Origin of the sequence: Serratia sp. HMSC15F11 (genome assembly GCF_001808215.1) — a bacterium.
Classification (GTDB): domain Bacteria; phylum Pseudomonadota; class Gammaproteobacteria; order Enterobacterales; family Enterobacteriaceae; genus Serratia; species Serratia nevei.
Genome location: NZ_KV792462.1, coordinates 121185 through 174963 on the forward strand (window position 1 = coordinate 121185; position 53779 = coordinate 174963).

The 53779-nt window shown below is 58.1% G+C and carries 43 protein-coding genes, 1 tRNA gene and 2 pseudogenes; 25 read left to right on the forward strand and 21 right to left on the reverse strand.

From position 1 onward, the window contains the following. Positions 1-128 (reverse strand): annotated as a pseudogene (locus HMPREF3138_RS27150) (branched-chain amino acid ABC transporter permease LivH); the annotation flags it as partial. Between the two features lie 125 nt (positions 129-253). Continuing rightward, a complete protein-coding gene (locus HMPREF3138_RS13025) occupies positions 254-1372 on the reverse strand; it encodes a branched-chain amino acid ABC transporter substrate-binding protein (RefSeq protein WP_038877920.1) in 1119 nt (372 codons plus the stop codon). A gap of 570 nt (positions 1373-1942) precedes the next feature. Between HMPREF3138_RS13025 and HMPREF3138_RS13030 the strand changes: the two genes are divergently transcribed. From HMPREF3138_RS13030 to HMPREF3138_RS13060, 7 genes are all read left to right on the forward strand, one after another. Beyond that, positions 1943-2018 (forward strand) — tRNA-Asn (locus tag HMPREF3138_RS13030). Positions 2019-2376: 358 nt separating this feature from the next. Next, positions 2377-4440 carry a CHAT domain-containing protein gene (locus tag HMPREF3138_RS13035; protein WP_139145152.1) on the forward strand — a complete coding sequence of 688 codons (2064 nt, stop codon included), beginning with the start codon at positions 2377-2379 and terminating at the stop codon, positions 4438-4440. Then, the gene (locus HMPREF3138_RS13040) at positions 4437-8150 is read left to right on the forward strand and encodes an NACHT and WD repeat domain-containing protein (RefSeq protein WP_038877917.1); all 3714 of its coding nucleotides are present in this window, start codon (positions 4437-4439) and stop codon (positions 8148-8150) included. The genes HMPREF3138_RS13035 and HMPREF3138_RS13040 overlap by 4 nt, the downstream gene beginning before the upstream one ends. 16 nt (positions 8151-8166) lie before the next feature. Continuing rightward, a complete protein-coding gene (locus tag HMPREF3138_RS13045; protein ID WP_038877915.1) occupies positions 8167-9489 on the forward strand; it encodes a hypothetical protein in 1323 nt (440 codons plus the stop codon). Beyond that, the gene (locus tag HMPREF3138_RS13050) at positions 9486-10919 is read left to right on the forward strand and encodes a C25 family cysteine peptidase (protein ID WP_038877913.1); all 1434 of its coding nucleotides are present in this window, start codon (positions 9486-9488) and stop codon (positions 10917-10919) included. The genes HMPREF3138_RS13045 and HMPREF3138_RS13050 overlap by 4 nt, the downstream gene beginning before the upstream one ends. Positions 10920-11175: 256 nt before the next feature. Beyond that, positions 11176-12471 carry an MFS transporter gene (locus tag HMPREF3138_RS13055; protein ID WP_038877911.1) on the forward strand — a complete coding sequence of 432 codons (1296 nt, stop codon included), beginning with the start codon at positions 11176-11178 and terminating at the stop codon, positions 12469-12471. Between the two features lie 26 nt (positions 12472-12497). Then, positions 12498-13304: a substrate-binding domain-containing protein gene (locus HMPREF3138_RS13060; RefSeq protein ID WP_070559102.1), complete on the forward strand. Its 807-nt coding sequence runs from the start codon at positions 12498-12500 to the stop codon at positions 13302-13304. On the opposite strand, the gene HMPREF3138_RS13065 is transcribed toward HMPREF3138_RS13060, so the two are convergent. Together HMPREF3138_RS13065 and HMPREF3138_RS13070 are read right to left on the reverse strand one after the other, a co-directional pair. After that, positions 13279-14178 carry an L-proline-binding transcription factor PsrA gene (locus HMPREF3138_RS13065; protein WP_038884704.1) on the reverse strand — a complete coding sequence of 300 codons (900 nt, stop codon included), beginning with the start codon at positions 14176-14178 and terminating at the stop codon, positions 13279-13281. The two genes, HMPREF3138_RS13060 and HMPREF3138_RS13065, sit on opposite strands and share 26 nt — an antisense overlap. Before the next feature lie 102 nt (positions 14179-14280). Then, positions 14281-14556, reverse strand: a complete 276-nt coding sequence (locus tag HMPREF3138_RS13070) for a diacylglycerol kinase (protein ID WP_308319297.1) — start codon at positions 14554-14556, stop codon at positions 14281-14283. Positions 14557-14663: 107 nt separating this feature from the next. On the opposite strand from HMPREF3138_RS13070, the pseudogene HMPREF3138_RS25555 reads away from it, so the two are divergent. The 4 genes and pseudogenes from HMPREF3138_RS25555 to HMPREF3138_RS13090 form a co-directional block, all read left to right on the forward strand. Continuing rightward, positions 14664-14873: pseudogene (locus HMPREF3138_RS25555) on the forward strand (fatty acyl-AMP ligase); the annotation flags it as partial. A gap of 368 nt (positions 14874-15241) precedes the next feature. Continuing rightward, a complete protein-coding gene (locus tag HMPREF3138_RS13080; protein WP_038877901.1) occupies positions 15242-16744 on the forward strand; it encodes a Tle-like phospholipase domain-containing protein in 1503 nt (500 codons plus the stop codon). After that, positions 16741-17514, forward strand: coding sequence for an ankyrin repeat domain-containing protein (locus HMPREF3138_RS13085; RefSeq protein WP_038877899.1), 774 nt, complete (start codon positions 16741-16743; stop codon positions 17512-17514). The genes HMPREF3138_RS13080 and HMPREF3138_RS13085 overlap by 4 nt, the downstream gene beginning before the upstream one ends. 32 nt (positions 17515-17546) lie before the next feature. Beyond that, on the forward strand, positions 17547-18305 hold the full coding sequence (locus tag HMPREF3138_RS13090) for an ankyrin repeat domain-containing protein (RefSeq protein WP_038877897.1): 759 nt from the start codon (positions 17547-17549) through the stop codon (positions 18303-18305). Positions 18306-18603: 298 nt separating this feature from the next. Here the strand turns inward: HMPREF3138_RS13090 and HMPREF3138_RS13095 are convergent, their stop codons facing one another. Further along, positions 18604-18825: a DUF6434 domain-containing protein gene (locus HMPREF3138_RS13095; protein WP_047730881.1), complete on the reverse strand. Its 222-nt coding sequence runs from the start codon at positions 18823-18825 to the stop codon at positions 18604-18606. Positions 18826-19035: 210 nt separating this feature from the next. Then, a complete protein-coding gene (locus HMPREF3138_RS13100) occupies positions 19036-20343 on the reverse strand; it encodes a serine hydrolase domain-containing protein (protein WP_070559104.1) in 1308 nt (435 codons plus the stop codon). Between the two features lie 107 nt (positions 20344-20450). Between HMPREF3138_RS13100 and HMPREF3138_RS13105 the strand changes: the two genes are divergently transcribed. After that, on the forward strand, positions 20451-21344 hold the full coding sequence (locus HMPREF3138_RS13105; RefSeq protein ID WP_038877893.1) for a LysR family transcriptional regulator: 894 nt from the start codon (positions 20451-20453) through the stop codon (positions 21342-21344). A 345-nt stretch (positions 21345-21689) separates the two neighbouring features. Here HMPREF3138_RS13105 and HMPREF3138_RS13110 read toward each other — a convergent pair whose 3' ends face one another. Beyond that, positions 21690-24086, reverse strand: coding sequence for an AAA family ATPase (locus HMPREF3138_RS13110; RefSeq protein ID WP_038877891.1), 2397 nt, complete (start codon positions 24084-24086; stop codon positions 21690-21692). A gap of 400 nt (positions 24087-24486) precedes the next feature. Between HMPREF3138_RS13110 and HMPREF3138_RS13115 the strand changes: the two genes are divergently transcribed. Next, positions 24487-25491, forward strand: a complete 1005-nt coding sequence (locus HMPREF3138_RS13115; RefSeq protein WP_038877889.1) for a LacI family DNA-binding transcriptional regulator — start codon at positions 24487-24489, stop codon at positions 25489-25491. Between the two features lie 6 nt (positions 25492-25497). Here the strand turns inward: HMPREF3138_RS13115 and araD are convergent, their stop codons facing one another. The 8 genes from araD to HMPREF3138_RS13155 form a co-directional block, all read right to left on the reverse strand. Continuing rightward, positions 25498-26190, reverse strand: coding sequence for an L-ribulose-5-phosphate 4-epimerase (gene araD / locus HMPREF3138_RS13120; protein ID WP_033651896.1), 693 nt, complete (start codon positions 26188-26190; stop codon positions 25498-25500). Then, positions 26184-27053, reverse strand: coding sequence for an L-ribulose-5-phosphate 3-epimerase (locus HMPREF3138_RS13125; protein WP_038877887.1), 870 nt, complete (start codon positions 27051-27053; stop codon positions 26184-26186). The genes araD and HMPREF3138_RS13125 overlap by 7 nt, the downstream gene beginning before the upstream one ends. After that, complete coding sequence (locus HMPREF3138_RS13130; RefSeq protein ID WP_038877883.1) at positions 27040-28527, reverse strand: FGGY-family carbohydrate kinase; 1488 nt, start codon at positions 28525-28527, stop codon at positions 27040-27042. The genes HMPREF3138_RS13125 and HMPREF3138_RS13130 overlap by 14 nt, the downstream gene beginning before the upstream one ends. A gap of 8 nt (positions 28528-28535) precedes the next feature. Then, the gene (locus HMPREF3138_RS13135) at positions 28536-29525 is read right to left on the reverse strand and encodes an ABC transporter permease (protein WP_070559106.1); all 990 of its coding nucleotides are present in this window, start codon (positions 29523-29525) and stop codon (positions 28536-28538) included. Next, the gene (locus HMPREF3138_RS13140; RefSeq protein ID WP_038878029.1) at positions 29522-31012 is read right to left on the reverse strand and encodes a sugar ABC transporter ATP-binding protein; all 1491 of its coding nucleotides are present in this window, start codon (positions 31010-31012) and stop codon (positions 29522-29524) included. The genes HMPREF3138_RS13135 and HMPREF3138_RS13140 overlap by 4 nt, the downstream gene beginning before the upstream one ends. Before the next feature lie 54 nt (positions 31013-31066). After that, on the reverse strand, positions 31067-31984 hold the full coding sequence (locus HMPREF3138_RS13145) for an ABC transporter substrate-binding protein (protein WP_038877881.1): 918 nt from the start codon (positions 31982-31984) through the stop codon (positions 31067-31069). Positions 31985-32119: 135 nt separating this feature from the next. Then, complete coding sequence (locus tag HMPREF3138_RS13150; protein WP_016927009.1) at positions 32120-33187, reverse strand: erythritol/L-threitol dehydrogenase; 1068 nt, start codon at positions 33185-33187, stop codon at positions 32120-32122. A gap of 285 nt (positions 33188-33472) precedes the next feature. Continuing rightward, positions 33473-34426, reverse strand: coding sequence for a LysR family transcriptional regulator (locus tag HMPREF3138_RS13155; RefSeq protein WP_038877880.1), 954 nt, complete (start codon positions 34424-34426; stop codon positions 33473-33475). A 138-nt stretch (positions 34427-34564) separates the two neighbouring features. Here HMPREF3138_RS13155 and HMPREF3138_RS13160 point away from each other — a divergent pair, with 138 nt between their 5' ends. Continuing rightward, complete coding sequence (locus HMPREF3138_RS13160) at positions 34565-35746, forward strand: M20 aminoacylase family protein (RefSeq protein ID WP_038877879.1); 1182 nt, start codon at positions 34565-34567, stop codon at positions 35744-35746. 22 nt (positions 35747-35768) lie between these two features. Then, positions 35769-36557 (forward strand): ABC transporter substrate-binding protein, encoded by a 789-nt coding sequence (locus HMPREF3138_RS13165; RefSeq protein WP_038877877.1) that lies wholly within the window; start codon positions 35769-35771, stop codon positions 36555-36557. A gap of 158 nt (positions 36558-36715) precedes the next feature. Here HMPREF3138_RS13165 and tmaR read toward each other — a convergent pair whose 3' ends face one another. The 3 genes from tmaR to HMPREF3138_RS13180 form a co-directional block, all read right to left on the reverse strand. Further along, positions 36716-37033: a PTS system regulator TmaR gene (gene tmaR, locus HMPREF3138_RS13170; RefSeq protein ID WP_004935612.1), complete on the reverse strand. Its 318-nt coding sequence runs from the start codon at positions 37031-37033 to the stop codon at positions 36716-36718. Between the two features lie 160 nt (positions 37034-37193). Then, entirely contained in the window at positions 37194-38261 is a 1068-nt protein-coding gene (locus HMPREF3138_RS13175) for an FUSC family protein (RefSeq protein WP_033632575.1), read from the reverse strand. Between the two features lie 94 nt (positions 38262-38355). Further along, complete coding sequence (locus tag HMPREF3138_RS13180; protein WP_038877875.1) at positions 38356-39123, reverse strand: N-acetylmuramoyl-L-alanine amidase; 768 nt, start codon at positions 39121-39123, stop codon at positions 38356-38358. A 175-nt stretch (positions 39124-39298) separates the two neighbouring features. Between HMPREF3138_RS13180 and HMPREF3138_RS13185 the strand changes: the two genes are divergently transcribed. Continuing rightward, positions 39299-40045, forward strand: coding sequence for a S24 family peptidase (locus tag HMPREF3138_RS13185; protein ID WP_019453597.1), 747 nt, complete (start codon positions 39299-39301; stop codon positions 40043-40045). A 34-nt stretch (positions 40046-40079) separates the two neighbouring features. On the opposite strand, the gene HMPREF3138_RS13190 is transcribed toward HMPREF3138_RS13185, so the two are convergent. Next, a complete protein-coding gene (locus HMPREF3138_RS13190; RefSeq protein ID WP_070559112.1) occupies positions 40080-41189 on the reverse strand; it encodes an SDR family oxidoreductase in 1110 nt (369 codons plus the stop codon). Between the two features lie 258 nt (positions 41190-41447). Between HMPREF3138_RS13190 and HMPREF3138_RS13195 the strand changes: the two genes are divergently transcribed. The 3 genes from HMPREF3138_RS13195 to sbcB all read left to right on the forward strand — a co-directional run bounded on the left by HMPREF3138_RS13195 (position 41448) and on the right by sbcB (position 43415). Beyond that, the gene (locus tag HMPREF3138_RS13195; protein WP_038877873.1) at positions 41448-41654 is read left to right on the forward strand and encodes a hypothetical protein; all 207 of its coding nucleotides are present in this window, start codon (positions 41448-41450) and stop codon (positions 41652-41654) included. A 54-nt stretch (positions 41655-41708) separates the two neighbouring features. Then, positions 41709-41897 carry a DNA polymerase III subunit theta gene (locus HMPREF3138_RS13200; RefSeq protein WP_033643787.1) on the forward strand — a complete coding sequence of 63 codons (189 nt, stop codon included), beginning with the start codon at positions 41709-41711 and terminating at the stop codon, positions 41895-41897. A gap of 90 nt (positions 41898-41987) precedes the next feature. Next, on the forward strand, positions 41988-43415 hold the full coding sequence (sbcB, locus tag HMPREF3138_RS13205) for an exodeoxyribonuclease I (RefSeq protein ID WP_070559108.1): 1428 nt from the start codon (positions 41988-41990) through the stop codon (positions 43413-43415). A gap of 148 nt (positions 43416-43563) precedes the next feature. On the opposite strand, the gene HMPREF3138_RS13210 is transcribed toward sbcB, so the two are convergent. After that, positions 43564-44931 carry an APC family permease gene (locus tag HMPREF3138_RS13210; RefSeq protein WP_038877871.1) on the reverse strand — a complete coding sequence of 456 codons (1368 nt, stop codon included), beginning with the start codon at positions 44929-44931 and terminating at the stop codon, positions 43564-43566. A gap of 536 nt (positions 44932-45467) precedes the next feature. Then, positions 45468-46886 (reverse strand): glutamine synthetase family protein, encoded by a 1419-nt coding sequence (locus HMPREF3138_RS13215; protein ID WP_038877870.1) that lies wholly within the window; start codon positions 46884-46886, stop codon positions 45468-45470. On the opposite strand from HMPREF3138_RS13215, the gene HMPREF3138_RS26720 reads away from it, so the two are divergent. The 6 genes from HMPREF3138_RS26720 to HMPREF3138_RS13240 all read left to right on the forward strand — a co-directional run bounded on the left by HMPREF3138_RS26720 (position 46800) and on the right by HMPREF3138_RS13240 (position 53734). Then, on the forward strand, positions 46800-47084 hold the full coding sequence (locus tag HMPREF3138_RS26720) for a hypothetical protein (protein ID WP_162215439.1): 285 nt from the start codon (positions 46800-46802) through the stop codon (positions 47082-47084). The two genes, HMPREF3138_RS13215 and HMPREF3138_RS26720, sit on opposite strands and share 87 nt — an antisense overlap. A gap of 197 nt (positions 47085-47281) precedes the next feature. Beyond that, positions 47282-47839, forward strand: coding sequence for an HTH-type transcriptional regulator PuuR (puuR, locus tag HMPREF3138_RS13220; protein WP_038877865.1), 558 nt, complete (start codon positions 47282-47284; stop codon positions 47837-47839). A gap of 155 nt (positions 47840-47994) precedes the next feature. Beyond that, positions 47995-49506: a sugar ABC transporter ATP-binding protein gene (locus tag HMPREF3138_RS13225; protein ID WP_038877864.1), complete on the forward strand. Its 1512-nt coding sequence runs from the start codon at positions 47995-47997 to the stop codon at positions 49504-49506. Further along, on the forward strand, positions 49503-50498 hold the full coding sequence (locus tag HMPREF3138_RS13230) for an ABC transporter permease (protein WP_038877863.1): 996 nt from the start codon (positions 49503-49505) through the stop codon (positions 50496-50498). The genes HMPREF3138_RS13225 and HMPREF3138_RS13230 overlap by 4 nt, the downstream gene beginning before the upstream one ends. Before the next feature lie 244 nt (positions 50499-50742). After that, complete coding sequence (locus tag HMPREF3138_RS13235; protein ID WP_038877862.1) at positions 50743-52731, forward strand: ligand-gated channel protein; 1989 nt, start codon at positions 50743-50745, stop codon at positions 52729-52731. Between the two features lie 55 nt (positions 52732-52786). Continuing rightward, complete coding sequence (locus HMPREF3138_RS13240) at positions 52787-53734, forward strand: siderophore ABC transporter substrate-binding protein (RefSeq protein WP_038877861.1); 948 nt, start codon at positions 52787-52789, stop codon at positions 53732-53734. Positions 53735-53779 lie beyond the last annotated feature (45 nt).

Genomic DNA, 53779 nt, shown 5'->3' on the forward strand with positions numbered 1-53779 from the left:
ACCTCGCCGTGGGCGAAGTTGATCATGCCGATAATGCCGTAAACCATGGTGTAGCCGATGGCGATCAGGCCATACACCGCGCCAAGGGTCAGGCCGTTGATCAGCTGTTGCAGAAAGAAGACATCCATAATGAGCAGTCTCGCCTGGTAAGGCCGCCAACGTAGTCCGACGCGGCCCAAAGGTCATCGCGGAACGGGCTCGCCAGGGCGGCGAGCCCGTCGGTCATGGGGTTACAACCTCAATGTTCGGCCGTTTACAGCTGGTGATATTTACCCTTGTCATCCCATTGGTAGACCACGTAGTCCGAGACCTTCAGGTCGCCCTTCTGGTCCCAGGCTTTTTTGCCCATCACGGTATCGACGTCGTGCGACTTCAGCCATTCGGCGGCCTTGGCGCTGTCTTTGCCGCCGGTGGCGTTGAAGGCGGCGGCGATCGCCTGGATAGAGGCGTAGGAGTAGAGGGTGTACCCTTCCGGCTCAAAGCCGCTGGCGCGGAACTTGGCGATCACCGCCTTGCCTTCCGCGATCAGGCGCGGATCGTTGCCGAAGGTCATCAGCACGCCGTTGGTGTACTGCGGCCCGCCGGCGGCGGTCACCAGCTCTTCGGTCACCACGCAGTCGCCGGAGAAGAACTTGGCGGTCACGCCCTGCTCGCGCATCTGGCGCACCAGCGGCCCGGCTTCGGGATGGCAGCCGCCGAAGTAGACCACGTCCGGCTTGACCGAGGCGATCTTGGTCACCAGCGCGTTGAAGTCTTTCTCGCCGCGCGACAGCCCCTCATACAGCACTTCTTTGACTCCGCGCTTGTTCATCGCCGCCTTCGCCGCGTCCGCCAGCCCCTGACCGTAGGTGTCTTTATCGTGGATCACCGCGATGCGTTTGGCCTTCAGAGTATCCAGCATGTAGTTGGTGGCGATCGCGCCCTGCTGATCGTCGCGCCCGCACATGCGGAACATGGTCTTCATGCCGCGCTCGGTGATTTGCGGGTTGGTGGAGCCGGGGGTGATGGCGATGATGCCGGCCTCGTCATACACCTCGGAAGCGGGCAGGGTGGATGAGGAACAGAAGTGGCCGACCACCGCCGAGACCTTGTCCTGATCCACCAGCCGGTTGGCGACCGCGACCGCCTGTTTCGGTTCGCAGGCGTCATCCCCCTGCACCAGCTTGATTTTTTCCCCTTTGATGCCGCCGGCGGCGTTGATGTCCGCCGCCGCCTGCGAAGCCCCGCGCCAATACTGATCGCCATAGGTGGCGTTCGGCCCGGAGAACGGCCCGGCGACGCCGATGACGATATCGGCCTGCGCGGAAAACGCCGTACCTAAACAACCGATGAGCAAAGCAGCGAGCGGACTTTTTATCAATTTCGATGACATTGTTATCTTCCTCAGCACTGTTTTAATACCCTAGATAATTGGCGTTGCATCCAGGCGGCAAGAGCATGAGCCCCGAGAGCTGACTCAAGGTCAGTGACCGGGGTAAATGCTCGCAGCCAACACCGAGGCAGCGTCAAGTATGACGGGTATAGCGGAACGCCCGGGGGCGCGGAACTTTCACTTTATGTGTAGACGGGGAAAATAATTTTCTTGAGAGCGCAGTCGCATTCCCCAAAAATGGGTAAGCAAAAATCCAGCCATTGTGACGACGAATACATATTGTTTGCTTATTCATCCTACATATCAGTTGCGGCGCGGCGTGTGGCAGGGATAACAGGGGGCAAGGCCGTACGGCTAGCGTGAGAGGGTGAGTGGCCCTGCACCATCGCCGTGCAAGGGCTTGTGCAAGCGATGCGACAACGAGACAGGCGGGAAAAATCAGCGCCTGCCGGCGAAAGATGCCGAAAAACAGCGCAAGGTGCTCATTCCCTCAGCAAACGCGCTTTTTTTGCAGTTTAGCGCTTTGACAAACCCCAGGCGCCCCGCTATTATTCGCCCCGTTCACACGATTCCTCTGTAGTTCAGTCGGTAGAACGGCGGACTGTTAATCCGTATGTCACTGGTTCGAGTCCAGTCAGAGGAGCCATATTTAGAGAAGCCCGCTCAGGGAAACCCGAGCGGGCTTTTTGCTTTGCATAGTACGATGTCACTCATCCCATCGTTATTTATCTATTAATTTCCGTCCTTACTTTATTTCATTAGCGAAGCGCTCTTCATCAACACCGCGCCATATTGGACAGAAATCCTTATTCAAGCTAGATGTATATTATACCGTCACGAACTGGTCGGCGACGCTCTGAACACCCAGGATCTCAGCTAAATATTAAATAGAAAAATCAGTTATCTAAATAACTACGTGCTGAAATACACTGGGCTACTCTTCGCCTCCCCCCCTCTCGCTTCGGTCATCAATGCTGTCGACAACCCACTGTCGGAGGGCGATCATGAAAGGCTATGCGGAACTTGAGATCGTGTTTCAACGGAATTCACTCGATGAATTTCAAGCCAGCTTTCGACAGCGCTTTGACGAAAGTGAAAATATTACTCCTTTCATCCCGCTGGCATTAAACATCCACGATCCGACATTTTATTCCGGCAACCCGCAAAGAATGGGCCAGTTATTATCGGAATCACTGTTTATGCCGCCTGCGCTGCGTGATGCATTTACATCCGCACGGGCATTTTCCGATCATCAGCAAAGCACGCTAAAAATACGCCTACTTATCGATTCAAATGCATCCATATTGCACAGCCTCCCTTGGGAAACGCTGGTTGATCCCACCGATACAGCCACACATCTATTGCGCAGCAATCAGTGCGTTTTTTCGCGCTATCTGGCGGCCCGAACTTACCGCCTCCCGATGTTGCGCCCTAAACAAGGCATTAAGGCACTATTAGCCATCGCTAATCCTCAGGGCCTATCGGAAACCTTCACGCCCATCAACGTTCCTCAAGAGCAGGAGCTCGCTGAAAATGCGCTGCGTCATGTTCCGTTGACCACGCTCACGCGGCGCGGAAGCGCGACGCTCCAGGCGATTATCGAAGGCATAAAAGAGGGAGCCGACATTATCTATCTCATGTGCCACGGCATTGTCGGGCAGCAAGGCGCCGTGTTGTGGTTGGAAGATGAGGCCGGGAATGCCGCCAGCGTCACCGGCGAAGATTTCGCCGCGCGTTTGGGCGCGCTGGAAAGAATTCCCAGCTTGGTCGTCCTATGCTCCTGCCAAAGCGCCGGTGCCGGCAATCCCGCACGCGACGCGCTGGTCGCCCTGGGCCCCATGTTAGCCAAAGAGGGCGTGCCGGCGGTATTGGCGATGCAGGGCAAGCTTTCGATGTCTGCGGCAACGCAATTTATCCCGGAGTTTTTCAGACAGCTGGCGGAGCATGGCGAAGTCGATCGCGCTACCGCCAGTGCTCGGGCAAAAATCATGGACTCGCCGGACTGGTGGATCCCCGTCGTTTTTACCCGGTTGAATAATGCGCGTATTTGGTATCCCCCCGGATTCAGTATCGCCGACGGTGAAGATGATCCCTGGGCTCTAATCGTCGACAATATTACCAGCCAAGACAGCACTCCTATCCTCGGTCCGAGCATGAACGAAGCGCTGTTCGGCTCGCGGCGTGAACTGGCGCGTGAATGGGGGGAAATCTACCACTACCCGTTAGGCGGACACGACATAGAGGGGCTGCCGCAGATTGCACAATACCTTGCCGTGACGCGGCAAGGTGCCTATCTCAGGAAAGAACTTTACAGGTATGTCTATGGACGAATACTTGAGAAATATCCTGACGATGTGCCCGACCGGCTAAAGGGGTTAAAAAAAGCAAAGATATACACTTCACTGGGGGAGTTGGTTTCAGTAGTGGGGCAAAAAATCCGCGCCCGTAACCCTCTCGACCCGTTGCGAATATTGGCCGGCTATAAACTCCCACTTTACATCACCACCGATCCCAGCGATCTACTGGTCGATGCCCTCAAAGAACAAGGCGCGACTCCGACTGTACGCCTCATGAAGTGGAATGAGCCCGCTGAAATTTGCGATGCCAATTATGTCACCCGAGCCCCTGCCGGCCCGGCGGACGAAGGCACCGAGACCCATCCGATTGTGCTCAAGCTCTTCGGGGATTTATCCAAACCAGAATCGCTGGTGTTAACCGAAGATCATTTTTTTGACTACCTGACCAAAGTCTCTTCCGCCAAAGACGCCATTCCCCCTTACGTGCGCGCCAGGCTGAACAGCAGCGCGCTGCTGTTTGTCGGCCTGCAGGCTGAATCCTGGGAGTTTCGGGTACTGTTTCGCAGCCTTTTACTGTTGGAAGGCAATGACCTACAGAAAGACTACGAACATTTTTCCGTGCAGATTGATCCAAACAGTATTCTTGATCCCGGCAGCGCACGCCGCTATATCGAAAAATATCTGCAAAGGAAGGCCAAATGGCGTCTGTACTGGGGGGACGTTGCCACCTTTATGGCGGAATTAAATGCCCGTACGCAGGAGGACTCATGAAGGCTCCTTACGTAGGCCCCAGCCCTTTTAGCGCCGAACAAACGCTCTTCGGCCGCGACGCGGACATTAAGCAACTGCAATGGCGCTTAATCTCGGACCGGATAATCGTGCTGTACTCCCCTTCCGGAGCGGGTAAAACCTCGCTTTTGATGGCCAAGAACGGCCTTTTATCCACGCTGACAACACGGTTCCATGTTTTACCCGTGCAGCGCATCGCGCAGGCCGATGATACCGATCCGGTCGCCTCCCTCTTGCAGCGCCTGGAACAAGGTCGTTTTGGCTCGATTCGCCCCAATGATACGCTTCTTACCTACTTCAACCGTATCACTCTGCCTAAATCTGATCCGCCGAAGCGTCTTCTTTTAGTGCTCGATCAATTTGAGGAGGTGCTAACCTGCAATGTCACTCCTGAGCGGCAAAAAGTCTTTTTCCAGCAGTTGAAAGAACTGCTGTCAAACGACGAAAGAACCATCTGGCTTCTCATCAGCATGCGAGAAGAATACTTCTCCTGGCTTGATGATTTCCGAGATGATATTCCCACCCGCCTTAACAACACCTACCGTTTAAACCTGTTGTCGGTCGAGCAAGCCGTCGCCGCCATCAAGGGGCCGGCAGAAGCCATGGGCGTCGCTTTTCCAGTGCAAGACGGAACAGATGCGGCGCAGGTGCTGGTCAGCGAATTGATTAAAGCGCCGGAAGGCGCACGCCCGAGTAAAACCGTGGAACCGGTACAGCTGCAGGTTGTCTGCACGGATCTGTGGAACACCTTAAGCCAAACCGAGCGGCAGGTCTGTGAGGTTCGCGTCGCCGACGTGACGGGATATAACCCGGACAATGCCTTACTGGATTATTGCACCAAGACGCTCAATCTGGCGGCGCAAGGTCCCCATAGATTCAGAACGTTGGGAGATTGGATAGACCGGTATCTGCTGACGTTAAGTGGGCGCCGCTCCGCCGTGATCTTCAGCCCGCAAAGCACGGACGGGCCATCACTTCAGGAAATTCAAAAGCTCGAGGAGCACCATCTCATCCGTCGTCAAAGCCGTGAAGACGACATGTGGTATGAATTGGCGCACGATCGTTTAGCCGGCCCCGTACGCCGCAGCATAGAAGAGTGGCGCAACAATAATCTGAAAGAATGGCAAAAACAGGCGCGGATATGGCATATGGACGGCGAAAAACCAGATTACTTTCGCGCCCTGCCATACCGTACCCAACGAAAAATGAGGCTGGCGGAAGGCGATGCTCCTGATTCAAAAGTCGAGGCGCGATTCCTCGCGGCGTATGCGTCGTATCGCCGCAGGAAACGGCAGCTTTTTTGCGCTTCGGGTTTAGTCATCGCCGTTTTGGCGATAATTATTGGTTTCTTTGTTGACAAAAGCGCCGATGAACAACAGAAAACCAAGCTCGCGTTGAATTATCTCGCCATTCAAACCGGTATTCTTTCCATTCTCAACGATCACCCCATTCCAAGTTTGGAAGCCCTAGCCACCGCGGCCGGCGCGCAGTTACGGTTACCAGCCAACGCAGGCAATCTGCCAACGTTCAAGTTTCAAACGTTGCTCGGCGACTATCTCGGCCGCTATAGGCAACTTGAACACATTGCAACGCTCGGCGATGGCCAAACCACCGTAGTGCGAATCCGCAATAACGAATGCGTTAGCGCCAAGATCGGCAGTGGCCGTTACTCGATAAAGAGCTGTGGAGAAAATAGCGAATTAATCCCCCTCAGAGAGATACAGCAAGCGCATCCCAAAGGCATTGCGGCATTAGCATTCGTTACGCCCCACCTCTTGGCGATCGGTGATATCAACGGAACGATCCGCATCTGGGATCTAACAACAAAAAAAACCGTGGGAGCTCCGCTGAATCAGCCCGTGAGTGACAAGGGTAAACCTGTAAGCAGCAAGGTACGCACCCTCACCGCCACCGACAACTGGCTTTTTGCCGGATATCAAGACGGTACGCTGGCCACCTGGAAAATATCCGAGGCCAAGTTTGAATTATTGTCACAACCCACCAAGAAGAAAACCAACGCCGTAATGGCGATCGCCGCCACAACCCCCAAGAACGCACCCGATAAGGTCACCATCGCCACCAGCATGACAGTCAAATGGCAGACGTTTAACCAAGATAAATCACAACAGTCCGTCCAGTTGGCGACCATCGCACGAGATGCCGAGTACAGCAAAACCTTTTACAGCATTGATATCAGCCCCGATGGGCGACTCATCGCCGCCGGCAGCAGGAATGGCTACATTTATATCTGGGACACTTCACGCCTTTCTCCGACCAAGAATAACGTCGAAAAGGATGTTTCGCCGCGAGCCGACGGCCCCTTGCCAAAATCGTCGTTCTCTTACTCGCCAACGATTATCAACGCGCATCAGCAAACCGTCGCACAACTCAAATATCTGCAAAATGGAGACCTCTTGTCGTTAAGCTGGGATGGAAGCCTCAAATTGTGGCCATTTTCGAACAATAATGCCGCCGCTCCCGCCAACCGCACCCTTTTGCAATTTCCGCGGCAGTTGGTGAGCGTCGCGACCGAGCCTGATGAGCAGAACGCCTATGTCACCAGTGAAGCCGGCGACATACTCAGAGTCAATTTGCGCGTTGACAGGCATCCGTTCGGGCAATTTTTGCTTAGCTCCCGCGAGCCTGCACTGTTTGTCGACGGTACAGAAAATCGTCAAATATTCACCGTGCAGGCTACGGGGCTGACGCAATATCGGTTGGACACCAATACCGGCCAACCAACGCGCCTTCGGCAGTTGCCAGTATCGGACGTCGTCGCTCTCGCCTGGTCAACCTCCACCGCGACGCTCTTTGCCGCACAACAACAAGGCGTTACGGTGTTTCGTAATGTGCTGATTTCACCTTCCCAAGGCGAGCCGCTGGCGTGCCTGCTGCAACCGCCAGGCCGCCGCATCGCCGCCATTCGCGTCAATGATGCCGGCACCCTGCTGGCGGTCACCCTCGTCGGCAAGAACGGGCGAGAGCTCGCCAATAAACTGTATCGCCTCACCGCATCAGCCGCCTCTGGATTCACGTGCCAAGAAATTAAAACCCCGAGCGGCATCTATTTTCCCTTGCCTTGGTTCAGACCCGACAGTGAAGAGATCATCACCGTAAGTGAGAAGAACGAAATCGTCTCATGGGTATTCAACCCGAAGTCGCGTGATACACCTGAACTCGTCCCCAGTCGTACCATTCTGGCTCAAAACGCGCTTTCCGATACTCTCGGACCGATCGAAACCCTGGCGTTCGACGCTTCAGGCAGCACCCTGCTGCTGAGCGACTTTTCAGGCAAGATGTATTTGGCAAAATTTGATGGAAAGCGCTGGTCGTTCACACAGAAGAAAAACGATTCGTTTTTTATCCCCCATCTCTTGGCTGCCAGTGGTAACGACATCGTCGCCATGGCGGACAACAAGGGGCAGTTGTCCTTGCTCTTCGCAGGTTCAGCCATGCGCATCGTTCAAGATTTCCACACGACGCCAATCACAGCCCTCGCCCTTTCTCAGGATGGAGAATGGCTGGTTTCTTCATCAAGCGCCGGGACAGCCATTTGGGATCTGCGCATGGAAAGTTGGGTAAAACAGGCCTGCAAATTGGCCAATCGCCAGAACTTCGATCGTGAAGAAATCAACAATTACTTCCACTACGCGTCCATTAACGCACCCTGCCCCGACAATCCACCGAAATGACTTTTTAGGAGGTTGTATGCCATACCGCACGATCCCGACAACGGATACACGCTATTTCATGATTGTCACCGATAAAAACGGCGCGGAACAAGATAACGATCCCGATGCACCTAACGGCAAACTGAGCGAGTTGATGCTGTCATCCCTGGTGGAGAACGGCATTACCGACGTGTTCATTCGCTGCCACGGCTGGCATCAGGATAAGGCCAAAGCCTTCGCTCAATTTGACAGTTGGATCGGCGCTTTTGCCTCGCTGGATGAAGATCGCCGGCATATGCAGCAACAAATCCCCTCGTTTCAAGAAATGCACATTGGCTTTCATTGGCCCAGTCTGGCATGGGGGGATGAAAAAGAGGCCTCAGACACCAGTTTCTCCCCTGCAAACACTCAGACATTGAGAGAAAGGATCGACTTCCATATCGAGGAGCTCGGCGGCACACCGGAAGTTCGGGCGGCATTGTATAAAATCTTTGATGAAGTACGCACAGACTCCGCGTCAATGACGTTATCCGACACCTTGCGTGCGGCCTATTTAGAGCTCAATGCCGCACTGGATTTGGGTGCCAACGGCGCACCGGGTGAAGGCTCCGCCGATCGTCTGCCTTTCGATCCCGATCAAACCGTGGCTGAAGCCGTCAATAATGTGGCCTTCGGTAATGATGTCGGCGACAACCCGTTACTGGCGCCTCTGCGGCAATTAACCTTTTGGACGATGAAGAAAAGAGCCAAAGACGTCGGTGAAAGAGGGCTGCATCCTCTGCTGCGCGCTATGCAGCAAGCCTCACCCGCCGTACGCATCCACCTGATGGGACACAGTTTCGGTTGCATTGTCGCCAGCGCGGCCATTGCGGGCCCCTCAGGCGCTGCGCCGTTGCCATTCCCGATAAACTCTTGCGTATTGGTCCAAGGCGCCATGTCTATCTGGTCCTTTACCTCATCACTCCCTACATCACATGAAACGGCCGGATTCTTCAATAACATTCTGGTGGATAAGAAAATCAGCGGTCCTTTCGTGGCTACGCGCTCGGACAGCGACATGGCCGTCGGCAAACTTTATCCCTGGGCTGCAGGGGTGGCAGGCCAGGTCGCCTATATGTTTCCCCCGCGCTATGCCGCAATTGGCGCGTTGGGCATTTGTGGCATACCCACCGTTCACAATATTACCCTATTGTCAGGTGCCGGCGCCTATGCCTTCGTTCCAGCTCACATTTATAACGTGAACAGCAGCAATTTTATTTGCCATGGCGACGGCATCTCCGGCTCGCACAGCGATATTGCCGGCCCCGAAGTGGCTCATCTGCTCTGGCAAGCGGCGCTCAAAACGGCGGACGCATCATGATTGACGAAGAACGGATGCCGCTACTGGCTTTCGGCATTCACGCTGATACGGGGTTGCCATTGGAAACCGGGGGCATGGGCCAGCACGAGCAGCATCAGTCTGCAGCTGAATCACTGCTCGGACAAACCGTCGGCGCGGCATTTCCCGACAGAGCGCATTTGGGGTTGCAATTCGGTTTCGATGCCGACCAACTGTCCGAAAGTGGCTGGGGGCTCATCTTCGCCGCGAATAGGGACTCTGCACCTCATTTGGCCGCGCTGGCCCCCCTGATTGAATTACGACGGCGGCAGGCCGGCGGCACACTCCGCATCTTCGCCGGTCCGGACGGTTACCGACAGGGTGAAAGCGCCAGCGGCTGGCTTAATCGTCATGGTTCCTCATTAGACATGATTAACCCCGATCTCGGCATGCCTTATTATCTTGTCCTGATCGGTTCGCCAGAGGCCATTCCGTTTGAATTTCAATATGCGCTGGATCTCGTCGCCGGGGTTGGGCGATTGGATTTCCCCACGCTTGAAGAATTTACCGCCTATGCAGACAGCGTCGTGGCCCATGAAACAGATGCCACTCGCAAAACAGCTCGGCGTATTGAACTGTTCGCGACCCGCCATGATTTCGATCGCGCCACCCAGTTGTTCATCAAGCATGTCGCCACCCCCTTTGGCACTGGCACAGGTTCACTCGGGCCGTTGGGTGAAAAGTATCGCTTTGCGTTAAACAGTTCATTAAGCGAGCAAGCAACCAAAGCCTGCCTGAGCCACCTGCTCAGCGCCCCACATAACCCGCCTTCGCTGCTGATCACGGGCACGCACGGCATGGCCTTTCAGGCCGGCGACCCTCGACTGGCGGAACATCAAGGAGCGTTGGTGTGTCAGGATTGGCCTGCTTATGGCGATATCACCCATGAACACTGGTTTGCCGCGCAAGATATTCCAGAGCATGCCAACGTTCATGGCATGATCCATTTGTTTTTTGCCTGCTATGGCGCCGGTACACCGGCGTTCGATAACTTTCACTCTGACGCGGATCGCGTTCGCATTGCGCCGCATGCGATGACGGCCCGCCTGCCGCAAAAACTCATGACGCTTCCCCAGGGAGGCGTTCTGGCTTCTCTGGGGCATATTGATCGGGTGTGGGCATCCAGCTTCCTTTCTGAAATCGGTATGGCGCAGCCCCAACGATTTCGAGACGTCATCCATCGCTTGCTTTCCGGCCAACGCGTCGGTATGGCCACCGACGCTTTCAACGGGCAGTGGGGGGTGCTAAGCACCAGGCTGTTGGAAAAACTGAATAACAAACTGAATGGACAGGCCGTCCCCGCCGCTGAATTGCTGGCATTGCAAATCGCGCGCGATGATATTCGTAATTACGTCGTATTGGGCGATCCCGCGGTTAGGTTGAAGCCAGAGCAGGATCATGTGAGCGGGTAAGTATCGCCATACCCCGCAGCCCCTTTATGAACCCTGTCACAAAATGCGCATGCCGTTTTCGGCGTTCTACGCCGCGGGCGGTGAGCAATAAATTTGTTAACGCCACGTTACACCGGGTTAGGCAACATTGTTAACGCCGATTGATGCGTCAAACGCATCGCGCCATGCGTTTATTGCGCTTATTTAGTTTATTTTCCTGAGCGAGTCTTCAGCGACAGGCGCGGCGTCAGGCGCCCATAACAAACTGGAGATAAAGATGCATTCCTCTACCTCACCCATGACCACCCGGGCCAGAACCGGCGCGATCCTGCGCGTCACTTCCGGCAACTTTTTAGAGCAGTTCGATTTTTTCCTGTTCGGCTTTTACGCCACCTACATTGCACACACCTTTTTCCCGGCCAGCAGCGAGTTCGCCTCGCTGATGATGACCTTCGCGGTATTCGGCGCAGGTTTTCTGATGCGCCCGATCGGCGCCATCGTGCTGGGCGCTTACATCGATAAAGTCGGCCGCCGCAAAGGGCTGATCGTGACCCTGTCGATCATGGCTGCGGGCACCTTCCTGATCGTGCTGATCCCCTCTTACCAAAGCATCGGGCTTTGGGCGCCGCTGCTGGTGCTGTGCGGGCGCCTGTTGCAAGGCTTCTCGGCGGGCGCGGAGCTGGGCGGCGTGTCCGTTTATCTGGCCGAGATCGCCACGCCAGGCCGTAAAGGCTTCTACACCAGCTGGCAGTCCGGCAGCCAGCAGGTGGCTATCATGGTGGCGGCGGCCATGGGCTTCGCGCTCAATGCGGCGCTGGAAGAAAGCGCCATTCGCGAGTGGGGCTGGCGCATTCCGTTCCTGTTCGGCTGCCTGATCGTTCCCTTCATCTTCATCCTGCGCCGCAAGCTGGAAGAGACGCAGGAATTTACCGCCCGCCGTCACCACCTGGCGATGCGCGACGTGTTTAAAACCCTGCTGAAAAACTGGCCGGTGGTGATCGCCGGTATGCTGATGGTCGCCATGACCACCACCGCGTTTTACCTGATCACCGTCTATGCGCCGACCTTCGGCAAAAAGGTGCTGCTACTCAGCGCTTCCGACAGCTTGCTGGTCACCCTTCTGGTGGCGATCTCCAACTTCATCTGGCTGCCCATCGGCGGCGCGCTGTCGGACCGTTTCGGCCGCAAACCGGTGCTGGTCGCCATGACGTTGCTGACGTTGGCCACCGCCTACCCGGCGCTGAGCCTGCTCGCCGCCGCCCCCAGCTTCAGCATGATGCTGGCCGTGCTGCTGTGGCTGTCCTTCATTTACGGCCTGTACAACGGCGCGATGATCCCGGCCTTGACGGAGATCATGCCAACTGAAGTACGGGTGGCCGGATTCTCGCTGGCCTACAGCCTGGCGACGGCGGTGTTCGGCGGCTTTACGCCGGTGGTCTCCACCGCGTTGATCGAATACACCGGCGACAAGGCTTCACCGGGCTACTGGATGAGCTTCGCCGCGCTGTGCGCCCTGCTGGCGACGCTGTATCTGTATCGCCGCATCGCCATGCCGCTGCAAACCGCGCGCTAAGCCTCCATCGCAAAAGGAATAATGCCATGCAAAAACTCACTCGTTCGATCCTCGCCGCGCTGGTGTGCGCCTCCTGCAGTACGGCGGCGCTGGCCAAAGACGTGACCGTCATGATCTCCGGCGGCTTCAAAGCCGCGCTGGAGAAGCTGGCCCCGGAGTATGAAGCCCAAAGCGGCGACAAAATCATTCTGGTGTCCGGCCCTTCGATGGGCAAAACGCCACAGGCGACCCCCGCGCGGCTGGCGCGCGGAGAGCAAGCCGATGTGCTGATCATGGTGGGCGACGCGCTCACCCAACTGGAAAAAGAGCGCTGGACCCAGCCGGGTTCGCGCGTGGAGCTGGCCGATTCGCCGATCGGCATGGTGGTCAAACAGGGCGCGCCCAAGCCGGTGATAAAAACGGATGCCGACCTGCGCAATGTCTTGCTGCAGGCTGACTCTTTCGCCTATTCCGACAGCGCCAGCGGCCGCTACGTCAGCGGCCAACTGTTCAAAAAGCTGGGCATCGAGGAACAGGTGAAAGGAAAAGCGCACGTGGTTGAGCGCATTCCGGTGGCTTCTGAAGTGGCGCAAGGTAAATATGCGCTGGGCTTCCAGCAGGTCAGCGAATTGCTGCCCGTGGCGGGCGTGACCTTTATCGGCGAGCTGCCGGAAAACGTGCAGTACATCACCCGCTTCGCCGGCGCGGTAACCTCCAAAGCGGAGCACCGCCGCGAAGGCAAAGCGCTGCTGGACTTCCTCGCCTCCTCTCAGGCACAGCTGACCATTCGCGCAACCGGCATGCGAACCGTGCCGGCGCAGCAGCCGGTCAGGCAGAGTGATACTGTTCAGTAATCAGCTTTTCCAGCTCGGCGGCGACGAAAGACTGCATGCGGCCGCCGCGTCTGATGAGGCCTACGGTGCGTTTCACCACCGGATCGACCAGCGGCACCGACGTCAACACCGAATGTTCTGAAGCGGGCATCGACATGGCGGGCACGGCGGCAATGCCGATGCCCGCCTCAACCATGCCCAGCATGGTCGTCACATGGCGAGTTTCGCACACGCTGGGGCGCTCCGGCATGAGGTGTTCCAGGCGCTGATCGAGCAGATTGCGATTGCCGGAGGTTTTATCCAGCGACACGTAGTCCTGCTGATAAAATTCCCGCCAGGTGAGGCTCTTTTTAGCGGCGAGCGGATGGTCGCGTCGGCAAGCGGCCACGTAAACGTCCCCCACCAACGGCACAAATTCAAGATGAGGTTGCAGCCGCCCGGCAAAGCAGATGCCGAAATCGGCCTGGCCGCCGGTGACCGCCTCAATGACATTGCCTGCGCTGCCGTCGATCAGCTTAACGCGCACGCGCGGATAGCGAAGCCGGAAGCGGTGTATCACGTCGGGCATGAAATAGTAGGCCGCCGACGGCACCGTGGCGACGGTGACCAGCCCGGTACGCTCCTGGCTGACCTTATCGATATCGGCCAACACCGCTTCGACATTCATCAGCAGCTGATCCGAACGCTCGGCAAAAGCCTGCCCGTACAACGTCAAGGTCACGCGCCGAGTGGTGCGATCGAACAGTTTGCTGCCCAGCGCGTTTTCCAGCTTTTCAATCCTGCGGCTCAGCGCAGACTGCGACAGGCAGATAGACTCCGCGGCCAGCCGAAAATTGCCGTACTCCACCAGCGCGCGGAAGGCATAAAGATCGTTGAGATCAAAATTCACGGGCATAGCGGCAACCTATCCTTACCATGGCGCCAAAGGCGCAAAGCAACGATAATAGCCGCTTATTTAGCCGCAGCAACCGGTTTAATGCCGAAGCGCGCCTCGCCGTTATCCTCCCAACAGCACCGTCCCCCAAATAATGATGGTCATTATCACCGCCACCAGCTGCGCTGCGCCGCCCAAATCTTTGGCGCGTTTGGATAACGGATGCAATTCCAGCGAAATGCGATCGACCACGGTTTCAATCGCCGTATTCAGCAGCTCCACCACCAATAGCAAGAAACTGCAGGCGATTAATAACAACCGCTCCATTTTTGTAATATCCAAACCAAATGTAACAATCAGTAAAATGACGTTAATAACTAATGTTCGTGGAATGAAGATGGTTGAATAACAAACTTATTCAAAACCTATTCATAGTAAAATATCAATTACCTCGCCAAGAGTCTTTTATCTCTTTTGGTGATTTTTAATCTATGGCTAGTTTGTCTATGTCTGAAACAAGTTCCGTTCATTCTCTTCCCATGCGCTATGCGGACTTCCCCACTTTAGTGGACGCGTTGGATTACGCGGCGCTGGGCAATACGGGAATGAATTTTTACGATCGGCGCAATCAACTCGTGACCGTTCTCGAATATCGCACGCTGCAGCAAAAAGCGATCTCGGGCGCGCGGCGTTTATTGTCCCTGAAGTTCAAGAAGGCTGCTGACCTACATCGCTTACCAGATCGTCCTCAACCTGGGATTGCTGTTCGCCCTCAACGCGCCCTTCACCGCCCTCGCCCCGCCGCTTTTGATCCTGGCGCTGGCATTGGCGCTGGTTTATCGGTTTGATCGGCGGGGTTAAAAACCCGCAGCAGCCTTTGGAAAACAAGAACTTTCCGGTTAATCTTTGGCCGGCTTTACAAATTGGCTTGAGCCGTTATCATCCCTTATCTGGTGTCCTATGCGCCGTTAGCTACCGCTGACTGCCGTTCGATAACATGCCCCCTCAGGGCCCATCGAGTGCAAGGAGTGCGAGCGCCCGCCTGAACAGGCCGAGACGCAGCAAGCAAAGGAAGAGACACACTATGTTTTCCCGTTTGAAACTGCTGTATATCGCCGATGATATTATTTCACCTGATGAATTCCCCCGTATAGTCAGCCCTTCCCGCGCCTGTCACGGCCTTTCATACATGCCGGATAAAGACATTCTGTCGCTTTTTTCTGGTTTTCGCGGTGGTGAGCGGATCCGCCGTGAAGTTGGCGTTACGCAAAACGGAATAAGCTCTAACTTGCGCGCAAGAGTGCAGAGCGACCTGATGAGCGGCGTTGTCGTAGCGGTCGAAACCCGGCCCGGCGTGTTGGCGACGATGGGGCCATTTTACGCCGACATCGACGGCTACCTGATACCGCAGGGGAGACAAGAGCCAAACTACCCGGTGGACAGGATAGTGAGGCGGTACGAAGAGGCCGTGAAGTCTTATGGTGGCCGCCGGGCGCGCCCGTCCGTCTTCCCCGCACAAGTCACGCGGGCCAAACCGGCCCTTGGCCCGGATATCCCGGCGCAAGGTGGAAGAGCCTCACAGTCGGCCGTGTCTGGCCCCTTGACCAAAGCGCAACGCTGGCAGGAGCGAAAATACCTCATTGGCCGCGGGCAACGGAGTATCTACCCGGACGCCCGAATCGCCTCAGAGCGCCTGGCGGCAAACAATGTCGCCGTCGAGAAGGCAAAGCTGGCGGAGAATATCTACAAGACAACGAATCCGCTAAAGGAGACTCCCGGCGTTCCTGAGGGTTGGAAAGATATCAGTAACGATGAGTTGGCGCTAAACAAACTGGGTCTTAAAAGCTCAATGCTTTATGATAACAATTTATCTCCAGATTTTCTGGCCCGAGTATATCAACCTGATAGAGGTATTTTTGGTAAAGAGATGAACCCAACGGTCGTGTTCAGAGGGTCACGAGCGCCAGAATTCCCGCAGGGAATCGGCAGTGCCGCAAAAAAAGCACTTAAAGGTGATTTATCGGGCATTAAAAATGTAAATGACTGGATAAATAACGGTGCTCAAGGGATTGGTAAAAGTTCTGAGTATTATAAAAAGGCTGTTGAGATTGGTGACGGCATATCAAAAACCCCCAGTATTGATATCTCTGGTCATTCATTAGGTGGTGGAATGGCCTCCGCAGCATCAATGACCAGTGGAAAACCCGCATGGACGTTTAATGCAGCCGGACTCCATCATGGAACTGTAGGAAGATATGGATCTGAGATGATTGGTTCAGCCAAGAACATACAGGCCTATCGAGTGGAAGGTGAGCTATTAACCACGTTACAGGAGGTTAATAACGAAAGTGATTATGAGCTTATAAAAAATGCCCTGCCCGATTCTTTGCAAAAACCCTGGGGCGTAGCATTGCCTTTCACCTTGAAAGAGTGGTCATCACTGGCGCTGCCTGATGCCGCTGGCATACCGCACACGCTTGCCGGTGGGGCAGGAACCCTGCTCGATAAACACGGTATAGACCAGACAATAACGTTGATTGAAGACCAGAAAGACGAGGATGTCGCCACTATTAGGGGGAGAATATGAGCAAGTTGATAATGGCAGTCGCGTTACTCTTTACTGTTCTCATGATGCAAGGATGCAAAAAAAACATGGAATATGAACCACAGGATTTTTTTGAAGGCCGTCAACTGGAAGTCGCAAAGCTGATTTATGATGGCGACGAAGTGAAACTGAATGAGAAGCTTCCTTCAATAAGCAAGGAAGAACTGAATCGACCAGTGAAAGCAGACATGACCCTGCTGTTTTGGTCGGTGCTAAACGCAATCTATGATAAAAATACGCCTAAAAGACTGAGCATTATTACTGACTTGGTTAAAGCGGGTGCAGACCCATTGCAACCCAGACCGGAAGGGGGAAGCAGTCCAGCTGAGTTTGTCCTGCAGGGCGATAAAGGCGTCTGGATAAAAGCAATGTTGGATGGTGGGTTACCACCGAATTCTAGAGATAAAGTTCATAACGAGCCAATTATATTCGAAGCGTTAGACGCGAAAAACACTGAGACTTTAAAGGTGATGTTGGATTATGGTGCGGATATAAACACAAGGGATTCATTGGGAAACACCTTGTTAATAAGCTCACTGGATTCTCGTTCGTTTGATCATACTATACTTCTGTTGGAGAGAGGCGCGGATAGTAAAATCAAAGGGAAGTTTGGTTGGACTATGGGTAATCAGCTCCAACGCTTTATAGATAGAGACGTAGGAGATGCCGAAGACAAAGAGAAAATTAATAAGATAAAAGAGTTGTTAATTAAAAAGGGTGGTGACTGGCCTCCACTACCTGTAGAGAATTGACTCTATTCTATCGCCACTATCAGGGAGAGAATATGAGAAAGTTGATAATGGCAATGGCGTTACTATTTACTGTTCTCATGATGCAAGGATGCAACAAAAACATGGAATATGAGCCACAGGATTTTTTTGAAGGCCGGCAACTGGATATCGCACAGCTGATTTATGATGGCGATGAAGTGAAACTAAAAGAAAAGCTTCCTTCTATAAGCAAGGAAGAAATGAATCGACCGGTTAAGGCGGACATGCCCCTGCTGTTTTGGTCGGTGCTAAACGCAATCTACGATAAAAATACGCCGGAAAGGCTGAAAATAATAACCGACCTGGTTAAAGACGGTGCAGATCCGCTGCAACCCAGACCGGAGGGCGGGAGCAGCCCAGCGGAATTCGTCATGAAAGCCGACAAGGGGATTTGGGTCAAAGCCATGCTCGACGGCGGTTTACCGCCAAACGCAAAAGATAAGGTATTCAATGAACCCATTGTATTCCAAACAATCAAAGCCAAAAACACTGAAACGTTAAAGGTGATGCTGGATTACGGAGCGGATATAAATATCAGAGACTCCTTGCAACAAACCTTATTAATGGATGCTTTTTTTAGCTCAGCCTTTGAACACATGACCCTGCTGCTCAATCGGGGTGCGAATCCTAACCCAGTAAATATAAACAATCTTTCGCTGTTAACAGCAGTGAATCGGCAAATAAAAGACAGCCAAGATGGCTCAGAATACAATGAACAGTGTAAGAAAATACTCGAGCTCATGCTTTTGAAAGGGGCAAAGGAAGCGCAGTAATTTCATCAACGCTGATCTGACAGCTTCCGGTTATTTATACTGAGGCTGTCAGATGGCGTCTGGCTAAATTTTCTCAGCCCAGATGCATGTTTCACCAAGTAACGTTTTCATTGGCACCCGCTCACAACACAGAGCACTTTCCCGCGATCGACAAAGTACCTAACTATGTATTCCACATCTTTGAGCAGGTGTTGAATGGCTGCTCACCCCGCCGCTACTGATCCTGGCGCTGGTGTAAAGGCGATCTTGGCAAGGTTTGCGAGAAAAGAAAAGTACCAAGCGCCCCGCAGGTTGAACCCTATCGGCCAGGGTTGAGGGAGTGCCTGCGCCGCCACTCATCGGCGACATCACCTAACGTCTTTGGCATGTCGTTGCGTATCCATGCCATAAATTCACGATCGAAGCGAAAATCTTCTCCGCACGCCTCAACCATGAAACGCCGAACGTTTTGCGTATTTTTGTAGCTTTTATCCACGATCGTGGCGCGTGTTAGCAATGCGCTATGCCAATCGATTTTCAATTTACCCACTCCTATGAAGAGCCGTTCGATAAAGAGCTTCAACCTGGCCTGACAAGTCGCACTTTTGTCACGCCCGTTTCGGCGCAAAGTGGATGTGGGGAAAAGCATAGCCCAGATCGCCATTTCCGCGCTGTTATATGCACGAGCGCATTTATGCCATCGCCGTCGAACAGGGGCGCAATGGCAACCGCCCCTGATCGCTCCGTGGGATTAACGCAATTCCTTCGCTATCGCGCTAAACATCAGCGATGCCTCCAGCGGTTGCGCGCTGAAAGAAGGCTCCGCCTGCGGCCAGGTAGACCACTGGACGATCACCAGATTCTCCGCCTGATTGACCATGATCATCTGGCCGAAGATCCCCAGCGCCCACAGGGAATGTTTGAGGGAGGTCTGCGGAGCAGGCTCAACGTTGGTCGCATTCACCGGCACTTCGTTGTTCCACCATTGGAATCCGTAAATGCCGTCAGGATGCGCCGCCGATACCGAGCCCGCCGCCCGCGTCCAGTTGGCCGACTGGGCTCCCCAATCAGCCGGCAAGATCTGTTTGCCGTTCGGCAACCTCCCGTTATGCAGAATAAATTCGCCGAAGCGCCCCCAGTCTTCCAGCGTGGCGTTAAAGCCGTGCGCGCCCACGTCGTGCTGGCCTTTGGCGTAGGCATGCCACACGCCGTCGCTCGCCATGCCGTACGGCTGCCAGATGCTTTGTTCCAGATAGGTCGCCAGCGGCATGCCGGTGGCGCGCTCCAGCACATCGCCCAGCAGCCACGCGCCGCCGGAGGAGTAAGACCAGTTCTGCCCAGCCGGATGCGCACGCTGCAGGCCGGCCACCAGCTTGCGCACGCAGGCATAGGTGCCGGGTTTGGCTTCACACTCGGTCAGCTGCGCGAAGTCCGATTTCGGGTTGGTGTAATCCTCATTCCACGCCACGCCGGAGGTGTGGGTGATCAGCTGCCTGAGGGTCACGCCGTCCCACGCGGTGCCTTTCAGATCGGGTTCGTATTGCGTGATGAGATCGTCGAGCGAGCGGATTTTGCCCTGTTTAATCGCCACGCCCACCAGCGTGGCCACCACGGATTTACCCACCGAGCGCGACGTCCACAGCGTGGCGTCGGTATTGCCCTGCCCCAGATATTTCCAGGCGATTTTGCCGTCTTTCAATACCAGCATGCCGCTGACGTTCTGGCGCTGAAGATAATCCTGCAGGCTGTAGGTTTTGCCATTCACCCGATAGCTGGCGTCGGTTAGCTGTTTAGCGGCAGCCGGCAGCGGCGTGGCATTGCCGTGGGGAAACACATCCCCGGCATAGTTGCGGTAGTCGTTACGAAAACCGACCACCCGGTCGCTCTGACTCCAGGTGAGCATCTTGTGCGTGTCCGGCAATTGCGCATCGAAAGGCGCCGGACAGGCGCTGAGTTCGGTGCCCGCACAGGCGGCCAGCGCGGCGGGCGCCAGCAGGCCGCTGCAGAAACTGATGACAACGCCCGCCAGCAGGCTGCGGTTAAACACTTTGCTTTTCATATTTTTTCTCGCTTAGCTCAGGAAGGCGTTCAGCTTAAAAAAACGCGGCCTATAATAAAAAACGCCTGATGGGGGAAAATCCCCCGCAAAATCGACGGGAGAGCCGCGTGCCGAGCCTGATTTATTCCTTTGCCCAACTGGAAGCCTTCACCGCCGTGGCCGAGCACGGCAGCCTGGCGAAAGCCGCGCTCAAGCTGGGCAAAGACCGCACGACGCTGCGCGATTTGATTGATTTTCTCGAGGATGGCTTGGGCTATGCGCTGTTCCTGCGCGAGGGTCGCAGCCTGCACCTGACGCCGGAAGGAGAACAGCTGCAGCGCCAGGCGCACCTGCTGATGCGCCAGGTGAAAGCGTTTGAGGCGTTTGCCAAAGACGTGCCCAAGAGCGCGGCGCAGGAAATTTCTCTGGTTTACGATCCCTTTACGCCCCGCGCGCTGCTGCAGGCGCTGATTGCCTCTATGGCCCAGCGCAACATACGGCTGAGCCTGATTAACGCCTCGCGCGAAGAAGCGGAAAGCCTGCTGGCAAGCGGCCAGGCCGATCTGGGCATCTGCCAAGCGCGCCACCGCAGCGTGGGCGACGCCATGGAGTGGCGCGCCTTAGGAGCGATAGAGATGGATTTTTACGCGTCTAAAGCGCTTTTCCCCGGCGCGGAACAGTCGCTTTCGCTGCTGGAGCTCTCGCTCACGCCGCAGGTGATCATGCACCCGGATTCTGACGAGCCCGTGGCGCGCCGCCTGCAAATTTCCGGGCATACCATATTTACCAACGAGCTGGAGATGCTGCGCGCCCTGCTCGAACAGGGCTGCGGCTGGGGATTCCTGCCGACGCATATGCATGCCGAACGGTGGAAAAACGTCAACACGCTGCGCACCGAAGTGGGCAGCCAGGGGATCAGCCAAACCATGGTGACCATCTGGAAACCGGGCAATGACCGGCGGGCGTTGATTGATGAGACGCTGGGGTTGTTGCCGGGGTTGTGGATGGGGGTTGGTGGGTGAAAAGTTGCTGTTAGATTAGTGGTGTTGTTACTGGTAGTTGATCGTAGAGCTCATCGTCCCGTTGCTTTTTCGTTCTTAAGCGGTGCTCGCTGTTTTCTCCCAGTAACCCCCTCACCGCCTGCACCTACCGTTGCTGGCGCTGGTTTGTTGCTTTGCTCGACAGTGTTAGGGACAGCTTCGAACGAAGAGCGGACGTTTAGTATTCATAACTGTTTTAGTACCACACTCTTTTTGAGAGTTCCGATTTTTCATAATTAGTGAGTACTCTACCGGCATACTTGAGAGGCGCATTCCTGATCCAAGTAGCGCCTCATTCACCGCAAAAAACTCTTTGTGCCCTTTTTCCTAATGTGTCCTGGGTGGTTCACCGATGCTCTTCAATAACGCATTGTATTGATGCGGATCTGCCGTATAAATCTTGTCCAACACGTAGTTTGCCACCTTGGAAATTTCTGGAATCTCAACAGGTTTAAATCCACGATCAGGAATCGATTCGAGATGTGAAAACTCGTTATTAAGTCTATTCACAAGAGCTATTGCAGTCGGATCCTCTTCGCCAAAGAATTTCTTGATCCGCTCAAAGGCATCATTCTTGTCATCTTGATGCGGGAACTTAAAGAATAAAAATGCCTCAAGGAACTTACGGAGGTTGTTACCAAATCCATAAAATGGCTCATGAGATTCATTCGCTCCACCTTGATTACGGCATTTGTAGATCTGATGAAACAGGTAGTTGAATTCTGTGATGTAGTCTCGCAGATACGAAGGCATCAGGGAAATCTGACTTGCCCCTCCGTTTCTCTCCACGATGAAATGTTGGCATCCACCGTGATTCTTCTCATTAGGAAGTGATATTTTCTTTAGATACTTCAAGAAATCTAGGTTGTGGGTGGATATAAAAAGCTGCTTGTAGCGATAGTTGTTTGTTCCATCTGCATTCTTGATGGGTTTCGCAATCAGGCTTTCAATCAAACTGAACATGAAGAAGATGTGATTCCCATCTAGGCTGGAAATTGGGTCATCTATATAAATAATCAGATCCTTACCTTTGCTGTCTGGCTCTTCCAGCTTGGCTATGAAGTAGCAGAAAGCAATCAGACTACATTCGCCTTCGCTCAAATTGTAGGCAGATTTGCCATCTCTGGTAACTTCAAACTTAACCGAAGTATTCTCAATATTGTCTTTTGCTTCAAGCGTGATGCCGTCATGGCCAAAGAAGTGATTGAGCAAGTCATTCACTCGCTCCGCGCCCTTGCGTTCATCCTTCTGCTGGCCCTGTAGACGGGTCACTTCGGTTTCTTGTTCGAGAATTTCGGCTTCAGCCTCGGTAAATACAATGTTGGCAGTATCAGCATCTGTTTTGAGACTGGCAATACGGGCTAATTCAGTGTCGTAGGTGATGTCTCCGATAAAAGATGCCACATCGGTAAGCCGTAGAGATTCTCGTGCAGTGTTTTTATCGTTCTCTAACGAAATTGTGCGGCGATTGTTTTTGGCGATCAGATCATTGATGTCACCCACGCATTGCTGAATTGCAGTCGAATCATGAATGTAGACAGGTATGGCAACCTGCTGAAAAATGGAGTTCTTTCTCTTATCCAATGCAGCCTTCAGAGCTCTGAGATCCTGCATGTAGCCTTTCAGGTGATCAGTAAGTGCTATCTTGCTCGCTTCAAATAAAACTTTTTCTTCTGCATAGAACTTATCACCAGTCAAAGTCGAGAAGTTAGGAATGGCTTGGATTTCGGTGGTGATGGAAGTCAGGCATGAATCGATACACGATTCCAGATCCGAGGATTCCTTACTGAAGTGAGAGTCTAATACCTGCCAGAGGTCATGAGGGAGATTCTGACGGCAGAATGCGCAAGTGTCCCGCTTATCTTTGTGTAGTGGTATGCCTTCCTTCACCCACATCTGAAGAGCCGTCTCATTCAACAACTCCTGAATTGGCAGGGTTGGCTTAATCAATCTTGAAAGGAGTTCTTCAGCTACCTTGCTTATTGATTCGATGTTGAGGTTTATCGATACGGTATCGGTAATATCAGGTAAGGCCTCTTGCTTCAAGAGATTGACCTTGGCTGCTTGTTCTTCGGTTGTCAGAGCTATGAAGCTAGTTTTTTTGACTGAGCCAATGTCTTTTTTGATGCTTTCTATGTTGTAGACAGCTGGGCCGTAGATACGATTCTGTTTAATCTTATTGTTGGCATGAAAACGAAGTTTGCCCTCTAGAGCATCAGACGCAGTTTTATGATTGTCTTTCGTTCGATCTCGCTCTTTCTTTTTAGCTTCAAGTTCATGCCGGAGGCCCGCCTTCGATTCAACACTGCCTAGCTTAGTTTGGATTGCGGTAATGGTATCTTCAATTTCTTTATTCTTTTCACCAACAATAGCAAACGTCTTGATCTCGCCGTCGGTTTGATTGACCAAGAAGCTTAGGTTATCGCTCACAAAATCTCGATTGTAGACTCGAACATCGTAGCCATGACTAGCAAGGTCTACTTGTGTTACATCACCTTTGTCACCACGAATAGTAAAATTTGGGTCCACGTAGTTGTGTGGAATGCGCCCCGTTTCCAAAGCGCGGAAAATCCGCGAGAGTGTTGTCTTACCAGAGTAGTTCCGTCCGTAGAGGATGTTAAGCCTCTTGAAATTCTGGACGTTGTTACCTGCATCCTTAAGGCTCTTTCTCCAACTGAGGTCCGCAAAACTACCGAAACTATTGATGTCAACCTGACTGAACATGAACACTCCCTTAGCGCTGACTATTGGCTGCCGATATGCAATTGAAACATATTGTTCATCTAATTTACTCTGAGGTTAAGGAATGTTTAAACAGGTTATTGACCTGCTCTCCATAGATTAATGCAAATAGAATTTTTGCAATGTCCGCTCCTGGTACAAAGTCGCCTGCCATACCAGCCTTCCCCCGTGGAACACACCTTACCGCACTTTCCTGCAATAAAAATCCACCATTCGAAATAATTAAAAAAATACTAATCAACAAAATTTATCATTAACTATTTTTGCATTTTATTATTTTCCCCTCCCACAAACAAATCTCATCCCCCCACTCCCCCCTAGCACCGCCCCCGCCCTTTCCCTACAATAAGGGATCTGTTGAGGCATAACGCAAGGAAAGACGGTGTCGAAAGCCAATCCCAATGCCACTATCGTGGATATCGCCCGCCGCGCCAGGGTGACCAATATCACCGTTTCCCGCGCCTTCAATAAGCCCGAGCTGGTCAAGCCGGAAACCCGCGAGCGCATTCACGCCATCGCCAAAGAGCTGAACTATGTGCCCAACGCGTTCGCGCAGGGGCTGAAAAGCAGCAGCAGCCAGATTATCGGCATCGTCACCAGCAGCATGTACAACCCGTTCTATTCCGGCCTGATCAAGACCGTGTCGCGCATTGCGCGCCAGCAGGGCTACCAGATAATGCTGTTCGACACCGACGGCAGCGAAGAGGCGGAAATGCGCGCCATTCAGGCGCTGTTCGGCTACAAGGCGCGCGGCATCCTGCTGTCGGCGGTGCGCGACGACAAGCACTACCGCCCCGCCTATCTCGAGCTGGCCGAGGTGTATGGCGTGCCGCTGATCCTGATCGACCGCGATCTCTACGATCAGCAGCTGAGCGGCGTGTTCCTCGATAACCGCGAGATCGGCGTGCTGGCCGGGCGTTATCTGGCGGAGCAGCCGGAGCAAAAGCTGCTGATTATCGGCGGCCCGGCGGATTCGGAGATCACCTTAACGCGCACCGCCGGCATCGTCGCGGCGCTGCAGGGCAGCGGGCGTGAGATCCATATCATCAACGGCGACTACGATTTCACCTCGCAAGAGAGCGAGGTGCGCGCCTATCTGGCGCAGCCGGAGAACCGCCCGGATTACATCATCGGCCTGAATGGCATCATCACGCTGGGCGCCATCGCCATCTGCCACGAGATGGGGCTTTATGAACAGGTGAAGTTCTTCTCGATAGACGAACCGCCGCGCGCCGGCGCTTACGGCCTGCACATTCCGGGGGTATATCACGATACGCAGAAACTGGGGGAGATCGCCGCGGAGCTGCTGTTCAGCGCCATTAACAGCCCACGCGGCGAGCTGCCGGTGCGCAGAGAGTTCTTCACCGGCTCGCTGTTGAATCGCTGACGGGCGCTATTGCCCGTAGTAGGCGTGTTTGCCGTGCTTGCGCAGGAAATGTTTGTCCAATAGCTCCGGCTGCATCGGGGCGATGGCCGGCGCCAGCTGGCGCGTCGCCATCGCCATGATCGCCACCTCCTCCAGCACCACCGCGTTGTGCACCGCATCCGCCGCGTCCTTGCCCCAGGCGAACGGGCCATGGGAATAGACCAGCACTCCCGGCACCTGCTGCGGATCGCGCCCCGCCTGACTGAAGGTTTCGATAATCACCTTGCCGGTTTCCCCCTCGTAGTCGCCGGCGATCTCCGCCTCGCTCATCGGCCGGGTGCAGGGAATGTCGCCGTAAAAGTAGTCGGCGTGGGTGGTGCCCAGCGCCGGGATCGGCTGCCCGGCCTGCGCCCAGATGGTGGCGTTGCGGCTGTGGGTGTGCACCACGCCACCGATATCGGCGAAGGCGCGGTACAGCGCCAGGTGGGTGGCGGTGTCGGATGAGGGTTTGCGGTGCCCTTCGCGCACCTTGCCCTCCAGATCCACTACCACCAAATCCTCCAGCGTCATCGCCTCGTAGGCGATGCCCGAAGGCTTGATCACCACCAGTCCGCTCTGGCGGTCGATCGCCGAGACGTTGCCCCAGGTAAAGGTCACCAGCCCGTATGCCGGCAGGCTGAGGTTGGCGGCCAGCACCTGCCGTTTGAGTTCGTTCAGCATGCGATGCCTCCCTCAATCATCTGTTGTTCGATCCAGGCCTTGGCCTGGGCGATGCGTTGCTTATCCTGCCCGTCTTCGCGCGCCCACATCTCCAACAGGTAGGGGCCGCGATAGCCGAGCGCGTTGAGCACGGAAAAGGCGTGGGCGAAATCCACGCAGCCCTCGCCGAACGGCACGTCGCGGAACTGCCCGGCGCTGCCCGGCCCCACCGCGACGGTGTCTTTGAGGTGCACGGCGGTGATGCTGCCGATGCCCAGCGCCAGCTCGGCGGCGACGTCGTTGCCCCAGGCGCTGAGGTTGCCGAGATCGGGATACACCGTGAACCACGGGCTGTTGACGTGGCGGGCGATGTCGCGCCATTTGTTGATGCTGTTGATGAACGGCGTGTCCATCACCTCCACCGACAGCATCACCTGCGCCCTGGCGGCCTGTTCCGCCGCCCACTGCATGCCCTCGATAAAGCGTGCGCGGCTGTGGCGATCGGCAGGTTCGTAATAGACGTCGTAGCCCGCCAGCTGGATGTTGCGGATGCCAAGATCCGTTGCCAGTTCCAGCGCCTTGCTCATCAGCACCCGCGCCCGCTCGCGGGTGGCGGCGTCGGCGCTGCCGAACGGATCGCGCCGGTGCGCCGACAGGCACAGGCTCGGCACCGTCACCCCGCTGTCGAGCCGCGCTTGGATAAACGCCAGCCGCTGGCGGCGATCCCAGTCCAGCCGCTGCTGGCGCGCCGGCTGCTCGTCGATCGACATCTCCACAAATTCAAAGCCCAGCTCGGCGGCGGTGGCCAGCCGCTGCGGCCAGCTCAGATCGGCGGGCAGCGCCTTTTCATACAGCCCCAGACAGGCGGCGTTAGTCGTTTGCATCAGTCACCTCACTCAAAACCAGGGCGACCGCCAGATAGCGCGCCTGCTGGGCGCGCAGGCGCCGGTGAGCGGCGGTCGCGGGATAATAACAACGCAGTTTGGGCGGCGCGGCGGCGATCGCTTCAGCGAACCCGGCGTACTCCCCGGCGCCGACGGCGGCGCACAGGGCGGCGGCGCGGCAGCCGCTTTGGCGGGTTTCCACCACCTCGAGCGGCAGGTTGCCGGCGTCGGCGTACATCTGCATCCACACCTCGGACTGCGTCGGCCCGCCGGTCATGCGCACCCGCTCGATGCGCGGGTTCAGCTGCACCATGCGCTCCTGATGAATCAGGTGCGAGAACACGATGCCCTGGTAGATCGCCTGCACCACGTCTGCCATCTCGTGGTGGGCGCTCAGGCCGATCAGCCCGCCCGGCGTGTTGCCGCCGAGGTTGGAGCCGTACAGATACGGCAGGAACAGCAGCCCGCTGGGCTGCTCGCGGCGCTCGGCCACCCAGGCGTTGAACTGGGCGTAGCGCTGCCGGTCGTCGGCGCAGAACTGGCGCAGGAACCAGGCCAGATTGCCGGCCGAGGTCGGGCTGCCTTCGTGCACGAAATAGCGGCCGTCGATGCAGTAGCGCCCCCAGGCGTAGGGGTAATCGGCGGGAATGATGCGCTCGGTCACGCAGGTGGCGATCGACCAGGTGCCCGCCACCGCGCTGAGCGTGCGATCGTCGGCCACGCCGGAGCTGAGCGCCGCACCCACCACGTCGAACAGGCCACCGTACACCGCGGTGCCTGCCCGCAGGCCGCACTGCGCCGCCGCCGCGGCCGTCACCCGCCCGGCCAGCTGCGCCGAGCCGATCGTTGGCGCGGTTTTCTCCTGCGCCTCTTCGATGCCGAAGGCCGCCATCAGCGCCGGATCGTAAGCGCCGCTGCGCTGGTTAAACAGGTTGCTGCCGGAGATGTTGGTCACCTCGGCCGCCGCCTCGCCGGTGAGGCGAAAACGCAGGTAGTCGTGCGCCATCAGGATGCGATCGACGGCGGCGTACTGCGCCGGTTGCTGCTGCTTCAGCCAGCGCAGCAGCAGCGCCGGGTGGCTGGGCCACAGCGGCTGCAGGCTGCGCGGGTAGGTCTGCGCGTCCACCCCGGCGCGGCGCAGCTCAGCCGCCGTGGCCGCCGCGCGGTTGTCCGAAGAGAGAATGCCGTTGCCGACCGGTTTGCCGTGGCGATCGATGGCGTACAGCCCTTTGCCGTGCGCCGAGAAGCTGACGCCGCGCACCTGGCCGGCCTCCTGCCCCGCCGCGTGCAGCGTCTGGCGGATCGCCGCGCAAACGTCATCCCACAGCGCATCCATATTGCGTTCGCTGAAGCCCGGCTGGGCGGCAATCGCCGCGCCGTCGCGCTCGGCGATCGCCAGCTCTTCGCCGCTTGCCCGGTACAGCCCGGCCTTGATCACCGTGCCGCCGACGTCTATGCCAAGAAAGACTGCCATCGCGCCTCCTATTTGCGCCGCACGGAGCTGAGGTAGATGGCGGCCAGGATGATGCCGCCCTTCACCACGTTCTGGATATATGGCGACACGTTCATCAGATTGAGGCCGTTGTTGAGCACCCCGAGCATCATCGCCCCCACCAGCGTGCCGACGATGGCGCCGCGCCCGCCGGAGATCGCCGCCCCGCCCAGTACCACCGCGGCGATGGCGTCCAGCTCGAAGCCTTCGCCGGCGTTGGGCTGCCCGCTCATCAGGCGCGAGGTCAGCACCAGCCCGGCCAGCGCGGCGGTCAGGCCGCTGATCACGTAGACCAGCATCTTGTAGCGCGGCACGCGGATGCCGCTCAGGCGCGCCGCCTCTTCGTTGCCACCCATCGCGTAGACGTAGCGGCCGAACGGCAGCTGGTTGAGCATCAGCCAGGCCAGCACGTACACGCCGAGCATGATCAGGATCGGCACCTGGATGCCCAGCACCGTGCCACGGCCGAAGAAGGAGAAGACGTCGGGCAGGCCGGAGATCGGGTAGCCGCCGGTATAGAGCAGCGCCAGGCCGCGGGCGATGCCCATCGACGCCAGGGTGACGATGATCGGCGGCATGCGCAGGTAGGCGATGCAGGCACCGTTGGCCAGGCCAAACAGCGCGCCGACCGCCAGCGCCACCACCATCGCCAGCGGAATGGGCACCGCCGCCAGCATCAGCCCGGCGGCGACCGAGCCGGCCAGCGCCATCACCGGCCCCACCGAGAGATCGATGCCGCCGGTCAGGATGGCGCAGGTCATGCCCACCGCGATGATGGCATTGATCGACACCTGGCGCGCCACGTTGGTCAGGTTGTTGACGCTGAGGAAGCTGTCGTTCAGCAGGCTCATCAGCACGAACAGGACAGCGAAGCCGATAAACGGCAAGACCGCCGGGTGATGCAGCAGTTTTTCCCAGCGCTTGCCGAGGCTGGGGCCGGCGGCGCGGCGCGCCACGGCGGGTTGTTCAATTCCGATCATAAGGCACTCCCGGTCGCGTGAAGCATGATGTGGTTGGATTCGATGTCGTCGCCGGTCAGCTCGGCGACGATGTGGCCGCCGCGAAACACCAGCACGCGGTCACACACGCCGATGATCTCCGGCAGTTCGGAGGAAATCATGATGATGGAGATGCCCTGCTGGGTCAGTTGCTGCATCAGCTGGTAGATCTCGGCCTTGGCGCCCACGTCGATGCCGCGCGTCGGCTCGTCGAAGATCAGGATGTTGCAGTCGTTGTTGAGCCAGCGGGCGATCACCACCTTCTGCTGGTTGCCGCCGCTCAGGGTGCTGACGGCGGTCTCGGCGTCCGGAGTTTTCACCCCCACGGCACGGATCAGCCGCTGCACCACGTCGCGATCCTTGCGGGCGCTGACGAAGATCTTGCCGCGCCGGTGGTGCCGGTTGAGGGTGATGTTCTGCGCCACCGAGAACGGCAGCACCAGGCCTTCGGTTTTGCGGCTCTCCGGCAGCAGGCCGATGCCCTGCGCCAGCGCCTGCGCCGGGGAGCGCAGCGCCGCCGGTTGGCCGCCGAGGCGGACGCGTTTGCGGTGGCAGCGGCCGGCGCCGATCAGCGCCGAGACGGTCTCGGTGCGCCCGGAGCCCACCAGCCCGGCGAAGCCGAGGATCTCGCCCTTGTGCAGGTGGAAGCGGTCGGTCACGCCGTGTTTCTCGCGCTGGATCTCCGCCTCCAGCAGCACCGTCGCGGTATCGACCGGGTGCTGTTTCACCGGGAAGGCGTTCTCGATTTTGCGCCCGACCATCAGCCGCACCAGCTCTTCCACGTTGGTGTCGCCGGTAGCCAGCGTTTCGATGTAGGCGCCGTCGCGCAGCACGGTGATGCGATCGCAGATGGTGAAGATCTCGTCCAGGTGGTGCGAGATAAACACCATGCCAACGCCCAGCAGCCGTAGATCGTTCATCACGCTGAACAGGTGCTCGGCCTCGCCCGGCGTCAGCGTGGCGGTCGGCTCATCCAGCACCAGCACCCGCGCCTCCAGCGACAGCGCCTTGGCAATCTCAACGAACTGCTGCTGCGCCACGCTCAGCTGTTCCACCGGGCAATCGAGATCGATAGCCATCGTCAGCCGCTTGAAAATGGCCTCGGCCTTGCGCCGCATCGCCCGCCGATCCAGCAGGCCCCAGCGGTTCCTGATCTCCCGGTTGAGGAAGATGTTGTCGATGGCGCTCATGTAGGGAATCAACGAGAATTCCTGAAAAATAATGCCGACCCCGGCCTCGATCGCCTGACGATAGTTGTTAAAGCGGCGCTGCTCGCCGTCGATAAAAATATCGCCCTCGTCCGGCTGATAGATGCCGCACATGATTTTCACCAGCGTCGATTTGCCGGCGCCGTTTTCGCCCAGCAGGGCATGCACTTCGCCGCCTTGAATGGTCAGATCGATGCCGTCCAGCGCCTTCACGCCGGGAAAGCTCTTTTTTATTCGCTTCAGTTCCAGTAAAGGTGTCACCGCATAGCCCTCCACGCCGAACGCCCCGCCGCAGCGGGGCGAACCCGGCCGCTGTTACCAGCTAAAGCCGGCCGCATTGCTGCGGTCGATCAGCTTCACTTTGACCGGCACGGTTTTCGGCACCGTGGCACCCCAGTAGCGGGCCAGCGCAATGCCGAGCGCGATGCGCAGCTGGTCGCGCGGGAACTGCGCCGAGGTGGCGATGAACGGCGAGTTCGGCTTGAGGATCTCTTTGATGGCTTCCGGCTGGCCGTCTACGCTCACCAGCTTGACCTTGGCGCCGTTGCTTTCGATCGCCGCCAGGGCGCCGAGCGCGCCGACGTCGTTGACGCTGAAGATGCCTGCCAGATCCGGCGCCGACTGCAGCATGTTTTCGGTCACGGTCAGCGCGGTGTCGCGCTCCTGCTTGCCGTTTTGCTTGCTGACGATCTTAATGTCGGGGTATTTCTTCATCGCCGCTTCAAAGCCGCGCACGCGCTCCAGGATCGGCACCACCGGGATGCCGTCGAGGATCGCCACCTTGCCTTTGCCGCCCAGCGCTTTCGCCAGGTACTCGCCCGCCTGGAAGCCGGCGTCGTAGTTTTCCGAGCCGACGAACGAATCCAGCGGCCCTTCCGCCTGGGCGTCGATCGCCACCACCACCGCGCCGGCCTTATGGGCGGAGATCACCGCCGACTGCACCCCCACCGAATCGGTCGGGTTGATCAGCAGGATATCCACCTTCTTCTGCAGCATGTCTTCCACGTCGCCGATCTGTTTGGCGACGTCATGGCGCGCATCGGCCACGTACACCTTGGCGCCGATATCCGCCGCCGCCTGATCCAGCGCCTGCTTCATGGTGACGAAGTAGTCGTTGTTCATTTCCTGGAACGACATACCGATCGTGATTTGCTTGGCCAGCGCCCCATGGCTGGCCGCCAACATTCCACCGGCGACGATAAAAGGTAAGGTCTTTTTGAATAATGAAAACATAGCCAATTCTCCTGTAGGGAAGCTTCTTGTTGTGGTTATCAGAGCAACAGCATGTCTTTACGTTTGGCCGACCGGCCGGCCCCCCATTGCGAACGGGCCGGCGATCGTGACTGCAACAGCGGTACGGCGGGAGGGTCAGGGAACCAGGATCACCTTGATGGAGTCGGTCGAGTCCGCCAGGGCGAAGGCTTCGTCCCAGTCGTTCAATGAATAGCTGTGGGTAACCACGCCATTGGAGGTCACCAGCCCGCGCTCGAACAGATCGATGGCGATTTCGTAGCTGTAAGGCGCCAGGTGCGCGCCGCGAATGTCCAGTTCTTTGCGATCGCCGATGATGGACCAATCGACGGTGGTTTCCTTGCCGAACACGCTGAACTCCACGAAGCGGCCCAGCTTGCGGATCATCTGCAGCCCCTGGGTGACGCCGATCGGCGCGCCGGTGGCCTCGATGTACACGTCACAGCCGTAGCCGCCGGTCAGCGATTTGACGATCTGGTCGGCGTCTTCCTTCAGCGGGTTGATCACCACGTCGGCGCCAAATTCCTTCGCCAGCGCCAGGCGCTCGTCGATGGCGTCGATCACGATCAGTTTCTTCGGCGTCTTCAGGCGCGCCACCTGCACCATGCACAGCCCGAGCGGCCCGGCGCCGGCCAGCACCACCACGTCGTCCAGCTGGATGTCGCCGCGCGCCACGGTGTGGATGGCGCAGGCCATCGGCTCAATCAATACCGCGTCTTCATGGCTCAGGCTTTCCGGGATCTTGTGCACGATGGCGTTTTCGGAAAAACGCATGTACTCCGCCATGCCGCCCTCCGCCACGTCTTTTTGGAAACCGTAAATGTTATGCGTCTCACACATCCAGTAACTGCCGGATTTGCAATAGCGGCACTCCCAGCACGGTACGATCTGCTCGGCGATCACCCGCTCGCCGATCCGGTATTTGCCTTCCGCGCCCTCGCCCAGCGCGGCGATGCGGCCGTAGAACTCATGCCCCGGCACCACCGGCGGTTTAACCCACGGGTTCTCTCCCCAAAACATCTGCGCGCCGTTCTTGCACTTGCAGTCGCCGGCACAGATGCCGCAGCCTTCCACCTTGATCACCAGCTCGCGCGCCTTCGGTAGCGGCGTGGGCACCTGTTCGAAACGATAATCCTGCGGGCCGTGGCAAACGACCGCGCGCATTTTTTCCGGCAACTGGCTCATCTCTTCCTCCAATACACTCGTTAAACTCTTGAATTTTCTTAATGTTGACGTTGTCATTTTTATCAAACAAAAAACAATAAGCGTTATAAAGTGATAAATTTCAATTTATTAATCATCAAACACCCAGGAAAACTCAAAATGACAACGTGAACATAGAGCGACATATAACCAAAGCTGCGAAAATAATTATTTGAGCAAAATCACATATCGTTAACATCGCGGCTAAAAATGCTACAAATGCGGATCGCGATCCCATTTGCGGGATCGGCGATCCGGGGAGATCCGCTACATCAGCAGGCGCACGCGATCGTAGATCTGGCGATCTTCCGGCCGCGACGATCGCGCCTGCTGGCGCAGGGTGCGCACCAGCGTGTCGATAAACGCATGGGCGGCGGCGCTCAGAATGCTGTTGCGCCGGGTGACGATATTCAGCTGCGCCGGCTGGCAGCTCTCCCGCAGCGCCAGCGGCTGCACGCGGGAAGCGAACTGCGGCAGCGCGGCGATCGGCCGCGGGCACCAGGTACACATCTCGGCGGACTCCACCAGCGCCTGCAGCATGCCGAACGAATGCGCCTGGATGATGCGCTGGCGCGGCAGGCGCGCGCCGTGGCGGTGGAACACCGCATCGAGCAGCGCATCGAAACTTTCCTGGGTATAGCTCATCACCCAATCCTGCTCCAGCAGCTGATGCAGCGAGGTGCTGTGCGCCAGCGGGTGGCCGCGCCGCACCATATACGCCGTTTCATACTCCAGCAGCGGTTCGCAGTGAAACTCCTGCGGCGCCGACGATGCCGGCAGCGGCGTGATGGCAAAATCCATCGTGCCCTCGCGCAGCTGCGACTGGGCATTGGCCATCAGGCTTTCCGACAGTTCCAGCCGCACCGCCGGCACCTTGCTGCGAAACGCCATCACCGCCGGCGGCAACACCGTCAGCATCAGCCAGGGGGTGATCGCCGCCTTGACCAGATCCGCCGTCCGCCCGCGCAGCGCCGCCATTTCCCCCTGCGCCTGCTCCAGCTGATTCAACACCAGCCGGGCGTGCGCCAACAGGGTTTTGCCGTAGGGGGTAAAGCCCAGCCCGGTCGGGGTGCGGATCAGCAGCGGCAGAGCCTGCTCCTGCTCCAGTTCGCGCAGCGCGCGGGTCACCGCCGCCTGCGACAGCCCCAGATGCCGCGCCGCCGCGCGAATGCTGCCGCTGTCGGCGCTGGCCACCAGCGCCTGCAGTTGGTGCAGTTTCATGTTCACCTCCTGACAATCATCAGTTGTCAGCATAACCGAACGGCGGCTACCCGGCAAAAACGGAGTTTGCTAGTCTCGATGCCTATCCCTCTGCCCCATTCCCCGCCCGTTGGCCGGGACCCTTTGCCGGAGACCGTGATGAGCCCTCCACTCGTACTGCCTGAGATCGCCGCCGTTCATGATGAAATGGTCGCACTTCGCCGACACATTCACGCCCACCCGGAGCTGGGCTTCCAGGAGTTCGCGACGTCGGATCTGGTGGCGCAACGGCTGGCGGAATGGGGTTACCGCGTCACGCGCGGCGTAGGACAAACCGGCGTTGTCGCCACACTGCAGCGCGGGCCGGGAAAATCACTCGGCATCCGCGCCGACATGGACGCCCTGCCGATTGCCGAAACGACCGGCTTGCCGCACGCCAGCACCCATTCCGGGGTGATGCACGCCTGCGGCCACGACGGGCACACCGCCATGCTGCTGGCGGCGGCGCGCTATCTGGCGCGGCAGCCGAACTTCAGCGGCACGCTGCACCTGATCTTTCAGCCGGCGGAAGAAGGCGGCGGCGGCGCCAGAGTGATGATTGAAGACGGCCTGTTTGAGCGTTTCCCCTGCGACGCGGTGTTCGCCATGCACAACGTGCCCGGCTTCCCCGCCGGCCACCTGGGCTTCGCCAGCGGCCCCTTCATGTGCTCGGCCGATACGGTACACATCACCCTGCACGGCCACGGCGGCCACGGCGCGGTGCCGCAGAGCACCGTCGATCCGGTGGTGGCCTGCGCGGCCATCGTCATGAGCCTGCAAACCATCGTGGCGCGCAATATCGATCCGCAGGAAACGGCGATCGTCACCGTGGGGGCGATGCAGGCCGGCCAGGCCGCCAACGTGATCCCGGCGACCGCCACCCTGACGCTCAGCGTGCGCGCGCTGACGGCAGCGGTGCGTGAGCGGCTGGAGCAGCGCATCACCGAGCTGGTCACGGCGCAGGCCGCCAGCTTCGGCGCCCGCGCGGAGATCGACTATCAGCACGGCTACCCGGTGCTGGTGAACCACCCGGCAGAGACCGAGCTGGCGCGCGCGGTGGCGCTGGAATGGGCCGGAGAAAACCGGGTTATCCCCACGCTGCGGCCGTTCACCGCCAGCGAAGATTTCGCCTTTATGCTGGAGAAGTGCCCAGGCAGCTATATCTCGATCGGCAACGGCCCCGCCACGCCGGGCAATTCTCTGCACAATCCCGGTTATGACTTCAACGACGACAGTCTGTCGCTGGGCGCCACCTACTGGGTCAAATTGGTCGAGCGCTTTTTGGCTCGCCCTGCGGTTTAATCGCCAACGCTGAGGAAATGACATGAAAACCATCAAAGGGCTGTTGTTGTTACTGCCGCTGGCCGCGAGCTTTCCCGCGCTGAGCGGTGAATTCAGCGGCAAAGTGATCAAGCTGGGCATCGATCCCACCTTTCCACCGCTGGAATATAAAACTCCGCAGGGCAAGCTGACCGGCTTCGGCGTCGATATCGCCCAGGCGCTGTGCGACCAGATGCAGGCCAAATGCGTGTGGGTAGAAAGCAGCTGGGACGGCATGATCCCCGGCCTGCAGGCGAAGAAGTTCGACGCCATCGCCTCGTCGATGACCATCACGCCACAGCGCCGGCAGCAGATCGCCTTCTCCAGCAAAGTCTCCAACGCCCCGGCGCGGCTGGTGGCGCATAAGGGCAGCAACCTGCAGCCTACCGTCGCCTCGCTGAAGGGCAAATCGGTCGGCGTGCAGCAAGGCTCCAGCCAGGAGGCCTATGCCAACGCGCTGTGGCGCCCGGCCGGCGTCAACGTGGTGGCTTACCAAAGCCAACAGGAAGTGAACGAAGATCTGGCCAACGGCCGGCTGGATGCGTCGCTGCTGGCCAGCGTCAGCGCCAGCGAGTTTTTCAAAACGCCCGGCGGCAAAGATTTCGCCTTTATCGGCGCCGAGCTGACCGACAGCAAATACTTCGGCGTCGGCGACGGCATCGGGGTGCGCAAAGACGATACCGCGCTGCTGAACGCCTTCAACGCCGCGCTGCAGGCGATCCGCGCCAACGGCACTTACAAGAAAATCAACGACAGGTATTTCGACTTCGACATGTACGGCGCGGAGCAGTAACAAGCGTTCCCCGGCGGTCACCTGCAGATCCTGCAGGATGGGGAGGCGCCTTCGGCCGCCGGGGAACGCCCCAACGGAAACGGCAGTGTCGGCAAGAACGGCAAATCAGGCGGGATAAGGATGCGGGCCAGGCAGGACGCCCGGCCCGCTAAAGCGGGTTACTTCACTTCGCCCATTGCTTTCAGCTTTTTGGACAGCTCGCGGCGCTCTTTGGACAGATCGGCATTTTTGATGATGTAGTCATCAACGCGATCTTCGTAGTCGCTGCGCATGTTGGCGATGATGCCCTGAATGTCTTCAATGCTCATGCCGGGCTTGATGTACTCACTCAGGTTGTCGAGCAGCAGCACGCGCTTCTGGTTATCACGAATTTTCTTTTCGTTGTCGACGATCTCGCGTTGCAGTTTGTTTTTGCGGCGGAACATACGCACAAACTCCAGCACGTCCTGGAAACTCGGCTTATTTGCATTATCCATCTTTATACCCTTGCTTTAGTAATACACAGATTCATTTGCTTACGGCCACATGGCACCAAGATACAGGTTTGTGGCAGTCCGGCACAACAGTGATTGCCTTATCTTACCCACTTTGCCCCGGCGGCCAAAACCCAAAGCGCCGCCTTCATGATCTGACCCCTTATTCGCGCCCGGCGGCGGTGCAGACCTGGAGCAGATCCCCCAGCTCTTCCAGCTGCTGCGCCAGCTCCATGCTGAGCCAGACATAGCCGTAAATCGGCGCTTCGCCGTGCTGGCCGAGGCTGACCTCTTGCATCAGCGTTTTCAGCTCGCCGGCGATCTCCGCCAGCTGCCCCGCCGCCGCCTGCCGCTGCGCCTGCGGCCCTTCGCGCATCAGCACCGCCAGCGATTCCAGCGAGCTCAACGTCAGCAGCTGGGTGCTGCGCAGCGTGCGGGCGTTTAACATGATGAAGTGCGTTTCACGCGAGGCCCAGTAGGCGTCGGCCATCAGCTCCAGCGTGCACACCAGATTGCGGCTGAGGGTTTGCACCGCCTCGAACACCGCTTTGGGGATGCGGGTTTCCTTGCTGGCGGGCACGATCAGGCTGCGCAGCTTCACCACCTGATTCAGCAGGTCCTTGAGCTGCGGCTCCAGCCGCGGCCGCTCAATGACGTTCGGCGAAAAATACGCGCCGTAGAGGCGGGCGGCGGTTTGCAGGCAGTCCGCCATCTGCATGCGCCACAGAATATAGGCGCGCTGTGGGTAGATGCTGGTGAACAGCAGCGCCAGCAGCGAGCCGAAGATCACGTCGCCGCTGCGCCACAGCGCGGTATGCATGTCGCCGGCGCCCGCGCCGCACACCACCGCCAGCGTGATCCCCACCAGCAGCGCCATATACGGCCGTTTGCCCAGCGTCAGGTAACCGCAGACGAACATCACCACGCCGCACCAAGCCAGCATCAGCGGCAGCGAATAGAGTTCCAGATACAGGGCGATCAGGCCGGACGCGGCGCCGAACACCGTGCCGGCAATGCGTTGCAGCGCCCGCTGCAGCACGTTGCCCCAAAACGAGATCGGCCCCATCACCACCACCAGGGTGATCAGCGGCCAGGTGCCTTCGGGCACCGCCAGCAAGCGGATCAGCAGAAAGGTCAGGATAAACGCCAACCCGATGCGCACGCCGTGGACGATGCGATAGTGGCGGTAGGTCAGCAATTCAAGGGAAGAGATTTTTCGATCGAGGCGCACAATGCCTCCGATAAAGACCAGCCAGACCGCTATTTTAGCGGAGGAAGCCCGGCAAGGAAAAGGCGAATGAGGCGTCCCCCATTCGCGGTCAGGCTCAGGCGGCGTACTTGTCGACCAGCGCGCGTAGAACGGCGGCGGTTTCGACATCCATCACGCCGTCATACTTCTGCTGGCGGAAGTGCAGCTGGAACGCGCGCACCAGCTGGCGATAGCCTTCTGCGGTATTTGCCGCCGAGGTGTCGTAGCCGTATTGGGCGAACAGTTTCAGCAGCTCGGCCTGCGCCGGCAGCCCCTGGCGGCAGTATTCCTGCTGGCGCTGCTGCTTGGTCGCCTCGTCATACCAGGCGCCGACGCCGGCCTGATACAGCTGCTGCCACGGGAACTGCGGGCCCGGATCGCTCTTGCGGCCCGGCGCGATGTCGGAGTGCGCCACCACGTTCACCGGCGAGATGTCAGGGTAACGCTGCAGGATATTCTGCGCCAGCTGGGTGACCGCCTCGATCTGCTGCGGGTTAAACGGCGGGAAGGTGATGTTTTCACCGTCGCCGCTCGCTAGGTTGACGATCTCGATGCCGATCGAGGTGTCGTTGATATTGCTGCGGGTGCCCCACTGGCTGGTGCCGGCATGCCAGGCGCGCTCGTTCTCGTCCACCAGGTTGAAAATGCGCACGCCGCTAAAGCCGGCGGCCTGATAGGTGGCCTCGGTCGGATCCGGCACCAGATAGTGCGCGCTCACCGATTTTCCGGTCAACGACTTCACCGAGTCGGCAAAGTTTTGCGCCGTGTAGTGCAGCACCAGAAAGCGCACGCGGTGGCCGAAGCTGGCGACCGATCGGTAGCTATTGTAATCAATCTTGTACATCGTAAAGTCCCTCTCTCGTTTGATTTCACTGAGCGGCCTCTCATCATGACAGGCCGCTCCGCACAGGTGAACCTTTGGCTCACCCTTTTGTTTTAGCTAATTGCTAAATCATGCGCAAGTGTTTTTTAGCAAAACCGTTATTTACCTTTTTGCTAAAGAGTGCGATCATCGAACAATGGAAACTAAAGAAATCAGGCGCAACAATCTGCGCGAATTGATGGCCCGCTACGCCCGGCAAGGCGTCAACCAGAATGAGTTCGCCACGCTGGTTGAGTCTTCCGCGCCGACGCTGAGCCAAATCATCGGGGAAAAATCCTCCCGCAATCTTGGCGACAATCTGGCCAGGCGGATCGAGGCCAGGCTGAATTTGCCCAAGGGCTGGTTCGACGTGTTTCACGAAAAGCAGCTGGTGCGCCCGTTTGACAACGTGGCGGCGGAGTCGGACTTCCAGCCCGCCCGTTTGAAACCGGTGGTATGGGAAGATACCGAACAGGACAAGGAAGAGTTTGTGGAGATCCCGCTGCTGGATATTGATTTTTCCGCCGGCGACGGCTGCTACGAAATCGTCGATCGCGAGGAGTTTTCGCTGATCTTCCGCCGTTACTACCTGCACAAGATGGGGGTGGCGGTCAACGCCGCACGCATCATTCGCATCTCCGGTTCCAGCATGGAACCACGGCTGCAGGACGGCGACGTGGTCGGCATCAACACCGACGACACGCGCATCCGGGAAGGCAAGACCTACGCCATCCGCCACGGCAATTTGCTGCGGGTGAAGGTGCTGATCGAGCAGCCGGACGGCGGCGTCATCATCCGCTCTCTCAACCGGGAAGAATACCAGGACGAGCACCTCAGCTATCAGCAGCGCAAAGAGCAACTGGTGGTGCTCGGCCGCGTCTTCTGGTCCTCTTCGTCCTGGTAGCGAAGCAACCTCGGGCGCCCGCTGCGCCCGGCGGTTATTTGAAGTCCACCACCATCTGCTGCTGGATAGACAGCCCGCGGGTCGACTGCACGCAACCGGCGATGTAGTCGGTGAAGCGTGGCGGCTTCGGCATGCCCAGCTTGAGGATCTTCTCGTTGCTGAAACGCACGTTGAGCATGGCGAACGATCCGTACAGGCGCATCGCTTTGAGCATCAGCCGCTCGTTGCACGGGCCGAAAATGTCTTTCAGCTGGCGGCGCATTTTCACCAGCGCGTCATACGTCACCTGCGCATACTCATCCCCCCCCGGCGCCTTTTCCAGCGCCGCCGCCATGGCGTTGTCGATTTCGGCAAAGCTGACGCTGCTCTCCACGCCGGCGGAGATGTGATACACGTCGTTCTCCAGCGTTTCGCTGTTCATCAGCATCACCAGCGCATCCGCGCAGTAGTCCGCCGGGATCACGTCGATATTGTCCTCCAACGAGCACATGAATTTGCGCAGCATCAGCGCCATGCCGAACACCCAGAAAATGCTGCTGGAAGGCTGGCAACCCAGGCGGGTGTGCCCCACCACGATCGACGGACGAGCGATGGTCAGCGGCATTTGCGGGCAGCGTTGGCGCATCAGCTGTTCGATGGTGGATTTGGAACGCGTATATTCCACCAGGTGCTCGGCGTCTTCCTCAAACTCGCCGCTCTCCGCCACCAGCGAACCCGGCTCCGGCGAACAAGACATGGCGGTACCGACGTGCAGGAAACGTTTTAATCCCGGCACCTGCGCCATTCTTTCGGCAAAGGCCAGAGTGCCTTCTACGTTTACCTTCCAAATGAGCGGGTTATTACCAAATGAGGCAACGGCTGCACAGTTAATAACGTGCGTGACATTGTTAATACGTGCGTCAGTTAAAAAGTCGGCCGGCTCGGAAAGGTCGCCCAACAATATATTTTCTATCGTAATTTTAGACAGCAGATTCGCATCGATATTAAACTTTTCCATATTCGTGCGAATACGGGCCAGCCCTTGCTGCGCATCATCGGCGCGCACCAGTAAAAGATAATTAATAGACTGATTTTCAATCAATAATTTTTCGAGAACTGCACCACCGAGAAAGCCGGTAGCGCCGGTCAACAGTAGCGTTTTCATAATTATCACCCACATTGGCATTGAATGTGGAAGATTGTATCTGCGGATAATTAAACAAATATTAAATAGAATTACGGCGCCCCTACTCAATTTTCTTAATATTATCTTAAGGAATCTTTTGAAACATCCATCATGGATTTCGTAACAAAAGAGTCGGGCACGCATTGCGATTAATCCCTACTGTTTAAATACCATTGATGTAGCCCCTGATTTAATTTAACGGTCAATGTTATTTCTCTTCTCGTCCGTGGAGGACTTATGACCTATAACCAAAAAGCCTGGTTGGGGGTTTTGCTGCTGTGCACCCTGTTTTGGGTGGCGGTCATCGGCGGCGCCTGTTCGCTGTATAACCGGGCGGATCGCCTCAATGCACACCAGCCGCAGAGCGAGTTCGCCGCGCGCCACAGCCTGGCCCCCTGCTCGCAGCAAGGCGCTCAGGCGTCCACCGCCCCCCGGAATGGGTAGGGACAAGACCCGCTAACGATCCTATTATGCCCTAAGGTTAACAGGGAGATAACGATGGCTCGAAAGCTGGATAGCTTACCGCAGGCACAACGCGAAAAAATAGAAACCGATTTGCTGGCCATCAGCGTGATCTACAACGAACGCTACGGCATCGCCTCCACTCAGGCGGAAACAGAACAACAGGTCCCCGACCACCTGCTCCCCTACTTTCATCAACGGCTGAATTATTATCGCCGTGCGTAATTGCGCGCATTTCGCTAACCGCCGCTTGGCATCGCTCCCCACGCCGTTACAATAGGGGCATCTTGTATCCGCCACTGAAGAGACGCGATTTTGAGCAGCAAGGCAACGGCCACATTTTACATTCACGACTATGAGACCTTCGGCAAGAGCCCGTCGCTGGACCGCCCGGCGCAGTTCGCCGGCGTGCGCACCGATATGGATTTCAACATTATCGAAGAACCGCTGGTCATCTACTGCGCCCCGGCCGTCGATTACCTGCCGGAACCGGAGGCGGTGATGATCACCGGCATCACGCCGCAGGTGGCGCGCGCCAAAGGCGTTAACGAAGCCGAATTCACCCGCCAAATCCATCAGGCCTTCAGCGTGGCCGGCACCTGCATTCTCGGTTACAACAACATCCGCTTCGATGACGAAGTGAGCCGCAATATCTTCTATCGCAACTTCTACGATCCCTATGCCTACAGCTGGCAAAACGGCAACTCGCGCTGGGATCTGCTGGATGTGATGCGCGCCTGCTATGCCCTGCGCCCGGACGGCATCGTCTGGCCGGAAAACGAAGACGGCTTCCCCAGCTTCCGCCTGGAACACCTGACGCGCGCCAACGGCGTCGAGCACACGCAGGCTCACGACGCGATGTCGGACGTTTACGCCACCATCGCGATGGCCAAGCTGGTCAAGCAGGCGCAGCCCCGGCTGTTCGACTTCCTATTGCAGCACCGCAACAAACACAAGCTGAACGCCCTGATCGACGTCGCCGACATGACGCCGCTGGTGCATGTCTCCGGCATGTTCGGCGCGGCGCGCGGCAACACCAGCTGGGTGTCGCCGCTGGCCTGGCACCCGGACAACAAGAACGCAGTGATCATGTGCGATCTGGCCGGCGATATGACGCCGCTGCTGACGCTGAGCGCCGAGCAGCTGCGTGAACGCCTGTATACCCGCCGCGACGACCTGGCGCCGGATCAGGCGCCGGTGCCGATCAAGCTGGTACACATCAACAAATGCCCGGTGCTGGCGCCGGCCAAAACCCTGCTGCCGGAGAACGCCGAGCGGCTGGGCATCGATCGCCAGGCCTGCCTGCAGAACCTGCAGCTGCTGAAACAGCACCCGGAAGTGCGCGAGAAAGTGGTGGCGCTGTTCGCCGAAGCCGAGCCGTTCAAAGGCTCCGACGACGTCGACGCCCGGTTGTACGACGGTTTCTTCAGCGACGCCGACAAGGCGGCAATGAGGATTATTCAGCAGACCAAGCCGCAGAACCTGCCGGCGCTGGATCTGGCCTTCAGCGACGGCCGCATGAAAGAGCTGCTGTTCCGCTTCCGCGCGCGCAACTACCCGAATACGCTGGACGATGCCGAGCAGCGCCGCTGGCTGCAGCACCGCCAGGAAGCGTTGAGCGCGGAGCGCGTGCAGAGTTACCTGCTGCAGCTCGAGTCGCTGTATAACCTGCACGAAGGCGACAAAGAGAAAACCGCCCTGCTGAAAGCGCTGTTCGATTACGGCAAAGAGTTGGTGGGGTAAAACCCGCAGCAAGCAGAAAAAGGAAAATCAATTCATTGATTTTCGGCTGATAACCACAAGAGAGGAAAAAACCGTTTTTCCTCTCTTGTCAGCACAATAAAAAGGCCGCGAATGCGGCCTTTTTGGTGGCAGAGGAGACGGCTCGCGCTTAGGCGGCGTCTTCGCTCGCTTGCGGCACCGGCAAACGGAAGCTGCGGGTGACGAAGGCCAGGTAGATCAGGCCGATAGCCGCCCAGACCAGACCCAGCGTCATCGAGCTGGCTTCCAGGTTGACCCACAGCGCGCCGACGGTCAGTGCGCCCATCACCGGCAGGATCAGGTAGTTGAACGTGTCCTTCACGGTGCGGTTCATCTTGTCGCGGATATAGAACTGCGAGATCACCGACAGGTTGACGAAGGTGAAGGCCACCAGCGCACCGAAGTTGATCAGCGCGGTCGCGGTCACCAGGTCAAACGATACCGCGGACAGCGCGATGGCACCCACCAGCAGCACGTTCAGCGCCGGGGTACGCCACTTCGGATGTACATAGCCGAAGAAGCGAGTCGGGAACACGCCGTCGCGGCCCATCACGTACATCAGACGCGAAACGCCCGCATGCGCCGCCATGCCAGACGCCAATACCGTCACACAGGAGAACACCAGGATCACCGACTGGAAGAACTTGCCCGCCACGTACAGCATGATTTCAGGCTGCGACGCGTCAGGATCCTTGAAGCGCGAGATGTCCGGGAAGTACAGCTGCACGAAGTAAGACACCACGATAAAGATGATGCCGCCGATCAGCGCCGTCAGGAAGATGGCTTTCGGGATCACTTTCTCTGCGTCTTTGGTCTCTTCGGACAGCGAGCTGATGCCGTCGAAGCCCAGGAACGAGAAGCACAGGATGGTCGCGCCGGTAATCATCGGCACCACGTGGGCGTTATCGGACCAGAACGGGCGGCTGCTGACCAGCGTACCGGCACCTTCGCCGTGGTAAATGCCGTTGATCACCAGGCCGAGGAACACGATCATGATCGCCACCTGCACCACCACGATGATGGAGTTCAGGTTAGCCACCAGCTTGATGCCGCGCAGGTTGAAAATCGTCATCAAGCCGACCAGCACCGCCACGAAGATCCAGGACGGGACGCCCGGGAAAATCGCTTCCAGGTAAATCTTGGCCAGCAAGATGTTGATCATCGGCATGAACAGGTAGTCCAGCAGCGATGACCAGCCCACCATAAAGCCGACGTGCGGGCTGATGGCTTTCTGGGCGTAAGTGTAGGCAGAACCGGCGGAAGGGAACTTCTTCACCAGCTTGCCGTAGCTCAGGGCGGTAAACAGGATCGCCAGCAGAGCGAAGGCGTACGCGGTCGCGACGTGACCATCGGTCAGGCCGGATACGATGCCGAAGGTATCGAAGATGGTCATTGGCTGCAGATAAGCCAGGCCCATCATCACTACCGGAACCAAAGTCAGGGTTTTGCGCAGCTGAGTGCGCTGAGCCGGAGCGGCGTTGAGGGTATTATCGGACATTGTTCAGCCCCCCCTTACCTTGAGCCTTGCGGATGGCGGACACGCCAAGACTTAAGGTTGCGGGGAAACTTCGCAACGAGCGACTTAATTCTAAAAGAAGGGGGTTGTAAGCTGGATAACGGGTCGAGGAAACCTCGGCTGCTCCATAGTCGCTGCGGCCACAGCGGAAACCGGCGGGCACCGGTGCTAAAGTGAAAAATTGCCCCATCTTTCTAATCCTCATGAGTCACGACCATAAAGTTTTGTTTGATCGTGCACGAAACTATTTATCTATCCGGATCGGTGTCCGGCCTCGCTTGGTGTATGAAACGCTACGTTGGTAAAACTTAATGCAAAAAAAAATAACCGACGCTTTCAAAACGTCGGCTATCTGCATTTGAGATATTTTGCACCAGAATGCCTCCGGATGACAAGATCCGGAAGCCCTCAAATACAAATTCTTTTTGTCGATCGAACGGAAAACCAGCCCGGCAGGCGAATTAATCCGCTACCGGCAGGCCGGTCGCCCGCATATACTTCTTACTTTATACGCCCATTCAGGCATTTTTCAACATCCAGTCGATCTCGGTTTCCGTCACCCGCCGTTCAAACTGCAGCAGTTCGTCCGTCTTGCAGGCGTGATAAACCTGGGTAAAACGCTCGCCCAGATAATGGGTCAGCGCGTGCTGGTGTTCGAACTCGTACAATGCGTCGCTCTGGCGGATCGGCAACGGCAGCCCCTCCTGCTCCAGCCCATTGCCGGTCACCGGCTCGGGCAGCGGCAGCGCGTTGTCCAGCCCGTACAGCATGCCGGCCAGGATCGCCGCCATCACCAGATAGGGATTGGCGTCGGCGCCGGCGACGCGGTACTCCACCCGGTGGTTCTCCGGTTCGCCGCAGGGAATGCGCAGCGCCACGGTGCGGTTGTTGTGGCCCCAGGCGGCCTGGATCGGCACATACATCCCCGGCTGGAAGCGCCGGTAGGCGTTGACGTTCGGCGCCAGCAGCGCCATCGACGCCGGCATCAGGGTGATCATCCCGGCCAATGCCTGTTTCAATAGCGGTGAATCCTCGCCTTCGGCGTCGACGAACAGGTTGTTGCCCGCCCCGTCCTGCATACTGACGTGCACGTGCATGCCGCTGCCGGCGTAATCCTCATAGGGTTTGGCCATAAAGGTGGCGTGCATGTCGTGGTTCTCGGCCACCAGCCGCACCAGCCGCTTCAGCGCCAGCGCGTGGTCGCAGGCCAGCAAGATATCGTCGGTATGACGCAGGTTGACCTCGAACTGCCCCGGCGACGCCTCCGCCACCGCACCGTCCGCCGGCAGCCCCTGCAGCTTCGCCAGCGCGTCGATGTCGTTCAGCACCTCGGCGAAATGGTTCAGGTTATCGACGGAATACACCTGGCTTTGGGTGTTGCGCTCCTGGGTGCCGGGCGCGCATGGCGGCTGCAAATCGCCCTCCGCGTCGCGCTGCCGATCGATGAGATAAAACTCCAGCTCTACCGCTGCCACCGGGAACAAGCCGCGCTGTCGCAGCGCCTGCCACACGCGGTTCAGCACATTGCGGGGTTCAACGTCAAAGGGAGTGCCATCTTCATCCAGCATGGTCAGCAGCACCTGGCCGATATGCTCGGGATCGGCGGCCGACGGCGTCAGCGAGCCGGGTACCGGCAGGCATACGCGGTCCGGTTCGCCGAGCTCCTGCCCAAGACCGGTTTCCTCCACCACGTTGCCGAGGATGTCCATGGCGAACACCGATGCGGGGAAGTAGCTGCCTTTTTCCAGTTTTTTCAACCCTGAGACGGGTATGCGTTTGCCGCGGAAGGAACCATTGAGATCGGTGAGAAGGATATCGACATACTGCGTGGCGGGATGGCGTTCCAAATAATGAGCAACCTCATTTTGGAACGCGCTACTTCGCCTCTCTTCATGATGCTGTGCAAAATGTTCAACTGCTGCGCTATTGGTTTGCATACGTCCCCCGCCATTATGCTCTTAAGGCGCGTTGGCGCCCGTCCGCCGTTCGATTCAACACATGATTGGATTTCTCGCCAGGCTGCGCCGCTGCTGGGCGCTCAAAATAACATCCACAATATGAAACATAGCCTTAACAGAATAGGTTTGCAAATGTTACAATCCTGTTTGATTATTCGCCACCGGCTGCTAAATTGATAAAATATTGACCGAAAAGGCCTTGCCGTCCTTTTTGCGTCAACTATTTCGTCCAACGCACCGAGAGTGAACATGGGCAATATATTTTCCAAACCTGCCCTAACTACCGATATCATGCAGCATCGTTATCGCCCAGACAGGCGCCCGATAGCGATATTCATGTCTGCCTGTCGCCCCTACCAGAAGGAAGTACCGCTATGAGCGAAGCCAGCTTGGCACCGGGCAAACGCCTGTCGCAGATCCGTCAGCAATTGGGTTTGTCGCAGCGCCGGGTCGCCGAACTGTCCGGGTTAACCCACAGTGCGATCAGCACCATCGAACAGGACAAGGTCAGCCCGGCCATCAGCACGCTGCAAAAGCTGCTGAAGGTGTATGGCCTGTCACTGTCGGAATTCTTTGCCGAACCGGAAGCCGCCGACGAACCGCGCGTGGTGATCGACGCCGAGGACCTGATTGAGATCGGCAGCCAGGGGGTGTCGATGAAGCTGGTGCACAACGGCAGCCCGACGCGCAACCTGGCGATGATGCTGGAAACCTACCAGCCCGGCACTACCACCGGCGAAAAGATCAAGCACCAGGGCGAAGAGATCGGCACCCTGCTGGAAGGCGAGATCGTGCTGACCATCAACGGCCAGAGCTACTGCCTGACCGCCGGTCAGAGCTACGCCATCAACACCGGCATTCCGCACAGCTTCAGCAATACGTCGGCGCGCATCTGCCGCATCGTCAGCGCACACACCCCCACCACCTTCTGACCGCTTCTCGCACCGGCGCAGCCTGACGCGGGTTGCGCCCCTGTCCACCCACGCTTTTCATCGCCGTTATGCCATTTTGTTGGTTGCCAACGGCGCAATCTGTGTTACAACAGAGCAAAACAGCCATCTAAACATCTAAACGGCCTTGCTACACAATGTCAACCGCAACGCCTTCGCGCCTCGAGATGCGCAATATCTCGATCGCCTTCGCCGGCTTCAACGCGCTGCAAGACGTGGACTTCACGCTGCAGGGCGGCTCAATTCATGCGCTGGTCGGCGCCAACGGCGCGGGCAAGTCGACGCTGATGGCGATCCTCTCCGGCGCCCACGATCACTACCGCGGCGAGATCCTGATCGACGGCCGGGCGGTGGAAATTCATTCCCCGCTGCAGGCGCGCCGCCACGGCATCCACGTGGTGCAGCAAGAGGTGGACGTCGCGCTGATCCCCACGCTGTCGGTGGCGGAAAACATCATGCTGGACTGGCTGAACGAACCGGGCCACTGGCTGAACTGGGCGGAGCTGCACCGCCGCGCCGCGCAGCTGCTGCAGCAATGGGCGCTGCCGCTCAACCCGCGCAGACGTCTGGCGGACTGCACGTTGGCGGAAAAACAGCAGGTGCTGCTGGCGCGCGCGCTGTCGCACCGCTGCCGTTTTCTGGTGCTCGATGAACCGACCGCGCCGCTCGATCGCGCCGAGAGCAAGCGCCTGTTTAACGTGGTGCGCCGCCTGCAATCCGAAGGCATCGGCATCGTGTTTATTTCCCACCGCATCCACGAACTGAGCGACATTTGCGATCGGCTGACGGTGCTGCGCGACGGCCGGCGCGTCAGTGAAGACCCCATGCGCGGGCTGCGCGGCGAGCAGATCGTCGAGAAAATGCTCGGGCATCGGCTGGACGACATTTTCCCGCCGCCGCGCCCACCGCACGCCGAGCGAACGCTGCTGCAGGTGCAAGGCTTGCGCGATCGCCACAAGCTGCGCGACGTTTCGCTGCGGCTGCATGAGGGCGAAATTCTCGGCATCGCCGGGCTGGCCGGAGCCGGCAAAACCGAGCTGTGCAAAGCGCTGTTCGGCGCCGGCGCCGTGCAGCTCGAGCGCGGCGAACTGCGCGGGCAACCCTGGGCGCCGCGCGCGCCGCACCTCTCGGTCGAACAAGGATTGGCGCTGGTGCCGGAAGAGCGCCGCAAAGAAGGCATTTTTATCGATGAGGCGATCCCGATGAACCTGAGCGTCAGCGCCGACGACAGCTTCTCGCGCTGGAGCCTGTTCAGCCGGCGGCAAGAGCTGCGCTGGGCACGCGAGATCATGCAGCGCCTGAACGTTCGCGCCTCGGGCCCGCAACAGCGGCTGGCGCGCCTGTCCGGCGGCAATCAACAAAAAGTGGCGATCGGCAAATGGCTGCGCGGCGACGCCGAGGTGCTGATCTTCGATGAACCGACCAAGGGCGTGGACATCAAGGCCAAGCAAGAGCTGTTTGGCCTGATCGACGGCCTGGCGCGCGCCGGCAAAGGCGTGATTTACGCCTCCGGCGAGTTCGCCGAGCTGGTTGGTCTGTGTGATCGCATCTGCGTGCTGTGGGACGGCCGCATCGTGGCGGAGCTGAACGCCGCCGACATCGACGAAGAAACCTTATTGCTCTATTCCACCGGAGGAACCCCTGCGTGAGTAAAGAATTAGCCCTGCGGCCTGCGCTGCCCTGGCGCCAACAGCTGTTCGATTTCCTCTACAAATGGGGCATGTTGCTGACCGTGGCGGCGCTGATCGCCCTGTTCGGCCTGGTGTCGGACAACTTTCTCGATGCCAACAACATCATCAATATCCTGCGTTCGATCGCCATCGTGACGGTGATCGCCATCGGCGTCTCTATCTCGCTGTCGGTCGGCGGTTTCGATCTGTCGGTCGGCTCGACCGCCTCGTTGGCCAACGCGCTGGTGATTTCGCTTTTCGTCTGGCACGGGTTCGGCACCACCGGCGCCATCGTGGTAACGCTGCTGCTGTGCACGCTGGTCGGCCTGTTCAACGCCCTGCTGATCGTGGTGTTCAGAATTCCCGATATGCTGGCGACGCTGGCCAGCCTGTTCGTGATACAGGGCGTGGCGATGACCTACAGCTACGGCGGATCCATCACCCAAAACATGGTGCTGCCGAATGGCGACATGGCGGAAGGCCTGATCCCGGAGGTGTTTTCCGCCCTCGGCCAGGTGCCGGTGATCGTGCTGATCATGCTGGCGGTCACCGTGGCGGTGCAGCTGTTCCTGTCGTTGACCAAGCATGGCCGCCGCATGTATGCCATCGGCGGCAACCCCGAAGCGGCGCGTCTTTCGGGCATCCGCACCGTGCGTTACAGGGTTGCCGCTTACGTTATTTCTTCTTGGCTGGCGGCGCTTGGCGGCATCTTGCTGGCGTCACGTATTGGCTCTTCGCAGGTCAACGCCGGCGGCGGTTATCTGATGGATGCGGTGGCGGCGGCCTATATCGGCTTCTCGCTGGCCGGGGCCGGTAAACCCAATGCGCTCGGCACCCTGATCGGCGCGGTGCTCCTCGGCGTGCTGCAAAATGGCCTGGTGATGCTGTCGGTGCCCTACTACGCCATGGACATTATCAAAGGCCTGGTGCTGGCGCTGGCGCTGGCCATCACCTACATCCAGAAACGCTGATCCTCCCCGGCGCACATCCGCTGCGCCGGTTTTCCCTTTAATTCATCCGGTTACTCTTTCTCACCAGCAGAACAAGCATACAAATGATATGAATTATCATTAGCGTTTACATTCAGAAAAAAATCCTTACAATACCCTCACGCAACGCTGATGAAGCACCGGAACTCTCAGCTAACTATGAATAATTTCTTTAGAAATTCAATTGGTTAATTACTTTCACTTCAATCCAGGAAAGGTTTACCTCATGGAAACGCCACGTTACAGCAAGCTCGCCGCTCTGGTGATCGCCTCGCTCAGCGCCACCGCCGCACTGGCCGCGCCGCAGGACGATACCCAGGATACCATGGTCGTCACCGCCTCCGGCTTCCAGCAAAAAATTCAGGACTCCGCCGCTTCCATCTCGGTGATCCCGCGCCAGCAAATTGAAGACAAAGCCTATCGCGACGTGACCGACGCGCTGAAAGACGTGCCGGGCGTGGTGGTCACCGGCGGCGCCAGCAGCAGTGACATCAGCATCCGCGGCATGTCCTCCAAGTACACGCTGATCCTGGTGGACGGCAAGCGCGTCGACACCCGCGGTACCCGTCCGAACAGCGACAACGCCGGCATCGAGCAGGGCTGGCTGCCGCCGATGGAAGCCATCGAGCGTATCGAAGTGGTGCGCGGGCCGATGTCTTCGCTGTACGGTTCCGACGCCATGGGCGGCGTGATCAACGTCATCACCCGCAAGACCTCCCGCACCGAGTGGAAAGGCTCGCTGCACGGCGACGCCACCCTTCAGGAAAACCGCGATTCCGGCGATCTGTTCCAGACTAACGCCTACGCCTCCGGCCCGCTGATTGAAGGCCTGCTCGGCGTGCGGGTTAACGGCCTGCTGTCGCGCCGCGCGGAAGATAAAATCGTCAACGGTTACAATGAACAGCGCATGCGCAGCGGCACCGCGGTGTTTACTCTGACGCCGGACGAGAAAAACGAATTCGACTTCGAAATCGGCCGCTCGCTGCAGGATCGCAACAGCACGCCGGGCAAATCGGTGGTGGCGGAACGCTGCAGCAAAGGCAAATGCACGCCAACGTCGCGCAGCGAAAGCCTGTATACGCGCACCAACTACGCGCTGACCCACAACGGCTATTACGACTTCGGCAACTCAACCAGCTACGTTCAGCGGGAAGAGACCAACAACCCAGGTCGCAATATGAAGATGTACAACACCATCTTCAACACCCAGAACCAGTTCGAGCTGGGCTCGCATATGCTGAACCTCGGCGGCCAGTATCGCTATGAAAAACTGAGCGATGGCGGCAACCAGCTTGAATCCGCAAAAGACGTCAACCAGCTGACGCGCTGGAGCTGGGCGCTGTTCGCCGAAGACGAGTGGGCATTGACCAACGACTTCAGTCTGACGACCGGCATCCGCATGGATCAGGACGAAAACTTTGGCAGCCACTGGACGCCGCGCATGTACGGGGTCTGGCACCTGACCGAACAGTGGACGCTGAAAGGCGGCGTCTCCGCCGGTTACAAATCGCCGGACCTGCGCCAATCCTCCGCCAACTGGGGCCAGGTTACCGGCGGCGGCGTGCGTAAAGGCATCATCGTCGGCAATCCGGATCTGCAGCCGGAGAAGAGCCTGAGCGAAGAGATCGGCCTGATGTGGGATAGCCTGAAAGGCATCAACGCCGGGGTGACGGTCTTCAACACCGACTTCAAGAACAAGATCACCGAAGTGCGCCGCTGCGAAGACACGCCGGACTGTAAGATCGGCAACGATCTCTACGACTTTATCAGCGATCGCGTCAACGTCGACAAAGCCAATATGCGCGGTGTAGAAGCCACCTTCGGCTGGCAGATCAACAAAGACTGGAAGTGGAACACCAACTACACCTACACCGCTTCCGAGCAGAAGAGCGGCGAGTTCCAGGGCAAAGCGCTTAACCAGATGCCGAAGCACATGGTCAACACCGTGCTGGACTGGCGCGCCACGCAGGACCTCAGCCTGTGGTCGCGCGTTAACTTCCGCAGCAAAACGTCGGAATACCTGAGCCGCACCTCGATGGCCAAGAGCACGCCGTCCTACACCTTCGTCGATGCGGGCCTGAGCTACCAGGCGGCGAAAAATCTGCAGCTGACCGGCGGGGTCTACAACATCCTCGACAAGACCGTGGATTACGATCACTACCGCACCACGCTGGACGGCCGCCGTTACACCGTCGGCATGACCTACAACTTCTGATGCCCCCGGGCGCGCGCTGCGCGCCCTTTTCATTCCATCACCGTGAGGAAGCTCCATGAGATTACGCCGCTCCCCCCTGATGATCGCCCTGCTGGCCGCGATGGCGCTGGCGGGTTGCCACAGCAAAACCGACGCGCCGGTGGCTCCGGCCACCGTCAACGTCCAGCACCTGAACGGCAGCACCGAGGTGAAAAAACACCCGCAGCGCATCGTGGTGCTGGATTACGCCTCGCTTGAAACGCTGCAGCTGCTGGGCGTCGAGCCGCTGGCGCTGCCCGGCAATCGCAAGAACTTGCCGGATAGCCTGAAGCGCTATCAGGATGACAAATACCTCAATGCCGGCACCCTGTTCGAGCCGGATATGGCCGTGCTGCGCGCCGCCAAGCCGGATCTGATCCTGATCGCCGGCCGGGCGTCCAAAGCCTATGACGAGCTGAACGCGCTGGCGCCGACGCTGAACATGTCCGTCGATCCGCAGGATCAGCTGGGCAGCCTGAAACAGCGCACGCTGCAGCTGGGCGAGCTGTTCGATAAGCAGCAGCAGGCGCAGGCGGCGGTCGATAAGCTGGATGCGCAGATCGCGGCGGTCAAACCGCAGGCAGCCCAAGCCGGGCGCGGGCTGGTGGTGCTGTTCTCCGGCGGTAAGATCAGCGCCTACGCCCCCAAGAGCCGTTTCAGCTTCGTCTATGACGCCCTCGGCTTCTCGTCTGCCCTGCAGTCCGACGAAAAAGACGTGCGCGGCAACAAGCTGACGCCTGAGCAGGTGGCCAAACTGAATCCGGACTGGCTGTTCGTTATCGATAGAGACGCCGCGACCGGACGGCCAAACGCGGTAGCACCGCAGAAGATCCTTACCGGCACCGCGCTGAAGAAAACCACGGCGGTGAAAAAAGGCCAGGTGGTTTACCTGCCGGCGGCCGAGGTGTATCTGTCCGGCGGCATCGTCACCGCCCAACACGTCGTCGAACGCGTGAGCGAGGCGCTGAACCACACTGCGCGATAAAGAAAGCCCGGCGATGCCGCTCACTTAAGCCTGAGTGGCATTTTT

What these genes read in the sequence shown, in the direction of transcription:
- HMPREF3138_RS13025 (WP_038877920.1), bottom strand. Translation starts at nt 1,372, where the DNA reads ATGTCATCGAAATTGATAAAAAGTCCGCTCGCTGCTTTGCTCATCGGT.
- HMPREF3138_RS13035 (WP_139145152.1), top strand. Translation starts at nt 2,377, where the DNA reads ATGAAAGGCTATGCGGAACTTGAGATCGTGTTTCAACGGAATTCACTC.
- HMPREF3138_RS13040 (WP_038877917.1), top strand. Translation starts at nt 4,437, where the DNA reads ATGAAGGCTCCTTACGTAGGCCCCAGCCCTTTTAGCGCCGAACAAACG.
- HMPREF3138_RS13045 (WP_038877915.1), top strand. Translation starts at nt 8,167, where the DNA reads ATGCCATACCGCACGATCCCGACAACGGATACACGCTATTTCATGATT.
- HMPREF3138_RS13050 (WP_038877913.1), top strand. Translation starts at nt 9,486, where the DNA reads ATGATTGACGAAGAACGGATGCCGCTACTGGCTTTCGGCATTCACGCT.
- HMPREF3138_RS13055 (WP_038877911.1), top strand. Translation starts at nt 11,176, where the DNA reads ATGCATTCCTCTACCTCACCCATGACCACCCGGGCCAGAACCGGCGCG.
- HMPREF3138_RS13060 (WP_070559102.1), top strand. Translation starts at nt 12,498, where the DNA reads ATGCAAAAACTCACTCGTTCGATCCTCGCCGCGCTGGTGTGCGCCTCC.
- HMPREF3138_RS13065 (WP_038884704.1), bottom strand. Translation starts at nt 14,178, where the DNA reads ATGCCCGTGAATTTTGATCTCAACGATCTTTATGCCTTCCGCGCGCTG.
- HMPREF3138_RS13080 (WP_038877901.1), top strand. Translation starts at nt 15,242, where the DNA reads ATGTTTTCCCGTTTGAAACTGCTGTATATCGCCGATGATATTATTTCA.
- HMPREF3138_RS13085 (WP_038877899.1), top strand. Translation starts at nt 16,741, where the DNA reads ATGAGCAAGTTGATAATGGCAGTCGCGTTACTCTTTACTGTTCTCATG.
- HMPREF3138_RS13090 (WP_038877897.1), top strand. Translation starts at nt 17,547, where the DNA reads ATGAGAAAGTTGATAATGGCAATGGCGTTACTATTTACTGTTCTCATG.
- HMPREF3138_RS13100 (WP_070559104.1), bottom strand. Translation starts at nt 20,343, where the DNA reads ATGAAAAGCAAAGTGTTTAACCGCAGCCTGCTGGCGGGCGTTGTCATC.
- HMPREF3138_RS13110 (WP_038877891.1), bottom strand. Translation starts at nt 24,086, where the DNA reads ATGTTCAGTCAGGTTGACATCAATAGTTTCGGTAGTTTTGCGGACCTC.
- araD (WP_033651896.1), bottom strand. Translation starts at nt 26,190, where the DNA reads ATGCTGAACGAACTCAAACGGCAGGTGCTGGCCGCCAACCTCAGCCTG.
- HMPREF3138_RS13125 (WP_038877887.1), bottom strand. Translation starts at nt 27,053, where the DNA reads ATGCAAACGACTAACGCCGCCTGTCTGGGGCTGTATGAAAAGGCGCTG.
- HMPREF3138_RS13130 (WP_038877883.1), bottom strand. Translation starts at nt 28,527, where the DNA reads ATGGCAGTCTTTCTTGGCATAGACGTCGGCGGCACGGTGATCAAGGCC.
- HMPREF3138_RS13135 (WP_070559106.1), bottom strand. Translation starts at nt 29,525, where the DNA reads ATGATCGGAATTGAACAACCCGCCGTGGCGCGCCGCGCCGCCGGCCCC.
- HMPREF3138_RS13145 (WP_038877881.1), bottom strand. Translation starts at nt 31,984, where the DNA reads ATGTTTTCATTATTCAAAAAGACCTTACCTTTTATCGTCGCCGGTGGA.
- HMPREF3138_RS13150 (WP_016927009.1), bottom strand. Translation starts at nt 33,187, where the DNA reads ATGAGCCAGTTGCCGGAAAAAATGCGCGCGGTCGTTTGCCACGGCCCG.
- HMPREF3138_RS13155 (WP_038877880.1), bottom strand. Translation starts at nt 34,426, where the DNA reads ATGAAACTGCACCAACTGCAGGCGCTGGTGGCCAGCGCCGACAGCGGC.
- HMPREF3138_RS13160 (WP_038877879.1), top strand. Translation starts at nt 34,565, where the DNA reads ATGAGCCCTCCACTCGTACTGCCTGAGATCGCCGCCGTTCATGATGAA.
- HMPREF3138_RS13165 (WP_038877877.1), top strand. Translation starts at nt 35,769, where the DNA reads ATGAAAACCATCAAAGGGCTGTTGTTGTTACTGCCGCTGGCCGCGAGC.
- tmaR (WP_004935612.1), bottom strand. Translation starts at nt 37,033, where the DNA reads ATGGATAATGCAAATAAGCCGAGTTTCCAGGACGTGCTGGAGTTTGTG.
- HMPREF3138_RS13180 (WP_038877875.1), bottom strand. Translation starts at nt 39,123, where the DNA reads ATGTACAAGATTGATTACAATAGCTACCGATCGGTCGCCAGCTTCGGC.
- HMPREF3138_RS13185 (WP_019453597.1), top strand. Translation starts at nt 39,299, where the DNA reads ATGGAAACTAAAGAAATCAGGCGCAACAATCTGCGCGAATTGATGGCC.
- HMPREF3138_RS13190 (WP_070559112.1), bottom strand. Translation starts at nt 41,189, where the DNA reads ATGAAAACGCTACTGTTGACCGGCGCTACCGGCTTTCTCGGTGGTGCA.
- HMPREF3138_RS13195 (WP_038877873.1), top strand. Translation starts at nt 41,448, where the DNA reads ATGACCTATAACCAAAAAGCCTGGTTGGGGGTTTTGCTGCTGTGCACC.
- HMPREF3138_RS13200 (WP_033643787.1), top strand. Translation starts at nt 41,709, where the DNA reads ATGGCTCGAAAGCTGGATAGCTTACCGCAGGCACAACGCGAAAAAATA.
- HMPREF3138_RS13210 (WP_038877871.1), bottom strand. Translation starts at nt 44,931, where the DNA reads ATGTCCGATAATACCCTCAACGCCGCTCCGGCTCAGCGCACTCAGCTG.
- HMPREF3138_RS26720 (WP_162215439.1), top strand. Translation starts at nt 46,800, where the DNA reads ATGAGCAACCTCATTTTGGAACGCGCTACTTCGCCTCTCTTCATGATG.
- HMPREF3138_RS13215 (WP_038877870.1), bottom strand. Translation starts at nt 46,886, where the DNA reads ATGCAAACCAATAGCGCAGCAGTTGAACATTTTGCACAGCATCATGAA.
- puuR (WP_038877865.1), top strand. Translation starts at nt 47,282, where the DNA reads ATGAGCGAAGCCAGCTTGGCACCGGGCAAACGCCTGTCGCAGATCCGT.
- HMPREF3138_RS13225 (WP_038877864.1), top strand. Translation starts at nt 47,995, where the DNA reads ATGTCAACCGCAACGCCTTCGCGCCTCGAGATGCGCAATATCTCGATC.
- HMPREF3138_RS13235 (WP_038877862.1), top strand. Translation starts at nt 50,743, where the DNA reads ATGGAAACGCCACGTTACAGCAAGCTCGCCGCTCTGGTGATCGCCTCG.
- HMPREF3138_RS13240 (WP_038877861.1), top strand. Translation starts at nt 52,787, where the DNA reads ATGAGATTACGCCGCTCCCCCCTGATGATCGCCCTGCTGGCCGCGATG.